General features: G+C 65.4%; 47 protein-coding genes (1 of these 47 only partly in view). 22 read left to right on the top strand and 25 right to left on the bottom strand.

Annotation, left to right across the window (positions count from 1 at the left end; translation table 11 throughout):
• Window positions 1-226: 226 nt before the first annotated feature.
• Both J2Y55_RS05305 and J2Y55_RS05300 read right to left on the bottom strand, forming a co-directional pair.
• Entirely contained in the window at window positions 227-2035 is a 1809-nt protein-coding gene (locus tag J2Y55_RS05305; RefSeq protein WP_310148594.1) for a putative bifunctional diguanylate cyclase/phosphodiesterase, read from the bottom strand.
• Window positions 2036-2300: 265 nt separating this feature from the next.
• Window positions 2301-2588 (bottom strand): HlyU family transcriptional regulator, encoded by a 288-nt coding sequence (locus tag J2Y55_RS05300; protein ID WP_092167060.1) that lies wholly within the window; start codon window positions 2586-2588, stop codon window positions 2301-2303.
• 541 nt (window positions 2589-3129) lie between these two features.
• Here J2Y55_RS05300 and J2Y55_RS05295 point away from each other — a divergent pair.
• Window positions 3130-3384 carry a DUF2798 domain-containing protein gene (locus tag J2Y55_RS05295; protein WP_310148590.1) on the top strand — a complete coding sequence of 85 codons (255 nt, stop codon included), beginning with the start codon at window positions 3130-3132 and terminating at the stop codon, window positions 3382-3384.
• An 11-nt stretch (window positions 3385-3395) separates the two neighbouring features.
• Here J2Y55_RS05295 and J2Y55_RS05290 read toward each other — a convergent pair whose 3' ends face one another.
• The 5 genes from J2Y55_RS05290 to J2Y55_RS05270 form a co-directional block, all read right to left on the bottom strand.
• On the bottom strand, window positions 3396-3821 hold the full coding sequence (locus tag J2Y55_RS05290; RefSeq protein ID WP_310148587.1) for a secondary thiamine-phosphate synthase enzyme YjbQ: 426 nt from the start codon (window positions 3819-3821) through the stop codon (window positions 3396-3398).
• Between the two features lie 14 nt (window positions 3822-3835).
• The gene (locus J2Y55_RS05285) at window positions 3836-4447 is read right to left on the bottom strand and encodes a LysE family translocator (RefSeq protein ID WP_310148584.1); all 612 of its coding nucleotides are present in this window, start codon (window positions 4445-4447) and stop codon (window positions 3836-3838) included.
• Between the two features lie 52 nt (window positions 4448-4499).
• On the bottom strand, window positions 4500-5024 hold the full coding sequence (locus J2Y55_RS05280) for an STM3941 family protein (RefSeq protein WP_310148580.1): 525 nt from the start codon (window positions 5022-5024) through the stop codon (window positions 4500-4502).
• A gap of 222 nt (window positions 5025-5246) precedes the next feature.
• Entirely contained in the window at window positions 5247-6272 is a 1026-nt protein-coding gene (locus tag J2Y55_RS05275; protein ID WP_310148577.1) for an NADP-dependent oxidoreductase, read from the bottom strand.
• Between the two features lie 58 nt (window positions 6273-6330).
• Window positions 6331-7161 (bottom strand): oxidoreductase, encoded by an 831-nt coding sequence (locus J2Y55_RS05270; protein WP_310148574.1) that lies wholly within the window; start codon window positions 7159-7161, stop codon window positions 6331-6333.
• 89 nt (window positions 7162-7250) lie between these two features.
• On the opposite strand from J2Y55_RS05270, the gene J2Y55_RS05265 reads away from it, so the two are divergent.
• Window positions 7251-7682: a winged helix-turn-helix transcriptional regulator gene (locus J2Y55_RS05265; RefSeq protein WP_310148572.1), complete on the top strand. Its 432-nt coding sequence runs from the start codon at window positions 7251-7253 to the stop codon at window positions 7680-7682.
• A gap of 85 nt (window positions 7683-7767) precedes the next feature.
• On the opposite strand, the gene J2Y55_RS05260 is transcribed toward J2Y55_RS05265, so the two are convergent.
• From J2Y55_RS05260 to J2Y55_RS05245, 4 genes are all read right to left on the bottom strand, one after another.
• A complete protein-coding gene (locus J2Y55_RS05260; RefSeq protein ID WP_310148570.1) occupies window positions 7768-8013 on the bottom strand; it encodes a hypothetical protein in 246 nt (81 codons plus the stop codon).
• Between the two features lie 78 nt (window positions 8014-8091).
• The gene (gene rpoD / locus J2Y55_RS05255) at window positions 8092-10119 is read right to left on the bottom strand and encodes an RNA polymerase sigma factor RpoD (protein ID WP_092167073.1); all 2028 of its coding nucleotides are present in this window, start codon (window positions 10117-10119) and stop codon (window positions 8092-8094) included.
• A gap of 203 nt (window positions 10120-10322) precedes the next feature.
• Window positions 10323-12227 carry a DNA primase gene (dnaG, locus tag J2Y55_RS05250; protein ID WP_310148565.1) on the bottom strand — a complete coding sequence of 635 codons (1905 nt, stop codon included), beginning with the start codon at window positions 12225-12227 and terminating at the stop codon, window positions 10323-10325.
• A gap of 118 nt (window positions 12228-12345) precedes the next feature.
• Window positions 12346-12807, bottom strand: coding sequence for a GatB/YqeY domain-containing protein (locus J2Y55_RS05245; RefSeq protein WP_310148562.1), 462 nt, complete (start codon window positions 12805-12807; stop codon window positions 12346-12348).
• Between the two features lie 156 nt (window positions 12808-12963).
• Here J2Y55_RS05245 and carA point away from each other — a divergent pair, with 156 nt between their 5' ends.
• Both carA and J2Y55_RS05235 read left to right on the top strand, forming a co-directional pair.
• The gene (carA, locus tag J2Y55_RS05240) at window positions 12964-14172 is read left to right on the top strand and encodes a glutamine-hydrolyzing carbamoyl-phosphate synthase small subunit (protein ID WP_310148558.1); all 1209 of its coding nucleotides are present in this window, start codon (window positions 12964-12966) and stop codon (window positions 14170-14172) included.
• Window positions 14173-14348: 176 nt separating this feature from the next.
• Window positions 14349-14687, top strand: a complete 339-nt coding sequence (locus tag J2Y55_RS05235) for an NIPSNAP family protein (protein ID WP_310148555.1) — start codon at window positions 14349-14351, stop codon at window positions 14685-14687.
• A 211-nt stretch (window positions 14688-14898) separates the two neighbouring features.
• Here J2Y55_RS05235 and J2Y55_RS05230 read toward each other — a convergent pair whose 3' ends face one another.
• Together J2Y55_RS05230 and J2Y55_RS05225 are read right to left on the bottom strand one after the other, a co-directional pair.
• Entirely contained in the window at window positions 14899-15336 is a 438-nt protein-coding gene (locus J2Y55_RS05230; RefSeq protein ID WP_310148552.1) for a type II 3-dehydroquinate dehydratase, read from the bottom strand.
• Between the two features lie 78 nt (window positions 15337-15414).
• On the bottom strand, window positions 15415-16248 hold the full coding sequence (locus tag J2Y55_RS05225) for a transporter substrate-binding domain-containing protein (RefSeq protein WP_310148549.1): 834 nt from the start codon (window positions 16246-16248) through the stop codon (window positions 15415-15417).
• A 254-nt stretch (window positions 16249-16502) separates the two neighbouring features.
• Between J2Y55_RS05225 and J2Y55_RS05220 the strand changes: the two genes are divergently transcribed.
• Both J2Y55_RS05220 and J2Y55_RS05215 read left to right on the top strand, forming a co-directional pair.
• Window positions 16503-17195 carry a GntR family transcriptional regulator gene (locus tag J2Y55_RS05220; protein ID WP_310148546.1) on the top strand — a complete coding sequence of 231 codons (693 nt, stop codon included), beginning with the start codon at window positions 16503-16505 and terminating at the stop codon, window positions 17193-17195.
• Between the two features lie 196 nt (window positions 17196-17391).
• Entirely contained in the window at window positions 17392-18210 is an 819-nt protein-coding gene (locus J2Y55_RS05215) for a prephenate dehydrogenase/arogenate dehydrogenase family protein (protein ID WP_310148543.1), read from the top strand.
• A gap of 40 nt (window positions 18211-18250) precedes the next feature.
• On the opposite strand, the gene J2Y55_RS05210 is transcribed toward J2Y55_RS05215, so the two are convergent.
• The gene (locus J2Y55_RS05210) at window positions 18251-20245 is read right to left on the bottom strand and encodes a phospholipase D-like domain-containing protein (RefSeq protein WP_310148540.1); all 1995 of its coding nucleotides are present in this window, start codon (window positions 20243-20245) and stop codon (window positions 18251-18253) included.
• A 138-nt stretch (window positions 20246-20383) separates the two neighbouring features.
• Window positions 20384-21931, bottom strand: a complete 1548-nt coding sequence (locus J2Y55_RS05205; protein WP_310148536.1) for an FAD-dependent monooxygenase — start codon at window positions 21929-21931, stop codon at window positions 20384-20386.
• A gap of 116 nt (window positions 21932-22047) precedes the next feature.
• On the opposite strand from J2Y55_RS05205, the gene J2Y55_RS05200 reads away from it, so the two are divergent.
• Window positions 22048-22674 (top strand): TetR/AcrR family transcriptional regulator, encoded by a 627-nt coding sequence (locus J2Y55_RS05200; protein ID WP_310148533.1) that lies wholly within the window; start codon window positions 22048-22050, stop codon window positions 22672-22674.
• A 117-nt stretch (window positions 22675-22791) separates the two neighbouring features.
• Here the strand turns inward: J2Y55_RS05200 and J2Y55_RS05195 are convergent, their stop codons facing one another.
• A complete protein-coding gene (locus tag J2Y55_RS05195) occupies window positions 22792-23724 on the bottom strand; it encodes a LysR substrate-binding domain-containing protein (RefSeq protein WP_310148530.1) in 933 nt (310 codons plus the stop codon).
• Between the two features lie 90 nt (window positions 23725-23814).
• Here J2Y55_RS05195 and J2Y55_RS05190 point away from each other — a divergent pair, with 90 nt between their 5' ends.
• Genes J2Y55_RS05190 through J2Y55_RS05180 form a run of 3 tightly spaced genes read left to right on the top strand, consistent with a single transcriptional unit; the run spans window position 23815 to window position 25843 of the window.
• Window positions 23815-24717 (top strand): DMT family transporter, encoded by a 903-nt coding sequence (locus J2Y55_RS05190; RefSeq protein WP_310148527.1) that lies wholly within the window; start codon window positions 23815-23817, stop codon window positions 24715-24717.
• 45 nt (window positions 24718-24762) lie between these two features.
• On the top strand, window positions 24763-25317 hold the full coding sequence (locus tag J2Y55_RS05185) for a DUF1697 domain-containing protein (RefSeq protein ID WP_310148524.1): 555 nt from the start codon (window positions 24763-24765) through the stop codon (window positions 25315-25317).
• Entirely contained in the window at window positions 25310-25843 is a 534-nt protein-coding gene (locus tag J2Y55_RS05180; RefSeq protein ID WP_310148521.1) for a GNAT family N-acetyltransferase, read from the top strand. The genes J2Y55_RS05185 and J2Y55_RS05180 overlap by 8 nt, the downstream gene beginning before the upstream one ends.
• 58 nt (window positions 25844-25901) lie before the next feature.
• On the opposite strand, the gene J2Y55_RS05175 is transcribed toward J2Y55_RS05180, so the two are convergent.
• Window positions 25902-26162, bottom strand: a complete 261-nt coding sequence (locus J2Y55_RS05175) for a hypothetical protein (RefSeq protein WP_310148518.1) — start codon at window positions 26160-26162, stop codon at window positions 25902-25904.
• An 8-nt stretch (window positions 26163-26170) separates the two neighbouring features.
• A complete protein-coding gene (locus J2Y55_RS05170; protein ID WP_310148515.1) occupies window positions 26171-27427 on the bottom strand; it encodes a class I SAM-dependent methyltransferase in 1257 nt (418 codons plus the stop codon).
• Between the two features lie 153 nt (window positions 27428-27580).
• Between J2Y55_RS05170 and J2Y55_RS05165 the strand changes: the two genes are divergently transcribed.
• The 4 genes from J2Y55_RS05165 (at window position 27581) to J2Y55_RS05150 (ending at window position 30323) form a co-directional block, all read left to right on the top strand.
• A complete protein-coding gene (locus tag J2Y55_RS05165) occupies window positions 27581-27934 on the top strand; it encodes a PilZ domain-containing protein (protein WP_310148512.1) in 354 nt (117 codons plus the stop codon).
• Between the two features lie 145 nt (window positions 27935-28079).
• Entirely contained in the window at window positions 28080-28772 is a 693-nt protein-coding gene (locus tag J2Y55_RS05160; protein ID WP_310148509.1) for a class I SAM-dependent methyltransferase, read from the top strand.
• Window positions 28773-28873: 101 nt separating this feature from the next.
• Window positions 28874-29530, top strand: coding sequence for a DsbA family protein (locus tag J2Y55_RS05155; RefSeq protein ID WP_310148505.1), 657 nt, complete (start codon window positions 28874-28876; stop codon window positions 29528-29530).
• A gap of 97 nt (window positions 29531-29627) precedes the next feature.
• Window positions 29628-30323 carry an aspartate/glutamate racemase family protein gene (locus J2Y55_RS05150; protein ID WP_310148502.1) on the top strand — a complete coding sequence of 232 codons (696 nt, stop codon included), beginning with the start codon at window positions 29628-29630 and terminating at the stop codon, window positions 30321-30323.
• A 143-nt stretch (window positions 30324-30466) separates the two neighbouring features.
• Here the strand turns inward: J2Y55_RS05150 and J2Y55_RS05145 are convergent, their stop codons facing one another.
• The 3 genes from J2Y55_RS05145 to J2Y55_RS05135 form a co-directional block, all read right to left on the bottom strand.
• Window positions 30467-30871 carry a GtrA family protein gene (locus J2Y55_RS05145; RefSeq protein WP_310148499.1) on the bottom strand — a complete coding sequence of 135 codons (405 nt, stop codon included), beginning with the start codon at window positions 30869-30871 and terminating at the stop codon, window positions 30467-30469.
• Window positions 30872-31040: 169 nt separating this feature from the next.
• Complete coding sequence (locus J2Y55_RS05140) at window positions 31041-32102, bottom strand: methyltransferase domain-containing protein (RefSeq protein ID WP_310148496.1); 1062 nt, start codon at window positions 32100-32102, stop codon at window positions 31041-31043.
• Window positions 32103-32259: 157 nt separating this feature from the next.
• Window positions 32260-32661: an ArsR/SmtB family transcription factor gene (locus J2Y55_RS05135; RefSeq protein WP_310148492.1), complete on the bottom strand. Its 402-nt coding sequence runs from the start codon at window positions 32659-32661 to the stop codon at window positions 32260-32262.
• A 94-nt stretch (window positions 32662-32755) separates the two neighbouring features.
• Between J2Y55_RS05135 and J2Y55_RS05130 the strand changes: the two genes are divergently transcribed.
• The 5 genes from J2Y55_RS05130 (at window position 32756) to J2Y55_RS05110 (ending at window position 39402) form a co-directional block, all read left to right on the top strand.
• Window positions 32756-33973 carry an MFS transporter gene (locus J2Y55_RS05130; RefSeq protein ID WP_310148489.1) on the top strand — a complete coding sequence of 406 codons (1218 nt, stop codon included), beginning with the start codon at window positions 32756-32758 and terminating at the stop codon, window positions 33971-33973.
• Window positions 33974-34117: 144 nt separating this feature from the next.
• Entirely contained in the window at window positions 34118-37480 is a 3363-nt protein-coding gene (gene carB, locus J2Y55_RS05125) for a carbamoyl-phosphate synthase large subunit (RefSeq protein ID WP_310148484.1), read from the top strand.
• A 115-nt stretch (window positions 37481-37595) separates the two neighbouring features.
• Window positions 37596-38072 (top strand): transcription elongation factor GreA, encoded by a 477-nt coding sequence (gene greA / locus J2Y55_RS05120; RefSeq protein ID WP_092167109.1) that lies wholly within the window; start codon window positions 37596-37598, stop codon window positions 38070-38072.
• Window positions 38073-38263: 191 nt separating this feature from the next.
• Window positions 38264-38779: a hypothetical protein gene (locus tag J2Y55_RS05115; RefSeq protein ID WP_310148475.1), complete on the top strand. Its 516-nt coding sequence runs from the start codon at window positions 38264-38266 to the stop codon at window positions 38777-38779.
• Window positions 38780-38922: 143 nt separating this feature from the next.
• On the top strand, window positions 38923-39402 hold the full coding sequence (locus J2Y55_RS05110; RefSeq protein WP_310148472.1) for a hypothetical protein: 480 nt from the start codon (window positions 38923-38925) through the stop codon (window positions 39400-39402).
• Here the strand turns inward: J2Y55_RS05110 and J2Y55_RS05105 are convergent.
• Together J2Y55_RS05105 and J2Y55_RS05100 are read right to left on the bottom strand one after the other, a co-directional pair.
• Window positions 39387-39848 (bottom strand): GNAT family N-acetyltransferase, encoded by a 462-nt coding sequence (locus J2Y55_RS05105; RefSeq protein ID WP_310148469.1) that lies wholly within the window; start codon window positions 39846-39848, stop codon window positions 39387-39389. The two genes, J2Y55_RS05110 and J2Y55_RS05105, sit on opposite strands and share 16 nt — an antisense overlap.
• Before the next feature lie 7 nt (window positions 39849-39855).
• Complete coding sequence (locus J2Y55_RS05100) at window positions 39856-40320, bottom strand: Lrp/AsnC family transcriptional regulator (protein ID WP_092168696.1); 465 nt, start codon at window positions 40318-40320, stop codon at window positions 39856-39858.
• Window positions 40321-40546: 226 nt separating this feature from the next.
• On the opposite strand from J2Y55_RS05100, the gene J2Y55_RS05095 reads away from it, so the two are divergent.
• From J2Y55_RS05095 to J2Y55_RS05085, 3 genes are all read left to right on the top strand, one after another.
• Entirely contained in the window at window positions 40547-41536 is a 990-nt protein-coding gene (locus tag J2Y55_RS05095; RefSeq protein ID WP_310148464.1) for a mitochondrial fission ELM1 family protein, read from the top strand.
• Window positions 41537-41623: 87 nt separating this feature from the next.
• Window positions 41624-42589 (top strand): thioredoxin-disulfide reductase, encoded by a 966-nt coding sequence (gene trxB, locus J2Y55_RS05090; protein ID WP_310148461.1) that lies wholly within the window; start codon window positions 41624-41626, stop codon window positions 42587-42589.
• A 142-nt stretch (window positions 42590-42731) separates the two neighbouring features.
• Window positions 42732-43622 (top strand): LysR family transcriptional regulator, encoded by an 891-nt coding sequence (locus tag J2Y55_RS05085; protein ID WP_069692680.1) that lies wholly within the window; start codon window positions 42732-42734, stop codon window positions 43620-43622.
• A gap of 473 nt (window positions 43623-44095) precedes the next feature.
• Here the strand turns inward: J2Y55_RS05085 and J2Y55_RS05080 are convergent, their stop codons facing one another.
• Both J2Y55_RS05080 and msrP read right to left on the bottom strand, forming a co-directional pair.
• Window positions 44096-44659, bottom strand: a complete 564-nt coding sequence (locus J2Y55_RS05080; RefSeq protein ID WP_310148456.1) for a methylated-DNA--[protein]-cysteine S-methyltransferase — start codon at window positions 44657-44659, stop codon at window positions 44096-44098.
• Between the two features lie 92 nt (window positions 44660-44751).
• On the bottom strand, window positions 44752-45177 hold the 3' end of the coding sequence (gene msrP / locus J2Y55_RS05075) for a protein-methionine-sulfoxide reductase catalytic subunit MsrP (RefSeq protein ID WP_310148453.1). Its footprint extends 531 nt past the window's final position; the window shows 426 of its 957 coding nt (coding positions 532-957); its start codon lies beyond the right edge, outside the window; its stop codon occupies window positions 44752-44754.

Below are 45177 nucleotides of genomic sequence, written 5' to 3'. Positions count from 1 at the left end.
CGGGCTCAACTCACCCAAGGGGGGATCGGGCTGACTTCCGCCTCAAACCTCGCCGGTACAAAACCGACTGGCAAATCAAAGATACAAGGGGGCGCTGTGAGCTCACCATCTAGCCGAACACGACGCCAACCGGACAGGGCACGGCGCCCCCTCATCCGGCGCTGCGCGCCACCTTCTCCCGCGAGGGGAGAAGGAGAAGGGAGGAGGCTGCGCTCGGATTAGCCCCTCAGGCGCCCGTCACATGCGCGTAGGCGCTGGCGTCCAGCGGGCGGCCGAGCAGGAAGCCTTGCGTCAGGTCGCAGCCTTCCTGGATCAGGAAGTCGAGCTGCTCGGGCGTCTCGACGCCTTCGGCCACCACCTCGATGCCGAGCGCATGGCCGAGCTGGATGACGGCGCGCGTGATCGCGACCGATTCCAAGGTCACGCCGAGCTTGGCGACGAAGCTGCGGTCGATCTTCAGCGTCGTCAGCGGGAAGCGATGCAGATAGGAGAGCGAGGAATAACCGGTGCCGAAATCATCGAGCGCGATGCGCACGCCAAGCGCGCGCAATTTGGCGAAGGTCGCCATGGCGCGGTCGGCATCGGTGACCATGACGCCCTCGGTGATCTCGAGCTCGAGCCGCTCGGGGTCAAGGCCGGTCTCGGCCAGCACCGCCTTGACGCGGCCGGGCAGGTCGCCGGACTGGAACTCCAGCGCCGAGATGTTGACGGAAATCCGCAAGGGCTGTGTCCAGCCCGCCGCCTCGATGCAGGCGCTGCGCAGCACATAGGCGTCGAGCTTGGCGATGAGGCCGCCCTCCTCCGCCGCCGGAATGAAGCTTGCCGGCGCGACGATGCCGCGCACCGGGTCCTTCCAGCGCGCCAGCGCCTCGAAGCCCGCGATCGAGCCATCGGCCCGGAACAGCGGCTGGTAATGCGGATGGATCTCGTTGCGCTCGATCGCCTGGCGCAGATGCCGGCTGAAGGTGAGGCGCTCCTGCTCGCGCGCCTGCTCGGCGAAATCGAACATGCGCATCGCGCCCGGCCCCTCGGATTTGGCGAGGTTCAAGGCGGCGTTGGCGGCAGCGATCAGGCGGATCTGATCCTCGCCATCCCCCGGAAAGCGCGCACAGCCGGCGCTGACGCTGATCTTGAAGGAATGGCCGCCCGTGAAGAACTCTTCCGCGAAGGCACAGCGCACGCGCTCGGCCTGCGCCCGCGCCTCGCCCTCGGTCAGCAGCGCGCCCGAGACCAGCATGAACTCGTCGCCGCCGATCCGCGCCAGGAAGGCGTCGCCGGCGCAGGCCCGCAGACGCTGCGCCGCCTCGACCAGAATGGCGTCGCCCACGGCATGGCCATGCTCGTCGTTCAGCGCCTTGAAGCCGTCGAGGTCCATGCGCATCACGACCAGCCCCTCGCCGGCGAGCCGTGCCTGCATCAGCCTCCGGTCGAGATGGGCGCTCAGCGCCGGGCGGTTGTGCAGCCCGGTCAGCCCGTCATGATGCAGCGTATCCGCCAGCTTCTGCTCGGCCTGTTTGCGCTTGCTGATGTCGACCAGCAGGTTGAAGCCGCCGATCAGCGCGCCGTCATCGCCGAACAGCGGCGTCGGATAGGTCAGGATGGGCGTCCGCGTCCCATCCGGGCGTTCGAGCATGGCCTCGATGCCGCGCACCGGCCGGCTTTCGCGCAGCGCGACCGCCATCGGGCAGTCCTGGTGCGCGAGCGGCGCGCCCTCGATGGTGAAGAGCTTGTGCGTGACGCACCAGCGATCGGCACCGATGCGCGGCTCGCGCCCGACAAAGGCGCCGGCGGCACGGTTGGCATAGGTGACCCGCCCCTCGGCATCGGTCATGTAGACGCAGATCGGCAGTTGATCGAGCACGCCCTCGAACCAGGCGTCGCGGTGGGCCGGCTTGTCGTTCTTCACCGCCGTGGGCGCGATCTGGGAGAGATCGGCACCACCTTCCTTCAGCGCCGCAAAGCCCGACGCGATGCGACGATCGGCGGAGAACCGGCGATAGGCAGTTGCGTCGGGGCTGGTGACAGCCTTGGACATTGGGGCAATCCGCTGAACATTCTTGAAACTCTGAGCTTTCGATAGAAGCCGTAGAGATCACAACAAATGCTTAAAGAAGCAGCCAAGCGGGCCACTTCAGCGGGATTGCCTTCTCACTCTGCAAGGTGAAGCAAGGATATCAATAAAAAATGAAAATCCGAAAAAATTCAAGAAACGATCCAGAAATTATTGTCTACGCCGCAGAGCAATATGCCAGTATGCCTTAACGTAATCGGCATCACCCAGCAGCAGCGCTGCGGCCGATTTATTTGAAGAGCGCGTCGCCTTGCTCGTCGACGAGCTGCTTGCCCTTCACCAGCGCGAAATCGGCGGCATCCTCGGCGCCGGGAAAGCGGTCGGCCCGCACGAAACGATGCTGGCGGAGCTCCCCGTCGATCTCCTTCTCGACCACGCCGCAGAGCTGGTGCTGCCCGCCCTCCTGATAGGGCGTCGCATGGATGGTGAAACCATTATGCTCGATGCTCTTGAGCGGGCCGGCCGGCGTCTCGCTGGCCTTGCCGCCCAGTCCGAACAGGGATTTCAAAAACGACATGGAGCCTCCGCATTCATTGTGACCTGATATAGGGCAGGATTGACGCCATGGGGAGCCCAGTTTGCGCTCGTCCATGATCGAGGCGCCCAGCCTCGCAAACGCCCGCAAAATCCCCAGATTCACGGTGTTCAGGGCGACCGCACGGCCCCTACGCCCAACCTGTTCCCGCGGCCACCCCTGAATAGGGCGGTGGTCATGAGACTCATCAAATCTCTGTCGTTCGCGGGGCTCGGCCTGATTGCGCTCAGCCTATCCAGCGCCACGCTACCCCAGGCGCCGCGTGGCTTGGGAACCGGTGCCGAAGCCCGACAACTTCGCCGGGCGCGAATGAAGAGGCGAAGCGTGGCAAGGAAGGCTTGGTTCAAAGAGGGGCTTGGCGACAGGCCCGGCAGCCGCTAGAAGGCGGCATCGGCCGGACAGGCCGGTCGTAAGCGTCTCACGTCAGACAACGCATCCAACCCGGCTGTCGCCGTCAGGATGCTTTGCCAAGATGTTTTGCAATGCCCCACGGCACCGCCCGCTTACGAAAGCCTATCTCCCAATGTCCAAGCTATCGTCTCGTCGCCGGCTTCCGGCGCGTTACGGCACTGTCGTGCTGCCCTTCCTGCTGTCGATCGTGATGACCTTCGTCGTCTCGGCCATCGCGACGCTGCGGGCGCTCGGCCCCTCCCCTGACTTCCTCTCGACCTGGCCAGTCGCCTGGGGCCTGTCCTGGCTGGTCGCCTTCCCGACGCTGCTTCTGATCCTGCCGCTGGTGCGGCGGATCATGGCGCTGATCGTGGCGCCGCCCGGCTGACGGCAGAGCACCTAACCGCCCAGGTGCAGCACGACCTCGCGCCGATGCGGCCAGCGGCGATGCTCGAACAGATAGATGCCTTGCCAGGTTCCCAGCGCGAGGCGTCCGTCCATGACCGGGATCGAGAGGGAGACCGGCGTCAATGCCGCCTTGATATGGGCCGGCATGTCGTCGGGCCCCTCCGCTCGATGCGTCAGATAGGCCATCGTCGGGTCGTCGGCTTGTGGCACCAAACGATGGAAGAACGCGTCGAGATCGCGCCGCACATCGGGATCGGCATTTTCCTGGATCAGCAGCGAGCAGGAGGTATGGCGCAGGAACAGCGTCAGCAGCCCGCTTTCGATACGCGCCGAGCGGACGAAGACCATGACGCGGTCCGTGAACTCATAGAGCCCGGCTCCATGCGTCTCGATGGCGACGACCGATTGCGAGCTCATGCCCGTCGCGACCCTCAGCGCTCGGTCAGCGCGAGCTTGGCGCCCAGCGCGACAAAGGCGGCCGCAAAGCTGCGGCGCAGCCAGGCCATCACGGCTGGACGGCTGACGACCTTGTCGCGCATCGCCGCGGCAAAGAGGCCGTAGAGCGCAAAGACCACGAAGGTCATCGCCATGAACACGCCGGAGAGCTCCAGCATGCGCGCGAGCGGCGCGGCCTCGTCGGCGGCGATGAACTGCGGCAGGAAGGCGACGAAGAAGATCGACAGCTTCGGATTGAGCACATTGATCGCGATGCCGTCGGTCAGCACGCGCAGCCCCGAACGCGGATCGGCCTTGGTCTCGACCTTGAGCGCGCCCTGCTCGCGCAAGGTCTGCCAGGCCATCCAGAGCAGATAGGCGACGCCGGCATATTTCACGATTTCGAAGGCCAAAGCACTCGCATGCAGCAGCGCCGCCAGCCCCATCATCGCAGCGATGAGATGCGGCACGATGCCGAGCGTGCAGGCGAAGGCAGCCAACACGCTGGCGCGGGAGCCGCGCGTGAGGCCCGCCGCGATGGTGTAGATCGCGCCCGTGCCGGGCGATGCGACGATGATCAGCGAGGTCAGAAGGAATTCGGGGGACATGGCGGCTCCGGCTGCTGCGGTCGAGATCGCCCGCGCGAAGGTCAGCCCTCATTCAAATGCCAAGCGGCCGTCCCTGCAACTCCTGATAGGAGGTGGCGGCCTCGCCGATCAGTTGCGCGGTGCGCTCCGGCGACTGGTCGAAAAAACCGGCGCTGATGCATAGCCCCGGAAAACCCAAGCCGCGATTGGCGGCCCGCGACCACCGCACCATGCGCGTCAGCGGCAGGCTGCGCTCAGCCTCCTCGGCAACGGTGAGTTCGATGATCGGCTGGTTTTTATATCGCACCAGCCGAATGGCGCGCAGATCGGCCCAGGCGATCAGGCTCGGCGAGATGGCTGGCGCCAGCAAGCCCTGCGCCGAAATCTCGATGGCCGGGCGCTCATCGAACAGGTTGCGCAGCGCCATGAGCAGGCATCCCAGGAAGAAAATCACGCCGACGCAGGCGATGAAGAACGCGAAGGAGCCGGTCACGCCCTTGCGATACAAAACGACGGCCATGAAAGCAGACAGCGCAGCCATCGCGACTCCACCAAGCGCAAGCCAGGCCACCCGGGTCCTCTTGTAGCGGATCGTCACATCAGCGCTCATTCACGGCCTCGCAGAATCCTGGGCCAAATGGGGCGCCGCCACGCAGGTGCGAAGCGGATCATGAGCACCCCATCACGGCTTCAACTGTTTATCCAGAAAGGCGAGCACGCGCAGCAGCGCGTCCGCACCGAGCGGGACGACGATAAACAGGGCGCCGAGCGAGACTTCGGGAGACCTCGAAACGCTCCAGTCTGAAGCTCGAATATCGCTTCAGCCGGATGTGATTGTCGAACCTGACTTCACTGTGATGACGACTTTGCCCTTGGCCCGGCCCGTTTCGACATAGGCCAATGCCTCATTGGTCTTCTCGAACGGGAAGACCCGGTCCATCACCGCGCGTATCTCACCCGCCTCGATCAGGGAGGTGATCTGTCCGAGTTGCCCGCCATTCGCCGTCATGAAGAGGAAGGAATAGCCGATCCCGCGGCGTTTCGCTTTCCTCCTGATGCTGGCGCTGAGCAGGCGCATGACCAGTTGAAGCGGCCAACCAAGGCCACTTTTCCTCGCGTAGTCAGGATCGGGCGGACCGGAAATCGAGATCAGTTTTCCACCTGGCTTCAGCACCGCAAGGGATTTCTCCAGCGTGTCCTTGCCGAGGCTGTTCAGCACGACATCGTAGCCCTGCAGCACCGTCTCGAAGTTATCCTTCTTGTAGTCGATCACGACATCCGCACCGAGGCTTTGCACAAGGGCGATATTGGCTGTGCTCGTGGTCGTGGCGACATGGGCCCCGAGATGCTTGGCGAGCTGGATCGCGAGCGTGCCAACGCCGCCCGAGCCGGCATGGATCAGGACCTTCTGTCCCTTCTGCAGCTTGGCTCGCTCGACCAGGGCCTGCCAGGCCGTCAAGGCGACCAGCGGCATGGAAGCCGCCTCTTCCATGGTCAGGTTCTCGGGCTTCAGCGCCACATTGGCCTGGTCTATCGCGATGAACTCCGCGAAGGTGCCGATGCGGTCCTGGCCCGGATGCGCATAGACCTCGTCGCCCGGGCTGAAGCGCCTGACCTTGGACCCGACGCCGACCACGACGCCCGCGAGATCGCTGCCGAGGATCAGGGGGAGGCGATAGCGCAGGATGAGCTTGAACTCGCCGTCCCGGATCTTGGCGTCCACGGGATTGACGCCGGCGGCGCGGATCTCGACGAGGACGTCGTTTTCGCGCAACTCCGGCACGGGAGTTTCGCCGAGCCGCAGAGCGCCGCCTTTCTTGTAGCGATCGATCAGGAACGATTTCATCGGACTGGCTTTCGTTTTTGTGGTGAGCCGGCAGCACCGGCACTGCAGCGGTGACGGCTCAAGCGGGAAGCCCGTTGAATTTCCGCAGGTTCTTGTCGACGAAGGACTCAGGCAGGAAGCGGCGCATGAAGCGGACCTGCCCTGCAGCTTTTCCGGCCGTGTAGCGTCTCCTCGGCGAAGCCGCATTGGCGGCCCTGACGATAGCGTCGGCAACCACCTCGGGCGCATCGCCTTTTGCCACGATCGCGCGCATCAGCTTTTCCGCCTCGGTGCGAGCCGTATCGTAGATCGCCAGCGGCCGGTCCGGCCGTGTGATGTTCTCCTCAAAGGCGGTGCGGGTCACGCCGGGCTCGACCAGAACGACGCGGATGCCTTGCGTTCGCACTTCGTGGTCGAGCGATTCCGAATAGCCTTCGATGGCGTGCTTGGTCGATGCGTAGAGCGCGTTATACGGCGCAGGGATCAGCCCGAGTAGGGAGCTGAGATTGACGATCCGGCCTTTGCGCTGCCGCCTCATCACGGGCAGAACCGCATTTGTCATGCGCATGGTGCCGAACAGGTTCACATCGAACACCGCTTTCGCCTGCGCCGTCGTGGATTCCTCGGCGCCGCCCAGCAAGCCGATCCCGGCATTGTTGACGAGCAGATCGATCCGCCCTGCGCGGCTCAGCACCTCGTCGACAACGCCCTGCACGGATGCATCGTCGACCACGTCGCAGATCAGCATCGTGACCCCGTCCGCGGTATCGGGCATCGGCTTCCGGCTGGTGCCAAAGACACGATAGCCATCGCGCCGCAGCGCTTGTGCCGTCACCAGCCCGATGCCGGAGGACGCCCCCGTGACCAGGGCAATGCCGCGTTCTGTCTTGCTCCGTTCTGTCTTGCTCATCGTCTTCCGCCTTCATTTTGTCGTGGAATAGCGACGGGCGATTAGTTACTATCAAATCCGTATCAAGTCACTATCGAAAAGATATCGACATGAAGAATCTTTCGGACCAGCCATGCCTGATCGCGCGGAGCCTGGCGCTCGTGGGGGACGCGTGGAGCATGCTGATCATGCGCGACGCCCATGCCGGGCTGACCCGCTTCGATGATTTCCGCAAAAGCCTCGGCATCGCGCCGACGATGCTGACCGGGCGACTTTCGGCCCTGACCGAGGACGGAATGCTGGAGAAACGCCGCTATTCCGAGCGCCCGCCACGGGACGAATATGTGCTGACGCAAGCCGGCCGCGACTTTCTGCCGGTGCTGTTTGCGATCGGCGCCTGGGGACGCAAGCATCGCGGCGGGGGCAAGGTGACACGATTCTTCGACGCCGAGACCGGAACCGAGATCGATGCCGTCACCATCGACCGCGAGACCGGCGCTCCGATCGGAACACGCCCGATTCGCATCGCGGCAGCCGAATGAATCGCCCCACGGCAGATAAAGCCAGGGCGCGGCGGATCAGACGATCGGCTGTCCCCGCAGGTAGGGATACGAGCAGAAAAGTGATCTAGGAGCCCAGACCTTCGAAGATACCGCCGATCACCGAAGCGGCGGCTTCGCCGGCGCTGGAGAGTACGCTGCCTGCAATGTCGAGCGTGCCGTCAAGGACGGCGCTGATGACGTCGCCGACGCCATCGCTCGCCGTGCTGCCCGTATCGCTCGCCACGGCGGGCTGCTTCCGCTGCGCTTCGGCCTGCGCCTGGGCGGCTTGCACCGCCGCTTCGATTTCCGCCAGATCAGGCTTGTCGGTCATGGCTGCCCCCTGAAGCCGCCATCTTGGCACCGTCTTGGCCAAGAAAAAAGGCGGGTCTCTCGACCCGCCTTGATCACCTCAATTGTCCAGGAAGCTCCTGAGCTTCCGGCTCCGGCTCGGATGCTTCAGCTTCCTGAGCGCCTTCGCCTCGATCTGACGGATACGTTCGCGCGTGACGCTGAACTGCTGGCCGACCTCTTCCAGCGTGTGGTCGGTGTTCATGCCGATGCCGAAGCGCATGCGCAGCACGCGCTCCTCGCGCGGCGTCAGCGAGGCCAGCACCCGCGTCGTCGTCTCGCGCAGATTGCTCTGGATCGCCGCGTCGATCGGCAGGATCGCGTTCTTGTCCTCGATGAAGTCGCCGAGATGGCTGTCTTCCTCGTCGCCGATCGGGGTTTCGAGCGAGATCGGCTCCTTGGCGATCTTGAGGACCTTGCGCACCTTCTCCAGCGGCATGGCAAGCTTCTCGGCCAGCTCCTCCGGGGTCGGCTCGCGGCCGATCTCGTGCAGCATCTGGCGCGAAGTCCGGACGATCTTGTTGATCGTCTCGATCATGTGCACCGGGATGCGGATGGTGCGGGCCTGGTCGGCGATCGAACGCGTGATCGCCTGGCGGATCCACCATGTCGCGTAGGTCGAGAACTTGTAGCCACGGCGGTACTCGAACTTGTCGACCGCCTTCATCAGGCCGATATTGCCTTCCTGGATCAGATCCAGGAATTGCAGGCCGCGGTTCGTGTACTTCTTGGCGATCGAGATCACGAGGCGAAGATTGGCCTCGATCATCTCCTTCTTCGCCTGCCGGGCCTCGCGCTCGCCCTTCTGGACCATCAGCACGATCTTGCGGAACTCCTGGATCTCCAGGCCGGTCTCGGAGGCCAGCGTATGGATCTCCTCGCGCAGTTGCTTGATCCGCTCCAATTCTGCGCCGACGAATTCACGCCAGCCACGCGAGCCCAGCTTGGAAACGCGCAGAACCCATTTCGGGTCGAGCTCGCCGCCGACATGCTGCTTGAGGAAGTCCTCGCGGCCGACGCCGTAGCTCTCGGCCAGGCGCAGCAGGCGCGTCTCGTGTGAAATCAGCCGCTTGTTGATGTCGTAGAGCTGCTCGACCAGCGCCTCGATGCGGTTGTTGTTGAGCGAGAGCGACTTCACCGCGGTGATGATGTCGTCCTTGAGCTTCTTGTATTTGCGGTCCTGCGACGGCGAGAGTTTGGTGTTCTCCAGCCGGTTGGCGATGTCCTGGTCCTGCAGGCGACGCAGCTTCTTGTAGTTGTCGGCGATCGAATCGAAGGTCTCGAGCACGCGCGGCTTGAGCTCGGCTTCCATGGCCGAGAGCGAGACGTTGTTCTCGATGTCGTCATCGTCCATGTCGGACGGCAATTCGCCTTCCGGCACCTCGCCGGCGGGCGCGGGAGCCTCGCCGGGCTCGCCCTCCTCGCCTTCGCCAGGCAATTGCGACGGGTTCTTGCCGTCCGGGCCGGCATAGGTCGCTTCCAGATCGATGATGTCGCGCAGCAGCACCTTGCCTTCGACGAGCTCGTCGCGCCAGATGATGATGGCCTGGAAGGTCAGCGGGCTCTCGCAGAGGCCCGCGATCATCGCCTCGCGGCCGGCCTCGATGCGCTTGGCGATGGCGATTTCGCCCTCGCGGGAGAGCAGTTCGACCGAGCCCATCTCGCGCAGATACATCCGCACCGGATCGTCGGTGCGCTCGGTCGGCTCGAGATTGCGCTTGACCTCGACGGGCAGCGCCGAGCGCTGCGTCTCGACGAGCTCGCCTTCGCTCTCTTCCTCGTCGCCATTCGTGCCGGTGCGCGCAGCCGCGCGCTCCTCGCCCGATGCTTCGGGATCCTCATTGTCAACGACGTTGATGCCCTGCTCGCTGAGCTGGCCGAGCACATCCTCGATCTGCTCGGAGGAGAACTCCTCCGAGGGCAGGACTTCGTTCAGTTCGTCATAGGTGACATAGCCGCGCTTCTTAGCGAGCTTGATCATCCGCCTTACGGCCTGATCGGTCAGATCGAGCAACGGTCCATCGGACGTCGGGGGGGCTTCCGGCGCGACCTGGTCGGTCTTTTCCCGTTCGCTCGCTTTTGTCGCCATCAATCAGCGCTCCGCACTCGCGCGTCGCCACGGCTCGGAAGAAGCCACATGCAGACGCATAAAAGGGCGGCGCGGCCGCTGGTCCGGCGCGCTCACCCCACCCAAATCACTTCGGCCAGATGGCGCCGATCATCGTTGATGAATCGTAAACCACCTGCAATCGGCACGCATAGCATGACCGCGGAAGCCGGAGCAGCTAGCCCTCAATCTCCGGACATGGCCTCCGTGCCCTCGATCGTCTCGAGGCGGGCCTTGACGTCCTTGATCCAGGCAAAATTGGCTTCGGTCGCTTCGTCAGCCAATGCGCGCTCGGCTGCCTTCAGCTCGCTATGTAACGTTCGCGCGCGATGATGCAAGACGATAGCCTGACGAATTGAGTCGAAAACCGATTCTGGATCAGCCGCTTGCGTCAATTTTTGGCGCTCGGCCGGCCCGGTGATCGCCAATAGCGCGCTCTGGGCCTCCTGCACACGCGGCTGGACCAGGCGATCGGCCAGCGCATTCTCGTCGAGACTGTCATCCATGGCAGCCTCGAGCAGCACCTGGCGGAAGCGCTCGGCGGCGGGGCCGTCGAGCGCGAGCTCGGCAATCTCGTCGGCGCAGCGCAAGATCAGATCGGGATGGCTCGCCAGCGCCAGCAGGATGAAGGCCTCGCGCACATCCTCGCCGCGACGGCCCGCCATCATCCGCGACTGCGTCAACTGGCTGCTCGCCTTGAGCGGGCCGACGGCCCAGGGCGCCACGGCCTGACGGAAACCACCGCGCCCAGCGCCGCCGCCTTGCGGGCGGCCGCGCTGAAAGCCGCCGTCACGGCCACGCTCGGCCCGCGCGGGAGCGGCGCTGGCGAAAAGCTGGGCCAAGCGCTCATCCATCTCGCGGCGGTAGTGCCGGCGCGTCGCCTCGTCCTTGATCTGGCCGAGCGGCTCCTTCAGTCGACGCTCGAAGGCGGCGCGACGCTCGGGTGTATCGAGTGGGCCGGCCTCGACCTCGCGCGTCCAGAGCATGTCGACCAGCGGACGCGCTGCCTGCAGCACCTCGGCGACCGCCATCTTGCCGCCCGAACGTGCCAGATCGTCGGGATCCTGCCCGTCAGGCAAGGTCGCGAAGGCAAGCGACTTGCCCGGCTCGAGCATTGGCAGCGCGAGGTCGATCGCGCGGCTGGCCGCCTTGCGCCCGGCCTTGTCGCCGTCGAGGCAGATCACCGGCTCGTCGGCCATCCGCCAGAGCAGGCCGAGCTGATCCTCGGTCAGCGCCGTGCCCAGCGGCGCGACCGTCTGCGGAAAGCCCGCCAGCGTCATCGCGATCACGTCGACATAGCCCTCGACGACGATCACCTGCCCGGTGTCATGCGCGCCCTTGCGGGCATTGTGGTGGTTGAACAGCAGCGAGCCCTTGTGGAAGAGCGGCGTCTCCGGCGAGTTCAGATATTTCGCCGAGACCTCGGCGCTCATCGCCCGCCCGCCAAAAGCGATCACCCGCCCGCGCGCATCATGGATCGGGAACATGATGCGGTCGCGGAAGCGATCATAGGGCACAGCGATCTCGTCGCCATGCACGAGCAGCCCCGTCTCCATCATCAGCGCGGCGTCGACACCCTTGGCTGCGAGGTGATCGCGCAAGGCGAAGCGGTCCGGCGGGCCATAGCCGATGCGGAAGAGCTTGCGCGCCTCGCCCTCCAGGCCCCGGCCCGAGAGATAGCGCCGCGCGCCTGAGCCGCGATCGCCCATGAGCTCGGCCTCGAAGAAACGCGCTGCGAGCTCGACGACCTCATGCAGGCCCTTGCGCTTCTCTTCCTGGACCTGCGCCTCATGCGTAATCTTCGGCAGCGTCACGCCGGCTTCGGACGCGAGCTTCTCGACGGCTTCCGGGAAGGAAAGCCCTTCCGTCTCCATCACGAATTTGAAGATGTCGCCGTTCTTGCCCGAGGAGAAATCGAAGAACGAGCCCTTCTGGTCGTTGACGAAGAAGGAGGGCGTCTTCTCCGCGTTGAAGGGCGACAGGCCCTTCCATTCGCGGCCTGATTTGGCCAGGCGCACGCGCTTGCCCACGACCGCCGACACAGGCAGCCGCGCCTTGATCTCTTCCAGGATGGAGGGCGGGAACTTCATGACCTTCTATGTGGGCGTGTGCGCGCCGGAAGCCAATCGCGGATATCACGATGGCCCGGTTTATCGGCGCAATCCACAGCGGTCGAAACAGTGGAGCGGGCCTGAGCCCGCCCCCCATTCACCCACCCAGCGCCGCCTTCACCAGGCCGCTCGCTTTGGCGAAATCCATCTGGCCGGCGAATTTCGCGCGCAGGATCGCGATGACCTTGCCCATGTCCTTGACGGACGCTGCGCCGCTCTCGGTCACGGCCGCCGCGATCACTGCCTTGACCTCGTCCTCCGACATCTGCTTGGGCAGATAAAGGTTGATGACCTCGACCTCGGCGCGCTCGCCTGCGGCGAGCTCGGGGCGGCCATTGGCGTCGTAGATCGCGATCGATTCCTGGCGCTGCTTGATCATCTTCTGCAGCAAGGCGAGGATTTCGTCGGGCGTCGTCTCAGGCTTGCCCAGGCCGCGCGCCTCGATGTCCTTGTCCTTCAGCGCCGAGGTGATCAGGCGGATGGTCGAGACCTTGCCCTTTTCGCCGGCCTTCATCGCCTCCTTGAGATCGGCCGTGAAGCGCTCGCGCAGGCTTGTCATGTGGGTATTCCCTTTTTGTGCCGCAGGCTTGCGCCCGCATCGATTGACGGCATGAAGGCGCGCCTTTAAGGCTCGCGCTCCAGACCGGCGGAGCGACAAAGCCGCTGCCCGCCTTGAAACATTGCCGCCCAGCGCGGCCTGGACCGAGACATAGACATGACCGCTCCCGAAGGAAACCCCGCCGCCGGCGGCTGGATCGAACCGCGCGCGACCGCGCTCCTGGTGCTGGCCAACGGCTTGGTGCTCGAGGGCTTCGGCCTGGGCGCGACCGGCCAGGCGCCCGGCGAACTCTGCTTCAACACGGCGATGACCGGCTATCAGGAGATCCTGACCGACCCGTCCTATGCCGGGCAGATCATCACCTTCACCTTCCCCCATATCGGCAATGTCGGCGTCAACGAGGACGACGTCGAGACGGTCAACGCCGCAGCCTCCTCGGGCGTGCGCGGCCTCGTGCTGCATGCCGCGATCACCGAGCCCTCGAACTGGCGCGCCAACCGGCATTTCGACGCCTGGCTGAAGGCCCGCAACATCGTCGGCATCAGCGGCATCGACACCCGCGCGCTGACCGCCCTGATCCGCGACAACGGCATGCCCAACGCGATCATCGCCCACAGCCCTGACGGTGTCTTCGACATCGAGCAGCTCAAGCGCGAGGCCGCGGCCCTGCCCGATATGGCCGGGCTCGATCTCGTGCCGCTGGTCACCGCCGCCCAGCGCTATAGCTGGGACGAGACGCCATGGATCTGGCCCGTGGGCTATGGCAAGCGCGAGAGCGTGGTCCACAAGGTCGTCGCCATCGACTACGGCGTGAAGCGCAACATCCTGCGCCTGCTCTCCAAGGCCGGCTGCGAGGTCACGGTGGTGCCCTCGACCGCCAGCGCCGAGGACATCCTGGCGCTGCAGCCCGATGGCATCTTCCTCTCGAACGGACCAGGCGACCCGGCTGCAACCGGCGAATATGCCGTGCCGGTGATCAAGGCGCTGCTCGACAGGAAGATCCCGACCTTCGGCATCTGCCTCGGCCACCAGATGATGGCGCTCGCCATCGGCGGCCAGACCATGAAGATGAAGCAGGGCCACCACGGCGCCAACCACCCTGTGCAGGACAAGACCACGGGCAAGGTCGAGATCGTCTCGATGAACCACGGCTTCGCCGTCGATCCGGCCTCTTTGCCGGCGCATGCGGTCGAGACCCATGTCTCGCTCTTCGACGGCTCCAACAGCGGCATCGCCCTGACCGACCGCCCGGCCTTCAGCGTGCAGCACCACCCCGAAGCCTCGCCGGGCCCGCAGGACAGCCACTACCTGTTCACCCGCTTCGTCGAGATGATGGCGGCGGAAAAGGCCAAGACGGCCACTTGAACAAGACGGCAGCCTGAGCAAGACGGCGGCCTGAGCGCGGCATTCAGCCCTCATCCTGAGGAGTGGACGAAGCCCACGTCTCGAAGGATGCTCCAGCACGCTCTCAACCATCCCTTGAGATGCCGCTTTCGCGGCCCTCAGGATGAGGGCTGCGACTATCGACAAAGGAGCCGGGCATGATCCACCAACTGCGCATCTACGAGATCTTCGAGCGCAACAAGGCCGCCTTCCACGCCCGCTTCCGCGACCATGCGATGCGGATCATGGCGCGGCACGGCTTCCAGATCGTGGCGATGTGGGAGACCGCGAGCGCCGGCCGCACCGAATTCGCCTATATCCTCGCCTGGCCCGACAACGAGACCCGGACGGCGCGCTGGACGACGTTCCTCGCCGACCCGGAATGGATCGAGACCAAGCGTGTCACCTCGATCGAATATGGCAATCTCGTCGGCACGATCGAGGACCGGATCATGACGCTGACGGACTATTCGCCGACCGGCGCGATTTCCGCTTGAGCGCAGGCGCCGAGCCCGCATTGGGCAACGCCGACGGGGGCCGAGACATGAAGGCCTCGGTCCGGCTGAGAGGCTTGATTGCTGGAGCCTGGCGCCAGCCGCGAACGCAACCTGACCTTCCAAAGTCCACGGCTTGGCTCAGAACCTCTCCGTCATCCCTGGGCGTCCAAAGGGCGTCCCGGGATGAGGATTCTCGTCCGGTCCAAGGCCGTTAGCTCTGGCTCAACAGATCCTGCATCGCGATCAGCGCGGTAGCGTAGCCGCGAGCGCCGAGCCCGGCCATCACCACTGTGACGACCGGCGAGATCAGGGATTTGTGGTAGATCGCCTCGCGCTTGTGGACGTTCGAGATGTGGAACTCGATGATCGGGCCCTCGAACATCTTGAGCGCGTCCATGATCGCGACGGAGGTGAAGGTGAAGCCGGCCGGGTTGATGAGGATGCCGGCACCCTCGTCGATCGCCTCATGGATCCATTCGATCAGCTCGTATTCCCGGTTGGACTGGCGGAAGACGATCTCGCGCTCAGGCACCGCAGCCCGGCAGAGCGCCTCGACCTCGGCCAGCGTGGTATGGCCGTAGATCTCGGGCTGGCGGCGGCCGAGGCGGTTCAGATTGGGTCCGTTCAGGACATAGATCGGCTTTTTCATGGACAGGCTCCGCAGCGACCGCCGCTAACTGGCTAACCCGCCGCGCCACCGGGATGGCGGCGCGGCGGCGAGCCGCGATCAGCTGACGGTGAAGGGGATGTTCTCGATGCTGTCCGGGAATTTATGCACCGGCACCTTCATCCACTTGTCGTAGACCTTCTGAAGCTCGCCATTGGCCTTGATCTTGTCGATGAAGACATTGATCGCGGCGTTGATCTCCTTCTCCCCCAAACGCGTGCAGGCGCCGTTGTAGAGGTTCTGGAATTCGAGCTTGTTCTCGAAGATGCCGGGCCGCGCCTGCTCGATCCGCTGGAGGTAGAAGATGTTGCCGCCCAGCGCCTGGACCTGGCCCGAGACCAGCGCCTGGATGCTCGGCGCATCGCCGTCATAGCGGCGGATCGTGGTGTTGGCCGGCGCATTCTTGGTCACTTGCGTGTCCTGGGCCGCGCCCTTCGCCACGCCGATGGTGTAGCGGCCCATATCCGCATTGGTCTTGATGCTTTCCGCCTTCGGGCCGATCAGGACGATGGTGTTGGCGACATAGGGCTTGCTGAACTGCACGGCCTTGGCCCGCTCCGGCAGCATCGCCATCGTGGCGAAGAGCAGGTCGACGCGCCCGGTCGTCAGCGCCGGAATGCGGTTGTTGACCTCCAGCGCCACGAACTCGATCGCGACGCCGAGCTCCTTGCCGAAGAGCTCGGCAATATCGGCATCCAGCCCCTCCTGCTTGCCGGCGCTGTTGACGAAACCCCAGGGCGGGTTGTCGCCCTGGATCCCGACCACCAGCTTGCCCCGGCTCTTGATCTCGGCCGGCGTGATCGCCAGCGCGGGCCGGGTCGCAATCGCCGGCGCAGCGAGAAGCGCAGCGCCTCCCAGCAGGATGTCGCGTCGCAAAAATTTCGGTCCAGACATCGGTGTTCCCTCCCCAGGGCTACGGGTCGCACAGCGCTTTGCGGCCGTGATCGGCTCTCGCTCCCGCTTGCCGCGGGTAGCTCGGCTATCAATCTTTCATCTGCTGATATTAAATTCAACTGATGAATCATAAAATATCAGATATAATTGGAGCCGGCATCGGCTATGGTGCCCCGGCTGGCCTCCTTTCCCGCCCCGGTCTATGCCGGAGCGCGATAGGCCCAGGGACGAGCCTGCGAATGCGAGCACTGTGAATGAACGAGCTTTCGGCCCAGATCCTGCGCGACGAGACCGACGCCGGAACGGCCGGCGAGCAGGCCTATGAGCGGTTGCGCACCGACATCGTTTTCGGCCGCCTGCAGCCCGGGCAGCGGCTCAAGCTGGAAAGGCTGCGCCTCGATTACGGCGTCGGCATCAGCACCTTGCGCGAAATCCTCAACCGCCTGGTGCCGGAAGGCCTGGTCGTCGCCGAGGGACAGCGCGGTTTCCAGGTCGCACCCTGTTCGGCAACCGACCTCAAGGAGATCGCCGCGCTGCGCCTCCTGCTCGAACGCCATGCGATGGAGCAATCCTTCCAGGCCGGCGACATGGAATGGGAAGGCCGCGTCGTCGCCGCCCATCACAAGCTCGCCCGGATGGAAGACCGGCTGCTTGCCGGCGACCGCTCCAATGCCGAACCCTGGAAACGCTATGACTGGGAATTTCATCAGGCACTGGTCTCGGCCTGCGGTTCGCGCGCGCTGCTGGCCCTGCATTCGGGCGTCTATGACCGCTATCTGCGCTACCAGATGGTCTTCGTCATCTTCCGCGGCGAGATCGCCGCCGACGAGCACCGGGCCCTGCTGGACGCCGCCTTGAAGCGCGAAGCCGCCAGGGCACAGGAGATCCTGTCCGCCCATATCTGGGGCTGCGTCGACTTCGCGCTCAGCCGGGGTCTGTCGAGCTGAGGCCGACCGCTTCCCGGTTGACAGCCCCTCCGGCGCGGGATTTAAGCAGCGCATGACCAGCCCCGCCCTGCTCCGCACCCAGCAGTATTACGCGCTCTTTTCATAAGAGCGGGCGCATTTTCATGTTCAACCGCTGCGTTTGGCGGATGAACTAAAGGCAGTCACCCGGCATCGCGGCCCCCGAGAGGACCAGACGATGCCTACCCAGCGACATTCATTCTCCTCCATCGGCCTGATGGGCTTTGGCGCCTTCGGCCGGTTGATGGCGCGGCACCTCCAGCCGCATCTGCCGCTTGTCGTCTTCGATCCGGCGCGCGCGCCTGAAGCCGACGGCGCGGGCATGGGCCTGGCTCCCGGCGGCATCGCGCAGGTTGCCGCCTGCGACATCGTCATCCTCGCCGTTCCGGTCGACCGGCTGCCGGAGGCCATGGCGAGCCTGCGCCCGCATCTGCGCACCGGTGCGATCGTGCTCGATGTCGGCTCGGTTAAGATCGAACCGGCGCGCCTGCTGCTCGCGGGCCTGCCGGGCGATGTCGAGATCATCGGTACGCACCCGCTCTTCGGCCCGCAAAGCGCGCGCAACGGCATCGCAGGCCTGAAGATCGCGCTCTGCCCGATCCGCGGCGAGAGCTTTCGCCGGATCGCCGCCTTCCTGCGCCATGTCCTGAAGCTCGACGTCATCCTGACCACGCCGGATGCGCATGACCGCGACATGGCGATGGTGCAGGGGCTGACCCATCTCGTCGCAAAGATCCTCGTCCGCATGGAGCCGATGCCGCGCCGCATGACGACGAAGAGCTTCGAGCTGTTGATGCAGGCGACCGAAATGGTGCGCCATGACGCGCCCGGCGTCTTCCTCGCAATCGAACGCGCCAACCCGCATGCGCGGGCCGTGCGCGAGCGCTTCTTCAGCTATGCGGAAGAGCTGACCGAGACCTTGGAGCATGGGCATCGCGCGGAGAGCGCGGAAGGGTTGAGCGCGGAAGCAGCGGAGCGCGAAGCGTCAGCCGCGTGAGATGGCGAGCATCCTGCGCCGCACCTGCCAAGTGCAGCCGCTATTGCGCGAAATAGGCCGAAATCCGCCGGTTCGCATTGATCTGCCAACGGTCGTCGGTGCTGAGGAAGCCGTCGGTCGGGCTCGATGACGCGGCGAGGCCCGCGCGCTTCATCTCGGCCGATTTCTCCGCTTCGGCAGCGCGGAAGCGATAGTGATCGAACACGTCGAGCACATGCGCGGCATAGGCCTGGGCGAGCGAGGGATCGCGCTGGATGATCACCAGGTTCTCATCGTTGGAATAGGAGGCCTTGTAACCGAGATTGTGGCTGCCGAACGCGACCACGCAGTTCTCCCGGTCGAGCGGGTCGATCACCAGGATCTTGTCGTGGATGATCGCCTTGCCCGCGCTCAGGATTTCCTTGTTGACGAAATTGCCGAGCCCGCGGCCGATATCACGATCGGTGAGCGCGGTTGCGCGCACGACATTGACGCCGCCCTGCTGGATGATGAAGGGCGAACTCGGCACCAGGGGTTTGCCGTCCGGGCCGACGCCCGAGGGCTGATAGCCCCAGGCCAGCGGATCGGAGATCGCGCCGACCACCTCCAGGCTGGTATCGGCCAGGCCGAGATCGATCGCTTGCGAGATGATCGAGTGCACCCCGCCCTTGGATGGCAGGAACACGGCGAACAGGATCATCCTGTGCGCGCGGCGCATCAGCGAGAACAACCGGTCCATGTCGGGCGGCGGCGCCGGTTGGCGCTTGGCGCGCGCCGAAGGCGGCTGTTTTGCGCCTGGCACATTGGGCGAGAACCAGCATTCGAACGCAGCGCCATTGGCGAGATCGCCGGTTACCGGCGTACGGTCGGCGGCCTTTACCACATCGCCCTGATCCGCCCCCGTATTGGCATCCCCCGTATTCGCAGGCTGCGGCAACGGGTGATCGAACAGGCGCTGCCAATATCCGAGGAATGCGCGCGCCACATTCGCATCTTCGATGACGATGCAATTATTGCTCTGGCCAGAGATCCCGCTCCACGTCCAGTTGGTCGAGCCGGTCAGCACCGACTGAGGCGTTCCCTGGTCGTCAGACCAGATGACGAACTTGTTGTGGCCGATATGGCCGCTGCCATTGAACAATCGGTCCTGCATCCGGAACGTCGCTCCCGGCGCATCGGCGATTGCACGCAGCGCCGCGCGGGCGTCCTCGTTTCGCGTGTCGTAGTCGGTGTGAATGACCTTCTTGGTCACCTTGTCCTTGGTGTCCCGGGAGCCTGCATCGGACAGGATCAGCTGCATGCGGGGAGCTGCTGCGACCAGAAGATCGAGCAACTGCCGATCTTCAAGCTCGTAGAGGGCGGCATGGAAGCGCCCGCCCGCTCGGCTCAGGAACTCCGTGATCGTGGTGGGAACGTCGCCGGCGAGATAGCGCCGCAGCACGTCAGCCGGGTCGCGCAGCCGCGCTTCGAGTTCGCTGCGCCCGATCTTGCCGTCATCCTCCTCGAGCACGCGGATCAGGAACTGGCTCGAGAGAATGCCGTTGGTGAAAGTGGAGATGAACGGCCCCCGTCGCCGTGTCGCCTCGACGATATTGGTGAAGGCCGCGGGTCCCAGATAGCCGAGCCGGACCGGCGCGCCTTGATAGCCATGCTCGACGCGCCGATTGCGTTTTGCGTCCCAGTGGCTCTCGCGGACGGGCACCACTTCTTCGAGCCCGGCGCGCAAATGGCCTATCGGACGGATGCGGTAGCGCAGCCGCTCATTTTCGGGCCGGAGATTGGCGGCGTCACGACGGCGCCGCAGCGTGAGGTCGCGCCAATTGAACTTCTGTATCGGCCAGACACTGGTGTTCTGTGCCTGCCAGTCGGGGTTCGACTGTCCCTGGAAAGCGACATAAGCGGCAAGCGGCCGCTCGCTCGTCACCTGATCGTTTGCGTCGAGATATTCTCGGACGATGTGGAAGCCGACACAGTCAGGGATCGGATCGGGATCGGTCCGCCATGCCAGGAACGCGACCTCGTTGTTGACGATTGCGGTTGCCTTGATGATCTGCATCATGCCGCCCCCAGACCACGACCCAGCCCGGCGGCCGGTGGTGGCACGATAGAATGCGCCTCGCCGATGACCAATGCATGTCGCTGTCGCGTCGAGTCCGCAACTGGTGGTTGACGGACATAGCAGACACGGGCCGGCTCAGGCAGACTCGCAAACCTCTATGGGCTCGCCGAACCATCGCGATGCGGCCTGAGCAGCTTCCTCGGGGTCAGGGGCGCCTTCAACGGCCCAGGCGACGACGCCATCGGGACGGACAAGCACAGCACTCAAGCCCAGCCGATCCCTGGCGTCACCGGCGACATAGGCAATGCGACCATTCCAGCGCGTTGCAAGCGCCTGGAGCGGAGCACCAGTGTCAAAGTCCAGCAACAGGCCTTTGCCTGCCCTGAGGAGATCGCCGAGCGTGCTCCCGTCGGCCAGCGCGAAGTCGGGAGCGCTGCGGCCCAGCAGCGGGTGGCCACCGCCAAGATCATAGCGGAGAGAAACACCCCAGACGCGCTCGGCGAAATATGTCGCGCCGTCACGCGTATCGATGAGATCGCGGATGATGGCTTCCAGCGCGCGTGAACTCTTGGCTGGCCGCATCAGCGCGACCTGGGCGCGCGACCAGTCAAGAACCTGCGCTCCCACCGGATGCCGTTCGCTCGCATAGCTGTCGAGGAGACCGACCGGCGCGTCGCCACGGATCGTGGACGCCAGTTTCCAGCCAAGGTTCATCGCGTCGCCGAGCCCGAGATTGAGCCCCTGGCCGCCCAAGGGCGAATGGATATGCGCGGCATCGCCGGCGAGCAGCACCCGCCCCTTGCGGTAGGCGGTCGCCTGGTAGGCGCGATCCGTCCAGGTCGTGGCAAGCTTCAAGGCCGTCACAGTGACGTCCGTGTCGGAGATGCGGCGCAAAACCGCCTGCACGTGCTCGAGCGTGACCGGCCGGGTTCGATGGAAGGCGCCCCCGTCGAACGCGACCATCGCGATCGTCCCGGGCCGTGAGTAGGTATACATGCCCGCAGGCGTGTAATGGCGACCAAGGCGGAGCTGATCCGGATCGGCCATCTCGACATCAACGGAATAGCCGGTGAACTCGGGATCGGTGCCGGCGAACGCAAAACCGCCAGCCTTGCGAACCGTGCTGCGGCCGCCATCGCAACCGACAAGCCAGCGTCCGCGAAAAATCTCGCCGCCAGCGCGAACGGTAACAGCGTCATCCGACTGGTCGAAGCCTTCGACGCCGCGGCCGCGCCTGATCTCGACGCCCATCGCGTTTGCGCGAACCGCCAAGGCGGATTCGAGCTGTTCCATCTCAACCAACATGCTGGTGCTGGCCGAATTTGGCAGGCGATAGGGCCATTTCGAGGTGTCGATCTTGTCCTCGTAGAACTGGATGCCGGCGAAATGGCCGCCCGGGCGGCGCGGCTGTTGCATCCAATGCGCAGCTGTCAAAGCACTGCCGGTGCCCGAGCCGTCTTTCGCGGGTTGCGGCGCCGCGATCTCGTTCAGCAATCCGCGGCGGTCAAAGGCTTCGATCGTCGGCGTTGAGAGGCCGCGCATCCCGAACGGAAGCCGCTTCAAGGGCGAGCGCGGGTCCTCGGCCTGCTCCAGCACCAGGACCGAAACGCCCGCGAGACGCAGCTCGCAGGCGAGAAACAGGCCGACAGGGCCAGCCCCGGCGATCACGACATCGTAGATCAAGGCAAATTCCTCAAGTGCCCATCGGATCGATGCCGACCGCGATGATGCGCGTCGGCGCGCTCGATAGGGCAAATTATTATACTCAGTGTAAATTTATCTATGGTATAGATATCGACATGTCAAACCGACTCGGACTCCGCGACCGCAAGAAGGAGATGACGCGTCAGGCGATCTCCAACGTCGCCACACGCCTGTTCGTCGAACGCGGCTTCGACAACGTCTCCGTCGCCGATGTCGCTGAGGCAGCGGACGTCGCGAGGAAGACGGTGTTCAACTACTTCCCCCGGAAGGAGGATCTGGTCTTCGATCGCGAGGAGGAAGTGCGCGCGCTGGTGCGGGAAGCACTCGCCGGTCGCGATGGGTACTCGCCGGTCGAGGCGTTCCAGACGCTGATGCGCAGGCTGGTCGAGGCGCAACACCCCCTGTTCAGGATCACGGAGCGGCCCGTCCAGTTCTGGCGCACCGTCGCGGAGAGTCCGGCCCTGACTGCGCGCGCCCGCGAGCTTCAGGTGACGCTCGCCGATGATCTCGCAGCCATGCTGTCCGACGCGGTGGGCAGGCGGCATTCCGACCCCGACGCGCGTCTCGCGGCGGCGATGCTGATGGCCACGCTGGTGGTCGCTTACGGCGAGGCGCTACGCGCCTTTCGCGGGAACCGAGAGCCCGAGGCAGCTTTCATGGGCGTGCTGGAACGCGGCTTCGCCGGCGTCGCCGCCGCACTCGTCGGCACGCCTTATGTCTGACTTCGAAGAATGTCCGGCAGATCGGCGCGGTAGCCGGCAAGCAGCTCGAAAACAAACCTTCGCAAGGCCCGCCGGGGGTCGAGAGCGGCCGTCAGTGACGCAACGAGGCCACAAGCCTCACGCCGCCTTCGCCTCGATCTTCAGGAATCCTGCGAGCTTGCCGGCAGACAGCCCCGCCTCCTTCGCGATCCGCAGCGCCAGCGAGAGCGCGGCCGGACGCAGCTGGCCGAGCGGGCGGTCGAGCCAATAGGAGACCGGGTTGAGCGCAGTGCGAGGGTCCACCATCGCGACCCGGCCCGCCTCAACCTGGGCATGCGCCAGAGGCGGGCGGGCGAGAGCCAGACCAAGCCCGCAGGCGGCAGCGTCGAGCACGAGATTATAGTCCTCGAACCTTCGATCCTGCGGGCGTGGGCGATAATCCAGCCCGTGGCTCGCAAACCAGGCACGCCAGCCGGCGGCATCCGAATCATGGATCAGCGGATGCGCCAGCAGGCGCTCCGGCCGGCCCTGCCCGATTGCCCGAGCGAGCTCCGGCGAGGCGATCGGATAGCACCATTCCTCGAAGAGCTGCACCGAGACGCGGCCGGGCGCGCCGCCGCGCCCGCAGCGAATGGCCAGGTCGATGCCCTCATCCTCGAGATCGACGCGACGATGGTCGACCTGCAGCACGATGCGCAGGGCCGGATTGCCGCTTTCGAGCTGGTGCATGCGCGGCATCAGCCAGAGGCTGCAGACGGAGGGCGTCGCGCTGAAGCGCACCACGGCCGCGCCCCGCGCTTCGGTCCAGCGGTCCGAGGTATCGGCAATCAGCGAAAACGCCTCCTGCGTGCGCTGGAGCAGGCGTTGGCCCTCGGGCGTCAGCGCCACGCCACGCGCCTGCCGCTCGAAGACGCGCAGGCCCAGCCAATGCTCCAGCTTGGCCACCTGCCGGCTGACCGCGCCATGGGTCAGGTTCAGCGCCTCGGCCGCGGCCGAGAAGCTGCCGGTGCGCGCCGCGGTCTCGAAAGCGCGCAGCGTGTCGAGCGGGGGAAGGTTCGAGCTGTGATCCATTCTCACAGCTCGCCCTCGAATTCATCGTTTGTCAATCAGCTGGGGCGGGTATCTATGGCGGGTCATGCTCTCTCCTCGATGAGGTTCGCCATGACCGCCGCCTGCACCGCAGCGCCAATCCCCGCCAAGTCCTCCTTCGACTCGACGACGCTGGGGCTGGCGATTTTCACCATCATCGCCTGGGCCTCGGCCTTCCCCGCGATCCGCGCCGCGCTCGGCGGCTTCGGGGCGCTCGAACTCGGCGCGGTGCGCTTCGCCATCGCCGCCGTACCGGCCGCGCTGTTCCTTGCCGTCACGCGGCCAAAGCTGCCGGAATGGCGCGACGCCTGGCGCTTCGGCTTCGGCGGGCTCGTCTTCGTCGCGGGCTACACCGTGCTGCTCAATCTCGGCCAGCAGACGGTCTCGGCCGGGGCGGCAAGCTTCATCATCAACATCAACCCGATCATCACGGCGGCGCTCGCCATGCTGGTGCTGGGCGAGCGTTTCAGCGGCAGCCAATGGCTCGGCAGCGCGATCTCGCTCGCCGGCGTCGGGGTGATCGCCTTCGGACAGAACGGGGCTGCGCTCGACCTCGGCATCGGTGTGCTGCTGGTGCTCGGCGCGGCTTTGTGCAACTCGCTGACCACCATCGTGCAGAAGCCGCTCTTCGCCCAGCACAAGCCGCTGACGGTGACGGCCTGGAACATGGTGGTCGGCGGCCTCCTGCTCTCGCCCTTCCTGCCAAGCGGCATCGCCCAGGCGCAGACCGCCTCGACCGCCAGCCTCTACGCCATGTTCTATCTCGCCATCGTGCCGAGCCTGATCACCTATGCGACTTGGACGACGCTGCTCTCGCGCCTGCCGGCGGGCCGCGCCTCGAACCTGCTCTATGCCGCCCCGCCGGTCTCGCTCCTGATCAGCTATCTCTGGCTCGGCGAGGTGCCGAGCCTCCTCGGCATCCTCGGCGGCGCGATGGCGCTGGGCGGCGTCGTCATCGTCAATCTGAAGCGCTGACGCCGCGCTTCCAACCCGGCGGCGGGGCTGCGATACTGCCCCGCCATGCCTGTGACGATCTTCCTCCTGCGCGCCGTCAATCTCGGCGGCGCCAGCACCATCAAGATGGCGACCCTGCGCGCGCTCTGCCCGCCGCTGGGCCTTCGCCATGCCGCGACCCTGCTGCAGAGCGGCAACCTCGTCGCCTGCCATGACGGCGAGGCGCGCGACATAATCGCCCTGAAGCTGGAAGAGGCGATCGCCGCCACGCATTCGCTGCGCCCGCGCGTGATTGCCCGCAGCCAAGGCCAGTTGCAGGACATACTCGCGCATTCTCCACTGCCGGCCGCGGAGCGCCAACCGAACTGGCTTCTGGTGATGCCGCTCGACGCGGTCCCGGCTGATGGCGCAATCGACCGCCTGCGCGCCTGGCATAAGGGGCCCGAGGAGATCAGCCTGCGCGGCCGCGATCTCTATCTGCATTACAGCGAGGGCATCGGTCGCTCGAAGCTGACCAATGCCGTGATCGAACGGCATCTCGGCGTACAGGGCACGGCGCGAAACTGGACGACGCTGACGAAGCTCGCGACGCTGGCCCAGGAGGTCGCCGCCCATGGCTGAGACCGGAGGTGACGTCACGATCAGGCCGCTCGATGCCACTGACGCGGAAGCCTATCAGGCCTTGCGCCTCCAGGCGCTGCTTCAGGCGCCCGAGGCCTTTGGCGCAAGCCATGCCGAGGAGGCGGCGCGCCCGCTTGAAGCCTTCATCGCGCGCATCACGCCTGCTCCGCCGAGCCTCGTCTTCGGGGCATTCGCGAATGCGGAGCTGGTCGGCATGGCGGGTTTCCTCGCTGGGAACTCCGAGAAGAGCCGGCATCGCGGTACGCTCTGGGGCGTCTATCTCGCGCCGGGCTGGCGCGGGCGCGGCGGCGCTCAAGCGCTGATCGAAGCGGTAAGGGCCCATGCGGCGCAGCATGTGCTGGTGCTGCAGGCGCGCGCCGTGACGACCAACAGCGTCGCGCTGCGCCTCTATGAACGCCTCGGTTTCAAGCCCTATGGCATCGAATCGAAGGCGCTACGCATCGACGGCGCATTTTTCGACGAGGCGCTGCTGGCGCTGGATTTTTCGGAGGCCGCGCCCGACTGAACGCCGCGATAGAGTGTTTTCGAGCGAAGTGGATCGGAAACTGCCCCAGCCATATTGATCAGCGTGAGCGGCGCTCCAGCGCTTCGGCAAGCCAGATCACGGCCTTGCGCCCCGCGAGCAGGGCCTCGTCCTTCGTCTTGTAGCTCAGGCCGGAATAGTGCTGCACCGGCGTCCAGGCGCCGCCATCCTCGACGTCGCGCCGGAATTCCTCGAAGCCGAAGCTGCCGTCCGGCCGCGAGAAGCAATCGACGCAACGGTCATGCTCGGCGTTCTCGACGCTGTCGAACACGAGCCAGGATGGGTCGATGCGCCCCGACATGACCTTCGTCAGAATCCCCGCGCTTCCAGCGCCTTCTCGGCATCCGTGATGTAGTCGCGCACCACCGGCACGGCGCTCTTATGCGGGCCGAGCAGGAGCTGGAAGACCATGTCGCCGCCGATGTCGAAGGAGATTTCGCAGGCCGAGAGATAGAACTCCCACATCCGCGCGAAGCGCTCGCCCATCATCGTCACGACCTCCGGCCGGTGGGCCATGAAGCGCTCGCGCCAGGCATGGAGCGTCCAATGGTAGTGCCGCCGCCAGAACTCGCAATCCGACGACCACAGGCCGGTCTGTTCGACCGCAGCGAAGACCTCCGACATCGCCGGCGCGTAGCCGCCCGGGAAGATGTATTTGTCGAAGAACGGTCCGGTGAAGCCCGGCGGCCCGACGCGGCCGATGCAGTGCACCAGCGCAATGCCGTCCGGCTTCAGCAGGTCACGAATGGCCTCGAAATATTCAAGGTAATGCGCGACGCCGACATGCTCCATCATGCCGACCGAGACGACACGCTCGAAGCTGCCCTTGAGCTCGCGATAGTCCTTGTTGATGAAAGTCACGGCATCACCGACGCCCGCGGCTTCTGCGCGCTTCTGCGCAGCCGCCATCTGGTCAGGCGAGACGTTGAGCCCCGTCACCTTCGCGCCGCAGGCCTTGGCGAGATAGATCGCGAGCTCGCCCCAGCCCGAACCGATATCGAGCACGGTCATGCCTGGCTCGATCTTCAGCTTGGCCGCGAGATGGCGCAGCTTGGCCTTCTGCGCAGCTTCCAGCCCGACCTCGGGGCTGTGCCAATAGGCGCAGGAATAGGTCATCGTCTCGTCGAGCCAGAGCTTATAGAACTCGGTCGGGATGTCGTAGTGGTGCTTGACCTTCTTGCCGGCGAGCCCGAGCGGGTTGTGCATGCGGAAGCGCCGGATGCGGAAGCGGATATTGCGGACGACCTTCTGGATCGGGTGCTTGCGCAACTCCTTGCGCTGCATCCAGAACAGCGACAGCAGATCATGGATCGACGAGCCGTCCTCGAAATCGATCCGGCCGTCCATATAGCCTTCGGCCAGCGCCATTTCCGGATTGAGGAAGATCTCGCGTTCGATCTTGTCGTCATGGAAGCGCACGGTGACGGCCGGCGCCGTCTTGATCTGGCCCGCGAACAGGATCTCGGCCGGCCCGGAGCCGAAGACATGGCGCTGGTTGTCGGGGGTGATCACGGTCAGCCGGCCGTGCCGGACGAAGCGCTTCAACAGCTTGGGTAGCAAAAACATCGTCGCCCTCGGATTCGCGCGAAGCTTAGAGCCGGCGCCGCGCTTGGCAAGCCGCGCACCCTCGCCGCCTCGCGGAGGCGCTGTCTCCAGCCCCGCGCAACCCCACTGGATCAGGTTCTCGGGCCGAAGCGCAACGGCAAGAAGGCAACGCGCATGGAAAAACGAAGCTCGAAGCGCTGGCGCTCGCGCCTGCGCTCGGCGAAGCTGTTCGACGCGTCGCAGCGTTTCCTCGTCGAATGTCGCATCATGGACCTGTCGCCGAGCGGCGCCCGGCTGAAGCCGGAGAGCGACCGGCCGCTGCCGCTCGAACTTCGCTATCACGACGAGGACAAGATCTTCGCGCCGGCTGCCCTCATCTGGATCAGGAAGCGCGAGATCGGCATCCGCTTTCTCGACGAGGCCGCAGCCGAGGGAGAGGCCACAGACCCCAAGCCCCTGGACGCTGAGTTGCGCAACGCTTCGCCATCGGCCGAGAGCCGGACGATGTCAGATGCGACCAGGACGTGATCCCATCTGACATCCGAATCCATCTCTCATCCAGGAGTGAGAGCAGGATCACTGCAAAAAACCGGTTTCCACTTTTCCGCATCCTGCTCTAGTCGTGGCGGGACCGGCCGCAGGAGGCTGCCGGCAAGCGGCGAACGGCGAGACCATGTCCTGGCGCGATTTCTGGAACGGCGAGCATTCCATCTACGTTTCGCCGCGCCACAAGGCGCTGCATTACCGGCAGATCGCCAAGGACCTGGTCGGCCAGATCCCGGCGCCCGACGCCACCGTGCTCGACCATGGCTGCGGCGAGGCCTTGAGCGCCGACCTTGTCGCCGCCGCCTGCGGCAAGCTCTATCTCTGCGAGGCCGCGCCGAGCGTGCGCGAACGGCTGCGGGCGATGTTTGGACGCATCGGTCATGTCGCCGTGGCCTCGCCGGAGGAGATCGAGGCGCTGCCGGAAGCAACGCTCGACCTCGTCGTGGCGAATTCACTGATCCAGTATCTGAGCCGCGAGGAACTCTCGGCCCTGCTGCTCACCTGGCGCGCCAAGCTCAAGCCGGGCGGCAAGCTCGTCATCGCCGATGTGATCCCGCCCGATGTCAGCCCACTCACCGACGCCTCGCAACTCCTGGCGTTCGCCTGGCGCGGCGGGTTTCTGGCGGCAGCGCTGGCCGGGCTCGTGCGCACCGCCTTCTCCGACTACCGCAAGCTCAGGGCGCAATACGGACTCTCGACCTATACGGCGGAGCAGATCACGGCGCTGATCGCGCAGGCCGGTTTCGAGGCCATCGCACCGGCCAGGAATTTCGGCCACAACCCGCACCGCATGACCTTCGAGGCGAGGCGTCCCGGCTGATAGGCTTGTACAAAACGATCCGTCATTTTCGCTCGCGTTGAACAAATGCAGCCGCCATGCCGTCTGAACGGCATGGCGGTTCCGACAGAGGCGAACCTGCGATGATTCAGTTCGACTATCTGTTCGATCCGCTCTGCGGCTGGTGCTACGGCGCCACGCCGATGATCGCGACACTGGCGGACCATGACGAGATCGCCCTGCGACTGGTGCCGACCGGGCTGTTCGCCGGCCCGGGCGTACGACGTATGGACGAGGCCTTCGCGGCCTATGCCTGGTCGAGCGACCAGCGCATCGCGCAAATGACCGGGCAGAGCTTCACCGAGGCCTATCGCAGGCAAGTGCTCGCCGTAACGGACCATCTCCTCGATTCAGGTCCGGCCTCGCTGACGCTGACAGCGGTTGCGCGGCATGCACCCGAGCGCGAGCGGGAAACCCTCCGGGCGATCCAGGAGGCGCGCTATGTTGAGGGGCAGGACATCACAGCCCTGCCGGTTCTCCTCGGCATCCTGGAGCGGCTCGACCTGCCGGCGGCTGCAGCAGAGCTCGCCAACCCAAGCGACGAGCTGCTCGCGGCTGATGAGGCGCGCATGACGGAGGGCCGCGCTCTGATGGCCTCGCACCGCGCCAGCGGCGTCCCGGCTCTCATCCGGCACGATGGCGACGAAACGCGGCTACTGCGCTTGGACACGCTCTTTGGAGACTTCACCGCCTTCCTCGCCCAGCTCGGCCTGGCCCAACCGGGCAGAGTGGCCCCGTGAGCACTGGCTCGCCGACCTGGCCGGGCCGGGTTTCGCCCTGCCGCGCGGCGCGCTAAACCGGCATGGTCGCATCGGCGCGCTTGTAAGGACATATCCCATGCATATCGGCTTGATCGGGGGCATCGGCGTTGCAGCGACGGTGGTCTACTACCAGCGCCTGACGGCCGCCGCTGCGGCCCGCGGCGTCGCAAAGCTTGAGCTTACGATCGTCCATGGCGAGATTCAGGAGCTGATCCGCAACAATCTCGCCGACCGCAAGGCCGAGCAGGCCCAGGCGTTCCTTCCGCTCGTCACGCGCTTGAAGGATGCAGGCTGCGATTGCGTCGCTCTGTCATCGCTGGGGGCGCATTTCTGTCTGGAAGAGCTGGCAGCCCTGTCGCCCTTGCCGATCGTCTCAGCCGTCGCTCCGCTCGACGCCTATTTCGTTGAACAGGGCATCAAGCGGGTCGGCCTTCTCGGAACGCGGGTCGTCATGCGCACACGCCTTTACGGCCAGCTTGCTCGCACGGACGCCATCGCATTGGACGACGAGATCGAGCGTCTCGGTCAAACCTACCAGGACGTCGCAGTCGCCGGCACATGCTCAGCCGCGCAGCGCGAGCTGTTTCTCGACGCAGGCAGGCGCATGACCGAGGCCGGCGCTGACGCGATCGTTCTCGCCGGAACCGATCTCAATCTGGCTTTCGATGGGCAAAACCCTGGATATACGGTCATCGACGCGCTGAGTATCCATGTTGCGCTGCTCGCGGATCTGGCTTCGGGACGTCAGTCCTTGAGCGATATTCCATCATAGCGCCGAGGGCATTCGCGCTTTCGAACACACCCAGCCGTGGCAGACTTGCCGGCCGTGCAGGACTTGCCAACCGTGCAGGACTTGCCAACCCTGACAGGCTTGGCGGTTCGTAGGCCGAGATGCGTCGAAGCACCTTTCAGGCCTTACTCCGCCCGGTCGGCGAAGCTGAAGAACTTGTGGCCGAGAAAGGAGAACACCATCACGATCCCCGTGGTGACGAGCTGCATCGGCAGATAGGGCAAGCCGAGCTTGCTGACGAAGAGCTGCATCAGCACGCCGGTGAGGACGAAGCCTCCGGCTGCGATCAATGCGAAACGCCAGGTCGCCTGGGCGTGGCTGTGGGTCGCGTCAAAGGTCAGCCAGCGATTCAGCGAATAGGAGACGACGGCGCCGAGCACGAAGCCCGCCAGCGTCGCCGGCACCGGATCGACATGGCCGAGTTCGACCAGGCCGATCAATAGCGCGTAATGCGCCACGGCCGTGATGCCACCGGCGAAGATATAGGCCAGGAGCTGGCGGGACTGGCGCGGGTACTGCTTGAAAGACATGCCGGGCCTTTAAAGCATCGGCCCGAAAAGTGGGATGCGGTTTTCGAAAAAAGCCGATGCACCATCGAGGAGCAGCCGCATCGGGCCGGATCGCATATCGGATCCGCTGCGGTTACCCGGCATGCCGAAGGCAGGTTCATGAGCCCGCCGAGTGTTTGGCCTCACATTCTCAAGCCCGGACCTCGAAGACCATGTTGAATGGCGTCTCGGTCGCGCGGCGGAAGCGGGTGAAGCCGGCATCGAGCGCAACCCTCCGCAGCCGCATCTCGCCGGCCTGGGCGCCGAGCCCGAGGCCGACCTCCTGCGACAGCGAAGCCGGCGTGCAGATCATCGTCGATGCCCCGTAGAAGATCCGCCCGACCGGATTGAGGTTGTCCTTGAGCTGGTCATGCGCGAAGGGCTCGACGATCATCCAGGTGCCATCATCGGCAAGCGTTTCCTTGACGTGGCGGCCAGCCCCAGCGGGGTCGCCCATGTCGTGCAGGCAATCGAACATCGCGACGAGATCGTAGCCCCGCGCCGGATAGGTCTTGGCCGAGGCCTGCTCGAAGACGACCCGATCCTCGACCCCAGCCTTGGTCGCAGCCTCCCGTGCCCGGTCGATCGACGGACCGTGGTAATCGAAGCCGAAGAAATACGAATTCGGGTAGGCCTGCGCCATCAGCACGGTCGAAGCGCCATGGCCGCAGCCGACATCGGCGACGCGGGCACCCTTTTCGAGCTTGGCCTTGACCCCGTCGAGCGCCGGGATCCAGCTGTTGTTGAGGTTGCTGTTGTAGCCGGGCCGGAAAAAGCGCTCCGTGCCGCGGAACAGGCATTTGCTGTGCTCGTGCCAGCCCACGCCGGCGCCGGTCCGAAAGGCCTCGGCGATTTTTGGCTCGTCGAGCCACATCGCCCGAACGATCTCGAAGGCGCCAGCGAAGAAGGCGGGGCTGCCCTCCTCCGCAAACGCCATCGCCTGTTCGGCGGAGAGGCTGAAACTGTCGGTGTCGGCGTCGTAGTCGATATATTCGGCAGCCGCCTGCGCCGAGAGCCACTCCCGGACATAGCGCTCCTTGAAGCCTGTCTTGGCGGCGAGGCCCTCGGCGGTCATCGGCTTGCCGTCCGCCATCGCCTTGTAGAGGCCGAGCTGGTCGCCAAGGACGACGAGCGCGCCGGTTACCGACGCACCGACATCACCAACCAGACGTCCGACAAGCGCATCGAGTTTCTGAGGGTCGGCTTCACGCATGGCCATGCTCCTCTGGATAGGGCGTAGCCGGCTCTGACGCGAACCGGCTCGACGCCATCGCGGAAGCGGCGACGCTATACCCCCCACAGACCGAGTCAATGAACCGGAATGGGTACCGGAAAGCGCAGCGCTCCGGCAGAGTCTGGACCGCGCCCGCTCAGGAAACCGTCAGCGGGCCGGACAAGCGCGGCAGGTTGGGGTCGCGCCGCGCCGTCTCCAGCACGCTGTCGAGCAGGCCCGGAAAGCGGCGGTCGAGATCCTCGCGCCTGATCGAAAGATAGCGCGAGGTGCCCTCGACGCGGGAGCGCGTGATGCCGGCCTCGCGCAGCTTGGCGAAGTGATAGGACAACAGCGACGCCGAGGCGAGTTCCGAGAAGCTGTTGCAACGCGCCTTGTCGACCTCGGGCACGTCGGCGAGCGCCACCAGGATGCCGAGCCGGATCGGGTCGGCCAGCGCCGCGAACACGTCGGCCGCGGCGATATCGTCGATATCGGGATGGAAGACCGTTTTCATAGCCTGACCGAGATAGGAGATCGCGACGCTCCTGACAAGTTTCAACGTTCGTTGAAATTATGCTTGTGATCTCGCATCTGCGAACATAAGTTCAACGATCATTGAAATTCCGGGAAACCGGATTCGGAAGGACTGTCCCATGGACGCACGTCTTCTCTGGCTGGCCGGCGGGGCTTTCGCCATCGGCACCGGCAGCCTCATCGTCACCGGAATCCTGCCCAATCTGGCGGCCGGCTTCGGAGTTTCAGTCGACTCCGCCGGCCTGCTGCTGACTGCTTTCGCCATCGCCTATGCGATCGGCTCGCCGGTCCTCTCGACGCTTCTCGGCAATATCGAGCGCAAATTCGTCCTCGCCGGCTCGCTCGTCGTTTTCGCGGCCGCCAATCTGGCCGGCGCCTTTGCCACGGACTTCTCGCATCTGATGCTGGCGCGAATCGTCATGGCGCTGGCGGCCGGCGTCTATATGCCTGCCGCCAATGCGGTGGCGGTGACGCTGGTGCCGCCGGAACGACGGGCGCGGGCGATCGCGCTCGTCACGGGCGGCATGACGGTCGCGCTCATCCTCGGTGTCCCGTTCGGTACGGCAGCCGCGGCAGCTGGCGGCTGGCACCTCGCCTTCCTGCTGGTCGCACTGTTCGGTACGCTGGCGCTGATCGGCATCCTCTGGCAATTGCCCATGGGCCTGCCGCGCGGTGCCAGCACCATGGCCGAGCGGCTCGCCGTGGCGCGTCGCGGCGACATCCTGCTGGCGCTGGCGACGACGATGCTGTGGACCACCGGGGCCTTCACGCTCTACGGCTATATCGCGCCGTTCCTGGCCAACCATGGCGGGATTACCGGGCTCTGGCTCGGAGCGGCCCTTGTCGTGTCCGGCATCGGATCCGCGCTGGGCAACCAGTTCGGCGGCATCGCCAGCGACCGCTTCGGACCCGAACGCACCCTCACCGTCGTGTTGACCGTCCTGGCTGGAGCGCTTGCCGCCTTCTCGCTCGTCGCGGTGACGCTGCCGCCAACCACCGCGATTTTCATATTCCCGGTCATTCTGGTGGTCTGGAGCGCGGCGGGCTGGGCTGGCCATCCCTCTCAGATGTCACGGCTCGCCGCGATGGCGCCCGACAGCGTGGTGATCGCGCTCTCGCTCAATGCATCCGCTATGTATATCGGCATCGCAGCGGGCTCGGTGCTGGGACAGCAGAGCATTCGCCTGGGCAATACGAGTTGGCTCGGCTTTGTCGGCGCGGCCTGCGAGGTCGCAGCGCTCGCCGTGCTCTGGCTCGCGCTGCGCCGCAAGCGCGCCGGCAGGCGCAACGAAAGCGACATCACAGAGATCGCAATCGCCGCGCCTCCTGTGCGCTAACGGCTGGGGGAAGCGCTTTCCGCTTCCCCCAGCGGCTCCTCACCTCTATAGCGAGCGCCTAGCATTCATTCAGGCGCTCGCTTGGTCTCCGCTCGCTCGATCGGACCGGGGCTGCGCGCGCCCGCGAACATTTGGCCAGAGACCATGCCCAAGCGCACAGACATCAAGACCATCCTGATCATCGGCGCCGGCCCCATCATTATCGGCCAGGCCTGCGAGTTCGACTATTCCGGCACCCAGGCCTGCAAGACGCTGAAGGCCGAGGGCTACCGCATCGTCCTGGTCAATTCGAACCCGGCCACGATCATGACCGACCCGGACCTGGCGGATGCGACCTATGTCGAGCCGATCACGCCCGAGGTCGTCGCCAAGATCATCGAGAAGGAGCGCAATGTCCTGCCCGGCGGCTTCGCCCTGCTGCCGACCATGGGCGGCCAGACCGCGCTGAACTGCGCGCTCTCGCTCAACAAGAAGTCGCTGACGGATGCCTCGGGCCGCTCGATCAGCGTGCTGGAGAAATTCGACGTCGAGATGATCGGCGCCACCGCCGAGGCGATCGACAAGGCCGAGGATCGCGAGCTCTTCCGCAACGCGATGACCAAGATCGGCCTCGACACGCCGCGCTCGCACCAGATCAAGACGCTCGGTCAGGCGCTCGACGCCCTCGACGACATCGGCCTTCCCGCCATCATCCGCCCGTCCTTCACCATGGGCGGCACTGGCGGCGGCATCGCCTACAACAAGAGCGAGTTCATCGACATCGTCGAGCGCGGCATCGACGCCTCGCCGACCAGCGAGGTCCTGATCGAGGAGAGCGTGCTCGGCTGGAAAGAGTACGAGATGGAGGTCGTCCGCGATAAGAAGGACAACTGCATCATCGTCTGCTCGATCGAGAACATCGACCCGATGGGCGTCCATACCGGCGATTCGATCACGGTGGCCCCGGCGCTGACGCTGACCGACAAGGAATACCAGATCATGCGCGACGCCTCGCTGGCGGTGCTGCGCGAGATCGGCGTCGAGACCGGCGGCTCGAACGTACAGTTCGCGGTCGATCCCGAGACCGGCCGCATGATCGTCATCGAGATGAACCCGCGCGTCTCGCGCTCCTCGGCGCTCGCCTCCAAGGCGACCGGCTTCCCGATCGCCAAGGTCGCGGCGCGCCTGGCAGTGGGCTACACGCTCGACGAGATCGAGAACGACATCACCGGCGGCGCGACGCCTGCCTCCTTCGAGCCGACGATCGACTATGTCGTCACCAAGATCCCGCGCTTCGCCTTCGAGAAATTCCCCGGCGCCGAGCCGACGCTGACCACCGCGATGAAGTCGGTCGGCGAGGCGATGGCGATCGGCCGGACCTTCCAGGAATCGCTCCAGAAAGCTTTGCGCTCGCTGGAGACCGGTCTCGACGGCCTCGACGAGATCGAGGTCGACGGCATGGGCCATGGCGACGACAAGAACGCGATCAAGGCCGCGCTCTCGACGCCGACGCCCGACCGCATCCTGCATGTCGCCCAGGCCATGCGCTTCGGTTTCACCGACGAGCAGATCCATGAGAGCTGCAAGATCGACCCATGGTTCCTCGCCCAGATGCGCGAGATCGTCGACATCGAGGAGAAGGTGCGCGCCCACGGCTTGCCGCAGACGCCCGGCGCCTTCCGCCAGGTCAAGGCGATGGGCTTCTCCGACAAGCGCCTCGCCGCGGTCGCCGGAAAGACCGAGGCCGAGGTCAAGGCGCTGCGCCGTTCGCTCGACGTCAGGCCCGTCTACAAGCGCATCGATACCTGCGCTGCCGAATTCGCCTCGCCGACGGCCTATATGTACTCGACCTACGCCATGCCCTTCGCCGGCAAGGCCGATGACGAGGCGCGTCCCTCCGACCGCAAGAAGGTCGTCATCCTCGGCGGCGGCCCCAACCGCATCGGCCAGGGCATCGAGTTCGACTATTGCTGCTGCCATGCCTGCTACGCGCTGCGCGACGCCGGCTACGAGACCATCATGGTCAACTGCAACCCCGAGACCGTCTCGACCGATTACGACACCTCGGACCGGCTCTATTTCGAGCCGCTGACTGCCGAGGACGTGCTCGAGATTCTCGACACGGAGAAGCAGAACGGCACGCTGCATGGCGTCATCGTCCAGTTCGGCGGGCAGACCCCGCTGAAGCTGGCAAACGCCCTGGAAGAGGCCGGCATCCCGATCCTGGGCACCTCGCCCGACATGATCGACCTCGCCGAGGATCGCGACCGCTTCAAGCGCCTGCTCGACAAGCTGCATCTGAAGCAGCCCAAGAACGGCATCGCTTATTCGGTCGAGCAGGCCCGCATGATCGTCGCCGAGCTCGGCCTGCCCTTCGTCGTGCGCCCGTCCTATGTGCTCGGCGGCCGCGCCATGGCGATCATCCATGACGAGACCCAGTTCGAGAACTACTTGCTCGGCACGCTGCCCAGCCTGATCCCCTCCGAGGTCAAGGCGAAATACCCCAACGACAAGACCGGGCAGATCAACACCGTGCTCGGCAAGAACCCGCTGCTGTTCGACCGCTATCTGTCGGATGCCATCGAGGTCGATGTCGACTGCCTCAGCGACGGCAAGGACGCGTTCATCGCCGGCATCATGGAGCATATCGAGGAGGCCGGCATTCATTCCGGCGATTCGGCTTGCTCTCTGCCACCACGCTCGCTTTCGCCTGAAATCATCGCCGAGCTGGAGCGCCAGACCAAGGCGATGGCATTGGCGCTCGATGTCGGCGGGCTGATGAACGTGCAGTACGCCATCCAGAACGGCGTCATCTACGTGCTCGAAGTGAACCCGCGCGCCTCGCGCACCGTGCCCTTCGTCGCCAAGGTCATCGGCATCCCCGTCGCCAAGATCGCAGCCCGCATCATGGCCGGCGAGAGCCTAGCAAGCTTCGCGCTGAAGGCGGAGAAGCTCGACCATGTCGGCGTCAAGGAGGCGGTCTTCCCCTTCGCGCGCTTCCCGGGTGTCGACGTGCTGCTCGGGCCGGAAATGCGCTCGACCGGCGAGGTCATCGGGCTCGACCGCTCCTTCGACATCGCTTTCGCCAAGAGCCAGCTCGGCGCTGGCTCCAAGGTGCCGGTCAAGGGCACGGTCTTCGTCTCCGTGCGCGACGAGGACAAGCCGCGCATCGTGCCCAGCGTGCGCATCCTCGCCGATCTCGGCTTCCGCATCCTCGCGACGGGCGGCACGCTGCGCCTGCTGCAGGACGAAGGCATCGCCGCCGCCAAGATCAACAAGGTGCTGGAAGGCCGCCCGCATGTGGTCGACGCCATCAAGAACGGCGAAATCCAGCTTGTCTTCAACACCACCGACGGCCCGCAGGCGCTGGCGGATTCGCGCTCTCTTCGCCGAACGGCCCTCTTGCACAAGGTGCCCTATTATACCACCTTGGCCGGAGCGATCGCGGCGGCGGAAGGCATCAAGGCCTATTGCAGCGGCGATCTCGAGGTTAGATCGCTGCAATCCTATTTCGTGCGCGCAGCCTGACAGCAGCGCGCGGGACATAGAGTTCGGCAGTTTTAAAAAATGAACGAATGCCACGGACGCAGGCCGCAAAACAGGCGGCCGGCGGCTTCTGGCTTTCGCAATTCGGGATGAGACTATGGAAAAGGTTCCTATGACCGCGGGCGGCTTCGCTGCCCTTGAGGCGGAGTTGAAGGATCGCCAGCAGGTGCAACGTCAGCGCATCATCCAGGCGATCTCGGAGGCCCGCGCCCATGGCGATCTCTCGGAGAACGCCGAATATCACGCGGCCAAGGAATCGCAGGCTCTCAATGAAGGCCGCGTCCAGGAGCTCGAATCGCTGATCGGCCGCGCCGACATCATCGACGTCGCCAAGCTCGCCGGCGGCGACACGATCAAATTCGGCGCGACCGTGCAATTGATCGACGACGATACCGAGGAAAAGAAGGTCTACCAGATCGTCGGCGAGCCGGAATCGGATGTGAAGTCCGGCAAGGTCTCGATCGGCTCGCCGATCGCGCGCGCGCTGATCGGCAAGAAGGTCGGCGATTCCGTGCAGGTCAACACGCCCGGCGGCGGCAAGTCCTACGAGGTCGTCAGCATCCTGTATCGCTAGAGCGGCGCCCCACCCTGATACGGCGCGGTTTGCCGCGCCGGTGCGCCCCTCGATTTGAACTTGTGCGCGCGCCCCGCGTTCATGCCGGGGGTGCGCCAATGTTTCTGCGAAAAGTGACGCAGACACCATCCGGGGATGGGAATCGTCGGATCGGCGCGCTATCCTCCCGCCCAGTAGCTGGAGACAGGCTCATGACCACCCGCCGCACCGTCCTTGCCGCCTCTTTGGCGGCGCCTGCCTTGGTCCTGGCGTCGCTGCGCCGCGCCGAGGCACAGGCACAGGTTCCGTCGATCGGCGCGATTCATGTCGATGTCTCCAGGCTGGCGGCGCAGGGCTGGGGCTCCAACGCGCTCGCAATCAAGATCGGGCTGGAGCAGGAACTGACGGCAGCGCTCGGACCGACCCTGCGACGCGGCGCCGGCCCGACCCTGAACGTCGCCGTGCGCGGCGTCTTCCTGAACAGCTATGCCGGCGGCGGCGGTGGCGGGGGACATGTCGGCAGCGGCGCGAGCCAGAGCTCCGATTCCTTCGACAGCGAGGCCACGCTGGTCGGGCGCGGAAACCGGATCATCGCGACCTATCCGGTGCTCACCACCGTGCCCGCAAGCGCGGCCGGCCCCTGGTATCTGCCCGATATCGACCAGCGCCGCCTGACCGGGCTGATCCAGACCAACGCCGCCTGGATCAAGCGCTACGTCTCCGGCTGAAGCCGTTCCAAGTTCGATCACCACTCAAAGCCGATCACGACCCCGCTAGCGCCATGGCGAGGCGCTTGCGCCTGATCTAAAGTCTCTGCAGCCGGCATCGCTGTCGCGTCGCGACGGGAATGTCGGGATGACAGGAGCAGATCATGCTGAACCGTCGCGCCCTTCTCTCCGCCGCCCTTGCCGCGCCGATTGTCCTGGCCACGGCCGGGCGCTCCGCCTTTGCCGCCGGCGCCGTCCAGGTCGATGTCTCGCGCCTCACCACGCAAGGGCTCGGCCCCAATGCGGCGCGCATCAAGCTCGCAATGGAGCGTGAGCTCGCGGGCGCGCTCGGGCCCAGCCTGCAAGGCCGCGGCGCGTCGCTCGTGGTCAGGGTCCTGGGCATCAGCATGCCGAGCTATTCCGGCGGAGCGACCGGCTTTGGCGGGGCGGGAGCCGATGACGGCATGGAATCGGAAGCGACGGTGGTCGGGCCCGACGGGCGCGTCATCGCGACCTATCCAGTGCTGTCCTCCTCCTCGGCCGGCATGGCCGGGAACTGGTACACGCCCGGCATCGACACGGCGCGCATCGACAGCATGGTGCGCACCAATGCGGGCTGGATCAGGCGCTATGTCGGTGGCTGATCAGGCGGCCGCCTGATCTGGAAGGCGGTCTTGCCGCGCACGAAGCCACAGGATTCGTAAAACGCCAGGACGGCAGGGTCCGAGCGCCCGGTCATCAGCATGACCTTGTAGCAGCCGGCGGCCCAAGCCTGGGCGAAAGCCGCCTGAATGACGCGTTTGCCCAGACCATGCCCGCGCATCGCCGCGAGCGTCACCACGTTCTCGATCATGGCGAAGGGGCTCTGGTTGCGCGTCAGATTGGGCACGATCACGAGGACGCAGGTCGAGACGGCGCGCCCATCGAGCTCGGCGAGATGGACGGTGACCATCTCGCTGGCGAGGATGGCAGCCCAGGTCGCAGCAGCGTCCTCGGGCCGCGGCAACTCGTCGTCGGTGCTCAGCTCGGCATAAAGCGCCAGGAGCGCCGGAAGATCGTCCCGAACGGCCTTGCGGAAGACGACCTGCATCGCCGCCTCAGCCGAAGGGCACGATCGGCTCGTCCTTAACCCGGTCGAAGGCGAGCGCGGTGCGGACATTGCGGACATTGGGCAGCGCCGTCAGATCGCCGACGAAATCCTGGAAGGCTTTGAGGTCGGGCGCGACGCATTTTAGCATGAAATCGATGTCGCCCGAGAGCTTCCAGCATTCGCGCACCGCATCCCAGGCCCGGATGCGAGCCTGGAAGGCTTCGAGATCGGGCTCCGCCTGGCTGGCGAGATGCACGAAGGCAAAACACACCACATCCAGCCCGAGCTTGCGCTCGTCGAGCAGGGCGCGATAGCCGGTGATCAGCCCGGCTTCCTCCAGCGCGCGGACGCGGCGCAGGCAAGGCGGCGGCGAGATCCCGACGCGGCTCGCCAGCTCGACATTGGTCATGCGCCCATCGGCCTGGAGCTCGCGCAGGATGCGCAGGTCGATGTCGTCGAGTTTTGAACGCACGAAAGGCCCCGAGAGAAGGTCGCGCTGGTGTAGACGCAGCACAGAGGCGATACAAGGCATCGACCGTGCCAGCCCAATCGATCGTGCCAGCCGAGAGCCGGATGATTTCAGATGGGATCACCAAGTGATTCCATCTGAAATCATCCCGCTCTCATCTAAGAGTGAGAGCAGGATGCGAAAAACCGGTTCCCACTTTTTCGCATCCTGCTCTGGGAGTACGCCCGCCTTGCCTGCCCACCCGCTCCCGACGATCTGGGTCCTGACCGATGGCAAGGCTGGCGACGAGGTGCAATGCCTCGGCGTGGCCGAGCGACTAGGCGTCGTGCCCGAGATCAGACGCGTCGCGCCGCGCGCGCCTTTCGTCTGGTTGATGCCGCGCGGGCCGATCGACCCTCGCGAAGGGCCGGAGCGGGAAGGCAGCCCGATTCGCCCCCCCTTCCCCGACATCGTCATTGCCTCGGGCCGGCGTGCGGTCGCCTATCTGCGCGCGGTCAAGAAGGCCTCGAACGGCCGCAGCTTCACCGCCATCCTGAAGGACCCGCGCACCGGGACCGGCGCAGCAGACTTCATCTGGGTCGCCGAGCACGACCGCCTGCGCGGCAGGAACGTGCTCGTCACCACGACCTCACCGCACCGACTCGCGCCGGAGCAACTGGCGCAGGCCCGTGCGCATCCGCCCGCGGCGATCGCCAACCTGCCCTCGCCACGTGCGGCAGTCATCGTCGGCGGCGACAGCCGGCACCATCGCTTCCGGCCCGAGGATATCGCGCGCTTCGCCGGCCTGCTCGACCTGCTCGCGCAATCAGGCGTGGCGCTGATGGGCTCGCGCTCACGGCGCACATCGGCGGCGCTCGATGCGGCGGTCACGGAGGTCTTCGCCCGCCATAAGGGCTGGTGGTGGGACGGCACAGGCGAGAACCCTTACATCGCGCTGCTCGCCAATGCCGATGCGATCGTCACGACGGCCGATTCGACCAATATGATCGGCGAGGCGACCGCGACCGGCGTGCCGATCCTGGTCTTCGAACCGCATGGCGGTCACGGCAAGCTGGCGAAGTTCCTGGAGGCGCTGAAGCGGCAAGGCGCTGTGCATCACTTCGAGGGGCATCTTGCTGGAGCGCGCTATGAGCCGCTAGACTCGACGGCCGAGATTGCAGAGGCGGTCCGCCAAGGCTGGCTCAGGCATCGGGCGGACCTCGGACTTGCCGAAGCCTGAGCCGGTGCGGCCTTGCACCAGCCGATCGAGACCGTATCTGACTGAATGAAGTCGTGGCATCGGCCGCGCGAACAGGAATTTGAGACGATGGCCCATACCCATGCCCGCGTCATGATCGTCGGCTCCGGCCCCGCCGGCTACACCGCCGCGATCTATGCCGCCCGCGCCATGCTCGAGCCGGTGCTGATCTCCGGCATGCAGGCCGGCGGCCAGCTGATGATCACCACCGATGTCGAGAACTATCCCGGCTTCGCCGATGTGATTCAGGGCCCCTGGCTGATGGAGCAGATGCGCGCCCAGGCCGAACACATGGGCACCAAGATGGTCTCCGACCACATCTCGAAGGTCGACCTCTCCCAGCGGCCCTTCCGGCTCTGGGGCGATGGCGGCGAGACCTATTCCTGCGATGCGCTGATCGTCGCGACCGGCGCGCAGGCGAAATGGCTCGGCCTGCCCTCCGAGCAGAGCTTCCAGGGTTTTGGCGTCTCGGCCTGCGCCACCTGCGACGGCTTCTTCTTCCGCAACAAGGAGGTCGTGGTCGTCGGCGGCGGCAATACGGCAGTCGAGGAGGCGCTCTACCTCGCCAACCTCGCCAGCAAGGTCACGCTGGTCCACCGCCGCGATTCGCTGCGCGCCGAGAAGGTGATGCAGGATCGGCTGTTCAAGCACCCCAAGGTCGCGGTGGTCTGGGATAGCGAGATCGCCGAGATCTGCGGCGGCACGCAGCCGCCCAACGTCACGCATCTGCGCCTGCGCAACCTCAAGACCGGCGCGGAGAGCGAACTCAAGACCGACGGCGTCTTCATCGCGATCGGCCATAGGCCGGCGACCGAACTCTTCGTCGGCCAGCTCGCCATGCGTGATTCGGGCTATCTCGACGTCGTCCCCGGCACCGCCCAGACCAATATCCCGGGCGTTTTCGCCGCCGGCGACGTCACCGACGAACATTACCGCCAGGCCGTGACGGCAGCGGGCCTCGGCTGCATGGCCGCGCTCGATGCCGAACGCTGGTTGCAGGCGAGCGAATTGGAGCAGCGCCAGGCGGCCGAGTGAGATTGCGTCTCGATATATCACGAATTGTGATGGATTTCGTCACCAGATTCAGTGCGAAAAAAGAACATCAATGTCACGCAGACATTGACCTGCAATGGTTTTGCCCCCCAACATGCACGAAACGCATAACGGGGGGACCGCGGTGGATTGGGACCGCATCAGGATTTTTTATACCGTCGCTGAATCCGGCAGTTTTACCAAGGCGGGAGACGTTCTGGGTCTGAGCCAGTCTGCGGTTAGCCGCCAGATCGGCGCGCTGGAGCGCGAATTGCGTGCGCCCTTGTTCCATCGGCATACGCGCGGGCTGATTTTGACCGAGCAGGGCGAATTGCTCTGGCGCGCTGCGCGCGAGATGACGCAGCGCCTGGAGCGAACCCGCGCCCAGCTTTCGGAGACGCGCGAGCACCCCTCCGGCGAGCTCAAGGTCACCGCGACGCGCGGCCTCGGCGGGCACTGGCTGACGCCCCGCCTCGCCGAGTTCCTGGATCTCTACCCCGACATCAAGGTCGAGCTCATCCTCACCGACGAGGAACTCGATCTCTCGATGCGCGAGGCCGACATCGCGATCCGGCTGCGCCAGCCGCAACAGCCCGACCTGATCCAGCGCAAGCTCTTCACCGTGCACTTCCACGTCTACGGATCGCCGGCCTATGTGAAGCGCTTCGGCGAGCCCAAGACCTATGAGGAGCTGGACAACCACCGCATCCTCTCCTTCGGCGGCACCTCGCCATCCTACCTCACGGCCGTGCACTGGCTCGGTACTCTGGGCCGCGACCAGCGCAACCCGCGCCCGATCCATCTGACCGTGAACAACATCACCGCGATGAAGCGCGCAGTCGATTCGGGGGCCGGCATCGCCGTGCTGCCGGATTATCTGATCGAGACCGGTTCGCCCCTGATGCAGTTGCTGCGGGAGACCGAAATGCCGCAGCTCGAGAGCTATCTGGTCTATCCGGAAGAAATGAAGTCGGTCGCCCGCGTGCAGGTGTTCCGCGACTTCCTGATCCAGAAGGCGCAGCGCTGGACCTACTGAGCCCGGTTTTCAGGCAAAAGCCGCCTTGCGCATCACGCAAGGCGGCTTTTCTGCGTCAGGCGCATAAGACTCCGGCAAATTCGTGACAATTTACAACTATTTAGCACTCATCATGCGCAAGGCGCATAGCTGATACAATCTATGCTGCATTGCAAAAAGGCAGCTGCTGCCCGATATAGCAAACACGGTTGTTCGCAACGGGCTCCGCTACCTCCTCCCGGCGTTGAGTTCGTTGCAGCCGTTCCCCTCTGAGATGTTTGGCGCTTGCGCTGGATGTTTCAAACTTTAAAGGCCGGCTCCCTCGGGGGTCGGCCTTTTTTTCGCATCCGCCATCAGAATATCGCGCGAACCGCTGCCGTCATGATCGGGCTTGTCCCGAACGTCCAGGTCTTTGCTGGGCGAGGCCTGTATCCACGACGTGGATGCTCGCCACAAGGGCGAGCATGACGGAGTAGCCCCTCGAAAGCCGCCCGCTATCGCCGCCGCGCTTCCAGCGGCAAGGCCCCGAACAGGCTGGGCTCGGCGCTGGTGCGCGCTTTCTCGATCGTCAGCATGCGCAATTTGGTCTCGACGCCGCCATCGGCTGAGAAGCCACCGGTCTTGCCGCCGGCCGCAAGCACGCGATGGCAGGGCACGATGATCGGCCACGGATTTGAGCCCAGCGCCACGCCGACGGCACGCGCCGCACCTGGCTCGCCGATACGGGCAGCGACCTCGCCATAGGTCAGCGTCTCGCCCGGCGGGATCGCCAGCGCAACGTCATAGACCTTGCGGTTGAAGGCCGGCGCGCTGTCGAGATCGATCGGCAGATGCGCAAGATCGCGCGGCTCGCCCTGGAGAAGCGCCCGGATCTCGTCCATGGCGCTCGTAATGAAGGCGACAGGCGCCGCTTCGCTCGCCTCCGGAAAGCGCCGCGCCAGGCGCCGGCGCGCCGTCTCCTCGTCCCTCTCGGGCAATTGCGCGCCGATGATGCGCTCGCCCTGCCAAGCCAGCGCGCAGGGGCCGATCGCCGTGTCGAAGAGAACGAAATGCTGCATGCCTGCGTTATAGCCCAACGGCAGCGGCCGCAGAAGGCTCTCGCGAATTCGCCGATGCGAGGCGGCGGACGGCCGCAACGGGGGAATTCACGCTAGACGTAGAGCCGTTCGCCTTCCAGCCCCTTGTAGAGTCCTGCGACCTGTTCGGCATAGCCGTTGAACAGCAGCGTCGGGCGGCGCTCGCGCGTGCCCAGCACCTGCTCGCTCGCCTGGCTCCAGCGGGGGTGCGGCACCTCGGGGTTCACATTGGCCCAGAAGCCGTACTCGGAAGCCTGCAGCCCCTCCCAGAAGGTCTTGGGACGCTCAGCGACGAAGGAGATCTTGCTGATCGACTTCACCGATTTGAAGCCGTATTTCCACGGCGTGATCAGGCGCAGCGGCGCGCCATGCTGGGGCGGGGTCGGCTTGCCGTAGATACCCGTCACCATCAATGGCAGATCGCTGGTCGCCTCAGCGATGGTCAGCCCCTCGGTATAGGGCCAGGGATACCAGCGCTGCGACTGGCCGGGCGCGACCTT

The sequence above is a fragment of the Allobosea sp. BE125 genome, assembly GCF_031456075.1.
In the GTDB taxonomy this organism is placed as follows: domain Bacteria; phylum Pseudomonadota; class Alphaproteobacteria; order Rhizobiales; family Beijerinckiaceae; genus Allobosea.
This window is presented reverse-complemented; position numbering and strand designations above follow the sequence as displayed.

Bases quoted from the DNA above. Each gene is read 5' to 3' on its own strand.
- J2Y55_RS05305 (WP_310148594.1), bottom strand. From the start codon at position 2,035: ATGTCCAAGGCTGTCACCAGCCCCGACGCAACTGCCTATCGCCGGTTC.
- J2Y55_RS05300 (WP_092167060.1), bottom strand. From the start codon at position 2,588: ATGTCGTTTTTGAAATCCCTGTTCGGACTGGGCGGCAAGGCCAGCGAG.
- J2Y55_RS05295 (WP_310148590.1), top strand. From the start codon at position 3,130: ATGTCCAAGCTATCGTCTCGTCGCCGGCTTCCGGCGCGTTACGGCACT.
- J2Y55_RS05290 (WP_310148587.1), bottom strand. From the start codon at position 3,821: ATGAGCTCGCAATCGGTCGTCGCCATCGAGACGCATGGAGCCGGGCTC.
- J2Y55_RS05285 (WP_310148584.1), bottom strand. From the start codon at position 4,447: ATGTCCCCCGAATTCCTTCTGACCTCGCTGATCATCGTCGCATCGCCC.
- J2Y55_RS05275 (WP_310148577.1), bottom strand. From the start codon at position 6,272: ATGAAATCGTTCCTGATCGATCGCTACAAGAAAGGCGGCGCTCTGCGG.
- J2Y55_RS05270 (WP_310148574.1), bottom strand. From the start codon at position 7,161: ATGAGCAAGACAGAACGGAGCAAGACAGAACGCGGCATTGCCCTGGTC.
- J2Y55_RS05265 (WP_310148572.1), top strand. From the start codon at position 7,251: ATGAAGAATCTTTCGGACCAGCCATGCCTGATCGCGCGGAGCCTGGCG.
- J2Y55_RS05260 (WP_310148570.1), bottom strand. From the start codon at position 8,013: ATGACCGACAAGCCTGATCTGGCGGAAATCGAAGCGGCGGTGCAAGCC.
- rpoD (WP_092167073.1), bottom strand. From the start codon at position 10,119: ATGGCGACAAAAGCGAGCGAACGGGAAAAGACCGACCAGGTCGCGCCG.
- dnaG (WP_310148565.1), bottom strand. From the start codon at position 12,227: ATGAAGTTCCCGCCCTCCATCCTGGAAGAGATCAAGGCGCGGCTGCCT.
- J2Y55_RS05245 (WP_310148562.1), bottom strand. From the start codon at position 12,807: ATGACAAGCCTGCGCGAGCGCTTCACGGCCGATCTCAAGGAGGCGATG.
- carA (WP_310148558.1), top strand. From the start codon at position 12,964: ATGACCGCTCCCGAAGGAAACCCCGCCGCCGGCGGCTGGATCGAACCG.
- J2Y55_RS05235 (WP_310148555.1), top strand. From the start codon at position 14,349: ATGATCCACCAACTGCGCATCTACGAGATCTTCGAGCGCAACAAGGCC.
- J2Y55_RS05230 (WP_310148552.1), bottom strand. From the start codon at position 15,336: ATGAAAAAGCCGATCTATGTCCTGAACGGACCCAATCTGAACCGCCTC.
- J2Y55_RS05225 (WP_310148549.1), bottom strand. From the start codon at position 16,248: ATGTCTGGACCGAAATTTTTGCGACGCGACATCCTGCTGGGAGGCGCT.
- J2Y55_RS05220 (WP_310148546.1), top strand. From the start codon at position 16,503: ATGAACGAGCTTTCGGCCCAGATCCTGCGCGACGAGACCGACGCCGGA.
- J2Y55_RS05215 (WP_310148543.1), top strand. From the start codon at position 17,392: ATGCCTACCCAGCGACATTCATTCTCCTCCATCGGCCTGATGGGCTTT.
- J2Y55_RS05210 (WP_310148540.1), bottom strand. From the start codon at position 20,245: ATGCAGATCATCAAGGCAACCGCAATCGTCAACAACGAGGTCGCGTTC.
- J2Y55_RS05200 (WP_310148533.1), top strand. From the start codon at position 22,048: ATGTCAAACCGACTCGGACTCCGCGACCGCAAGAAGGAGATGACGCGT.
- J2Y55_RS05195 (WP_310148530.1), bottom strand. From the start codon at position 23,724: ATGGATCACAGCTCGAACCTTCCCCCGCTCGACACGCTGCGCGCTTTC.
- J2Y55_RS05190 (WP_310148527.1), top strand. From the start codon at position 23,815: ATGACCGCCGCCTGCACCGCAGCGCCAATCCCCGCCAAGTCCTCCTTC.
- J2Y55_RS05185 (WP_310148524.1), top strand. From the start codon at position 24,763: ATGCCTGTGACGATCTTCCTCCTGCGCGCCGTCAATCTCGGCGGCGCC.
- J2Y55_RS05180 (WP_310148521.1), top strand. From the start codon at position 25,310: ATGGCTGAGACCGGAGGTGACGTCACGATCAGGCCGCTCGATGCCACT.
- J2Y55_RS05175 (WP_310148518.1), bottom strand. From the start codon at position 26,162: ATGTCGGGGCGCATCGACCCATCCTGGCTCGTGTTCGACAGCGTCGAG.
- J2Y55_RS05170 (WP_310148515.1), bottom strand. From the start codon at position 27,427: ATGTTTTTGCTACCCAAGCTGTTGAAGCGCTTCGTCCGGCACGGCCGG.
- J2Y55_RS05165 (WP_310148512.1), top strand. From the start codon at position 27,581: ATGGAAAAACGAAGCTCGAAGCGCTGGCGCTCGCGCCTGCGCTCGGCG.
- J2Y55_RS05160 (WP_310148509.1), top strand. From the start codon at position 28,080: ATGTCCTGGCGCGATTTCTGGAACGGCGAGCATTCCATCTACGTTTCG.
- J2Y55_RS05155 (WP_310148505.1), top strand. From the start codon at position 28,874: ATGATTCAGTTCGACTATCTGTTCGATCCGCTCTGCGGCTGGTGCTAC.
- J2Y55_RS05150 (WP_310148502.1), top strand. From the start codon at position 29,628: ATGCATATCGGCTTGATCGGGGGCATCGGCGTTGCAGCGACGGTGGTC.
- J2Y55_RS05145 (WP_310148499.1), bottom strand. From the start codon at position 30,871: ATGTCTTTCAAGCAGTACCCGCGCCAGTCCCGCCAGCTCCTGGCCTAT.
- J2Y55_RS05140 (WP_310148496.1), bottom strand. From the start codon at position 32,102: ATGCGTGAAGCCGACCCTCAGAAACTCGATGCGCTTGTCGGACGTCTG.
- J2Y55_RS05130 (WP_310148489.1), top strand. From the start codon at position 32,756: ATGGACGCACGTCTTCTCTGGCTGGCCGGCGGGGCTTTCGCCATCGGC.
- carB (WP_310148484.1), top strand. From the start codon at position 34,118: ATGCCCAAGCGCACAGACATCAAGACCATCCTGATCATCGGCGCCGGC.
- greA (WP_092167109.1), top strand. From the start codon at position 37,596: ATGGAAAAGGTTCCTATGACCGCGGGCGGCTTCGCTGCCCTTGAGGCG.
- J2Y55_RS05115 (WP_310148475.1), top strand. From the start codon at position 38,264: ATGACCACCCGCCGCACCGTCCTTGCCGCCTCTTTGGCGGCGCCTGCC.
- J2Y55_RS05110 (WP_310148472.1), top strand. From the start codon at position 38,923: ATGCTGAACCGTCGCGCCCTTCTCTCCGCCGCCCTTGCCGCGCCGATT.
- J2Y55_RS05105 (WP_310148469.1), bottom strand. From the start codon at position 39,848: ATGCAGGTCGTCTTCCGCAAGGCCGTTCGGGACGATCTTCCGGCGCTC.
- trxB (WP_310148461.1), top strand. From the start codon at position 41,624: ATGGCCCATACCCATGCCCGCGTCATGATCGTCGGCTCCGGCCCCGCC.
- J2Y55_RS05080 (WP_310148456.1), bottom strand. From the start codon at position 44,659: ATGCAGCATTTCGTTCTCTTCGACACGGCGATCGGCCCCTGCGCGCTG.